The organism is Ruminococcus sp., assembly GCF_019423705.1.
In the GTDB taxonomy this organism is placed as follows: domain Bacteria; phylum Bacillota; class Clostridia; order Oscillospirales; family Ruminococcaceae; genus Hominimerdicola.
In genome coordinates this window covers 3998-61668 of sequence record NZ_JAHZAX010000001.1, presented here as the reverse complement: position 1 = coordinate 61668, position 57671 = coordinate 3998, and the positions used below count along the sequence as shown (strand labels likewise).

Annotated in this window: 47 protein-coding genes (1 of these 47 cut by a window edge); 31 read left to right on the top strand and 16 right to left on the bottom strand. The window is 45.8% G+C overall.

Annotation, left to right across the window (positions count from 1 at the left end):
- From groL to QZ371_RS00235, 4 genes are all read left to right on the top strand, one after another.
- Positions 1 to 323, top strand: the final stretch of a protein-coding gene (gene groL / locus QZ371_RS00250; RefSeq protein ID WP_295207337.1) for a chaperonin GroEL. 1321 nt of this gene lie to the left of the window's left edge; the window shows 323 of its 1644 coding nt (coding positions 1322-1644); its start codon lies off the left edge, out of view; its stop codon occupies positions 321 to 323.
- Between the two features lie 417 nt (positions 324 to 740).
- Positions 741 to 1445: a response regulator transcription factor gene (locus tag QZ371_RS00245; protein WP_022288718.1), complete on the top strand. Its 705-nt coding sequence runs from the start codon at positions 741 to 743 to the stop codon at positions 1443 to 1445.
- The gene (locus QZ371_RS00240; protein WP_295207332.1) at positions 1438 to 2859 is read left to right on the top strand and encodes a HAMP domain-containing sensor histidine kinase; all 1422 of its coding nucleotides are present in this window, start codon (positions 1438 to 1440) and stop codon (positions 2857 to 2859) included. Before QZ371_RS00245 ends, QZ371_RS00240 begins: the two co-directional genes overlap by 8 nt.
- Before the next feature lie 15 nt (positions 2860 to 2874).
- Positions 2875 to 4269: a trypsin-like peptidase domain-containing protein gene (locus QZ371_RS00235; protein WP_295207329.1), complete on the top strand. Its 1395-nt coding sequence runs from the start codon at positions 2875 to 2877 to the stop codon at positions 4267 to 4269.
- Positions 4270 to 4576: 307 nt separating this feature from the next.
- Here QZ371_RS00235 and QZ371_RS00230 read toward each other — a convergent pair whose 3' ends face one another.
- A complete protein-coding gene (locus QZ371_RS00230; RefSeq protein ID WP_295207326.1) occupies positions 4577 to 5395 on the bottom strand; it encodes a hypothetical protein in 819 nt (272 codons plus the stop codon).
- A 359-nt stretch (positions 5396 to 5754) separates the two neighbouring features.
- On the opposite strand from QZ371_RS00230, the gene spoVAC reads away from it, so the two are divergent.
- Positions 5755 to 6201 carry a stage V sporulation protein AC gene (gene spoVAC / locus QZ371_RS00225; protein ID WP_295207324.1) on the top strand — a complete coding sequence of 149 codons (447 nt, stop codon included), beginning with the start codon at positions 5755 to 5757 and terminating at the stop codon, positions 6199 to 6201.
- Positions 6202 to 6292: 91 nt separating this feature from the next.
- Here the strand turns inward: spoVAC and QZ371_RS00220 are convergent, their stop codons facing one another.
- The 6 genes from QZ371_RS00220 to metF form a co-directional block, all read right to left on the bottom strand.
- Entirely contained in the window at positions 6293 to 6796 is a 504-nt protein-coding gene (locus QZ371_RS00220; RefSeq protein WP_295207322.1) for a hypothetical protein, read from the bottom strand.
- A gap of 284 nt (positions 6797 to 7080) precedes the next feature.
- Positions 7081 to 8424: a sodium-dependent transporter gene (locus QZ371_RS00215; protein ID WP_295207319.1), complete on the bottom strand. Its 1344-nt coding sequence runs from the start codon at positions 8422 to 8424 to the stop codon at positions 7081 to 7083.
- Positions 8425 to 8450: 26 nt separating this feature from the next.
- Positions 8451 to 9794 carry an MATE family efflux transporter gene (locus QZ371_RS00210; RefSeq protein ID WP_295207316.1) on the bottom strand — a complete coding sequence of 448 codons (1344 nt, stop codon included), beginning with the start codon at positions 9792 to 9794 and terminating at the stop codon, positions 8451 to 8453.
- Positions 9795 to 10231: 437 nt separating this feature from the next.
- Positions 10232 to 12643 carry a beta-propeller domain-containing protein gene (locus QZ371_RS00205; RefSeq protein ID WP_295207313.1) on the bottom strand — a complete coding sequence of 804 codons (2412 nt, stop codon included), beginning with the start codon at positions 12641 to 12643 and terminating at the stop codon, positions 10232 to 10234.
- Positions 12643 to 13176 (bottom strand): RNA polymerase sigma factor, encoded by a 534-nt coding sequence (locus tag QZ371_RS00200; protein ID WP_295207311.1) that lies wholly within the window; start codon positions 13174 to 13176, stop codon positions 12643 to 12645. The genes QZ371_RS00205 and QZ371_RS00200 overlap by 1 nt, the downstream gene beginning before the upstream one ends.
- 467 nt (positions 13177 to 13643) lie before the next feature.
- Entirely contained in the window at positions 13644 to 14498 is an 855-nt protein-coding gene (gene metF, locus QZ371_RS00195) for a methylenetetrahydrofolate reductase [NAD(P)H] (RefSeq protein WP_295207308.1), read from the bottom strand.
- 447 nt (positions 14499 to 14945) lie between these two features.
- On the opposite strand from metF, the gene QZ371_RS00190 reads away from it, so the two are divergent.
- On the top strand, positions 14946 to 16373 hold the full coding sequence (locus QZ371_RS00190; RefSeq protein WP_295207306.1) for a sugar transferase: 1428 nt from the start codon (positions 14946 to 14948) through the stop codon (positions 16371 to 16373).
- Positions 16374 to 16479: 106 nt separating this feature from the next.
- On the opposite strand, the gene spo0A is transcribed toward QZ371_RS00190, so the two are convergent.
- Both spo0A and spoIVB read right to left on the bottom strand, forming a co-directional pair.
- Entirely contained in the window at positions 16480 to 17262 is a 783-nt protein-coding gene (gene spo0A / locus QZ371_RS00185; RefSeq protein ID WP_295207303.1) for a sporulation transcription factor Spo0A, read from the bottom strand.
- Positions 17263 to 17578: 316 nt separating this feature from the next.
- Entirely contained in the window at positions 17579 to 18805 is a 1227-nt protein-coding gene (spoIVB, locus tag QZ371_RS00180; RefSeq protein ID WP_295207300.1) for a SpoIVB peptidase, read from the bottom strand.
- Between the two features lie 434 nt (positions 18806 to 19239).
- Here spoIVB and QZ371_RS00175 point away from each other — a divergent pair, with 434 nt between their 5' ends.
- The 5 genes from QZ371_RS00175 to QZ371_RS00155 all read left to right on the top strand — a co-directional run bounded on the left by QZ371_RS00175 (position 19240) and on the right by QZ371_RS00155 (position 24639).
- Positions 19240 to 19758 (top strand): hypothetical protein, encoded by a 519-nt coding sequence (locus QZ371_RS00175; RefSeq protein ID WP_295207297.1) that lies wholly within the window; start codon positions 19240 to 19242, stop codon positions 19756 to 19758.
- Between the two features lie 244 nt (positions 19759 to 20002).
- Positions 20003 to 21001, top strand: coding sequence for a LacI family DNA-binding transcriptional regulator (locus QZ371_RS00170; RefSeq protein ID WP_295207294.1), 999 nt, complete (start codon positions 20003 to 20005; stop codon positions 20999 to 21001).
- A 295-nt stretch (positions 21002 to 21296) separates the two neighbouring features.
- The gene (locus tag QZ371_RS00165) at positions 21297 to 22667 is read left to right on the top strand and encodes an ABC transporter substrate-binding protein (protein ID WP_295207291.1); all 1371 of its coding nucleotides are present in this window, start codon (positions 21297 to 21299) and stop codon (positions 22665 to 22667) included.
- 142 nt (positions 22668 to 22809) lie between these two features.
- Positions 22810 to 23769, top strand: coding sequence for a sugar ABC transporter permease (locus QZ371_RS00160; RefSeq protein WP_295207288.1), 960 nt, complete (start codon positions 22810 to 22812; stop codon positions 23767 to 23769).
- Positions 23770 to 24639, top strand: coding sequence for a carbohydrate ABC transporter permease (locus QZ371_RS00155; RefSeq protein WP_295207285.1), 870 nt, complete (start codon positions 23770 to 23772; stop codon positions 24637 to 24639).
- Between the two features lie 385 nt (positions 24640 to 25024).
- Here QZ371_RS00155 and QZ371_RS00150 read toward each other — a convergent pair whose 3' ends face one another.
- A complete protein-coding gene (locus QZ371_RS00150; protein ID WP_295207281.1) occupies positions 25025 to 26302 on the bottom strand; it encodes an aminotransferase class I/II-fold pyridoxal phosphate-dependent enzyme in 1278 nt (425 codons plus the stop codon).
- A 703-nt stretch (positions 26303 to 27005) separates the two neighbouring features.
- Between QZ371_RS00150 and QZ371_RS00145 the strand changes: the two genes are divergently transcribed.
- The 6 genes from QZ371_RS00145 to mfd all read left to right on the top strand — a co-directional run bounded on the left by QZ371_RS00145 (position 27006) and on the right by mfd (position 36166).
- The gene (locus QZ371_RS00145) at positions 27006 to 28004 is read left to right on the top strand and encodes a glycoside hydrolase family 130 protein (RefSeq protein ID WP_295207278.1); all 999 of its coding nucleotides are present in this window, start codon (positions 27006 to 27008) and stop codon (positions 28002 to 28004) included.
- A gap of 596 nt (positions 28005 to 28600) precedes the next feature.
- Positions 28601 to 29419, top strand: coding sequence for an AraC family transcriptional regulator (locus QZ371_RS00140; RefSeq protein ID WP_295207275.1), 819 nt, complete (start codon positions 28601 to 28603; stop codon positions 29417 to 29419).
- A 14-nt stretch (positions 29420 to 29433) separates the two neighbouring features.
- Positions 29434 to 29931: a hypothetical protein gene (locus tag QZ371_RS00135; protein ID WP_295207272.1), complete on the top strand. Its 498-nt coding sequence runs from the start codon at positions 29434 to 29436 to the stop codon at positions 29929 to 29931.
- Positions 29932 to 30278: 347 nt separating this feature from the next.
- Positions 30279 to 31715, top strand: a complete 1437-nt coding sequence (glmU, locus tag QZ371_RS00130) for a bifunctional UDP-N-acetylglucosamine diphosphorylase/glucosamine-1-phosphate N-acetyltransferase GlmU (protein WP_295207269.1) — start codon at positions 30279 to 30281, stop codon at positions 31713 to 31715.
- 165 nt (positions 31716 to 31880) lie between these two features.
- Positions 31881 to 32501 carry an aminoacyl-tRNA hydrolase gene (gene pth / locus QZ371_RS00125; protein WP_295207266.1) on the top strand — a complete coding sequence of 207 codons (621 nt, stop codon included), beginning with the start codon at positions 31881 to 31883 and terminating at the stop codon, positions 32499 to 32501.
- A gap of 206 nt (positions 32502 to 32707) precedes the next feature.
- Positions 32708 to 36166: a transcription-repair coupling factor gene (gene mfd / locus QZ371_RS00120; protein ID WP_295207263.1), complete on the top strand. Its 3459-nt coding sequence runs from the start codon at positions 32708 to 32710 to the stop codon at positions 36164 to 36166.
- 181 nt (positions 36167 to 36347) lie between these two features.
- Here mfd and QZ371_RS00115 read toward each other — a convergent pair whose 3' ends face one another.
- From QZ371_RS00115 to QZ371_RS00100, 4 genes are read right to left on the bottom strand one after another with little or no spacing between them, the layout of a single operon-like run.
- Positions 36348 to 37622: an ABC transporter permease gene (locus tag QZ371_RS00115; protein ID WP_295207261.1), complete on the bottom strand. Its 1275-nt coding sequence runs from the start codon at positions 37620 to 37622 to the stop codon at positions 36348 to 36350.
- Positions 37623 to 37637: 15 nt separating this feature from the next.
- Positions 37638 to 39545, bottom strand: coding sequence for a biotin/lipoyl-binding protein (locus QZ371_RS00110; protein WP_295207258.1), 1908 nt, complete (start codon positions 39543 to 39545; stop codon positions 37638 to 37640).
- Positions 39542 to 40231, bottom strand: coding sequence for an ABC transporter ATP-binding protein (locus tag QZ371_RS00105; RefSeq protein WP_295207255.1), 690 nt, complete (start codon positions 40229 to 40231; stop codon positions 39542 to 39544). The genes QZ371_RS00110 and QZ371_RS00105 overlap by 4 nt, the downstream gene beginning before the upstream one ends.
- 12 nt (positions 40232 to 40243) lie before the next feature.
- The gene (locus tag QZ371_RS00100; protein WP_295207252.1) at positions 40244 to 41692 is read right to left on the bottom strand and encodes an efflux RND transporter periplasmic adaptor subunit; all 1449 of its coding nucleotides are present in this window, start codon (positions 41690 to 41692) and stop codon (positions 40244 to 40246) included.
- A 683-nt stretch (positions 41693 to 42375) separates the two neighbouring features.
- Here QZ371_RS00100 and zapA point away from each other — a divergent pair.
- The 7 genes from zapA (at position 42376) to QZ371_RS00065 (ending at position 49215) form a co-directional block, all read left to right on the top strand.
- Positions 42376 to 42894, top strand: a complete 519-nt coding sequence (gene zapA / locus QZ371_RS00095; protein WP_295207250.1) for a cell division protein ZapA — start codon at positions 42376 to 42378, stop codon at positions 42892 to 42894.
- Positions 42894 to 44999: a U32 family peptidase gene (locus tag QZ371_RS00090; RefSeq protein WP_295207247.1), complete on the top strand. Its 2106-nt coding sequence runs from the start codon at positions 42894 to 42896 to the stop codon at positions 44997 to 44999. The genes zapA and QZ371_RS00090 overlap by 1 nt, the downstream gene beginning before the upstream one ends.
- Complete coding sequence (gene dut / locus QZ371_RS00085) at positions 45000 to 45446, top strand: dUTP diphosphatase (RefSeq protein ID WP_366558682.1); 447 nt, start codon at positions 45000 to 45002, stop codon at positions 45444 to 45446.
- 35 nt (positions 45447 to 45481) lie between these two features.
- The gene (locus tag QZ371_RS00080; protein ID WP_295207244.1) at positions 45482 to 46630 is read left to right on the top strand and encodes an amidohydrolase; all 1149 of its coding nucleotides are present in this window, start codon (positions 45482 to 45484) and stop codon (positions 46628 to 46630) included.
- Between the two features lie 451 nt (positions 46631 to 47081).
- A complete protein-coding gene (gene pdxS, locus QZ371_RS00075; RefSeq protein WP_295207242.1) occupies positions 47082 to 47954 on the top strand; it encodes a pyridoxal 5'-phosphate synthase lyase subunit PdxS in 873 nt (290 codons plus the stop codon).
- Between the two features lies 1 nt (position 47955).
- Positions 47956 to 48525, top strand: coding sequence for a pyridoxal 5'-phosphate synthase glutaminase subunit PdxT (gene pdxT / locus QZ371_RS00070; protein ID WP_295207239.1), 570 nt, complete (start codon positions 47956 to 47958; stop codon positions 48523 to 48525).
- A gap of 138 nt (positions 48526 to 48663) precedes the next feature.
- Complete coding sequence (locus QZ371_RS00065) at positions 48664 to 49215, top strand: TIGR04002 family protein (RefSeq protein WP_295207237.1); 552 nt, start codon at positions 48664 to 48666, stop codon at positions 49213 to 49215.
- 112 nt (positions 49216 to 49327) lie between these two features.
- Here QZ371_RS00065 and QZ371_RS00060 read toward each other — a convergent pair whose 3' ends face one another.
- Positions 49328 to 49762: an RrF2 family transcriptional regulator gene (locus tag QZ371_RS00060; protein WP_295207234.1), complete on the bottom strand. Its 435-nt coding sequence runs from the start codon at positions 49760 to 49762 to the stop codon at positions 49328 to 49330.
- A 206-nt stretch (positions 49763 to 49968) separates the two neighbouring features.
- Positions 49969 to 50274, bottom strand: a complete 306-nt coding sequence (locus QZ371_RS00055) for a hypothetical protein (RefSeq protein ID WP_295207231.1) — start codon at positions 50272 to 50274, stop codon at positions 49969 to 49971.
- 413 nt (positions 50275 to 50687) lie between these two features.
- Between QZ371_RS00055 and QZ371_RS00050 the strand changes: the two genes are divergently transcribed.
- From QZ371_RS00050 to QZ371_RS00020, 7 genes are all read left to right on the top strand, one after another.
- Positions 50688 to 51317, top strand: a complete 630-nt coding sequence (locus QZ371_RS00050; RefSeq protein WP_295207228.1) for an orotate phosphoribosyltransferase — start codon at positions 50688 to 50690, stop codon at positions 51315 to 51317.
- A 272-nt stretch (positions 51318 to 51589) separates the two neighbouring features.
- On the top strand, positions 51590 to 53674 hold the full coding sequence (locus QZ371_RS00045) for a chemotaxis protein CheA (RefSeq protein ID WP_295207226.1): 2085 nt from the start codon (positions 51590 to 51592) through the stop codon (positions 53672 to 53674).
- Between the two features lie 48 nt (positions 53675 to 53722).
- Positions 53723 to 54199, top strand: coding sequence for a chemotaxis protein CheW (locus tag QZ371_RS00040; protein WP_295207224.1), 477 nt, complete (start codon positions 53723 to 53725; stop codon positions 54197 to 54199).
- A gap of 207 nt (positions 54200 to 54406) precedes the next feature.
- Positions 54407 to 55240 carry a protein-glutamate O-methyltransferase CheR gene (locus QZ371_RS00035; RefSeq protein WP_295207222.1) on the top strand — a complete coding sequence of 278 codons (834 nt, stop codon included), beginning with the start codon at positions 54407 to 54409 and terminating at the stop codon, positions 55238 to 55240.
- A complete protein-coding gene (locus QZ371_RS00030; RefSeq protein WP_295207221.1) occupies positions 55237 to 56220 on the top strand; it encodes a chemotaxis protein CheB in 984 nt (327 codons plus the stop codon). The genes QZ371_RS00035 and QZ371_RS00030 overlap by 4 nt, the downstream gene beginning before the upstream one ends.
- 19 nt (positions 56221 to 56239) lie before the next feature.
- Positions 56240 to 56734, top strand: a complete 495-nt coding sequence (locus tag QZ371_RS00025) for a chemotaxis protein CheW (protein ID WP_295207219.1) — start codon at positions 56240 to 56242, stop codon at positions 56732 to 56734.
- Positions 56734 to 57576, top strand: coding sequence for a fumarate hydratase (locus QZ371_RS00020; RefSeq protein ID WP_295207216.1), 843 nt, complete (start codon positions 56734 to 56736; stop codon positions 57574 to 57576). Before QZ371_RS00025 ends, QZ371_RS00020 begins: the two co-directional genes overlap by 1 nt.
- Positions 57577 to 57671: the final 95 nt, after the last annotated feature.

The following is a 57671-nucleotide window of genomic DNA, read 5'->3' as shown; positions in this document are numbered from 1 at the left end:
TCGTTTACAAGGCACTTGAAGAGCCTGTAAGACAGATCGCTGTAAATGCAGGTCTCGAGGGCAGCGTTATCATCGACAAGATCATTCGTTCAAGAAAGGTCGGCTATGGCTTCAATGCTTATACTTCCGAGTATGTTGATATGATCCCAGCAGGTATTGTTGACCCAACTAAGGTTACACGTTCAGCTCTCCAGAACGCTGCTTCTGTTGCTTCAATGGTTCTCACAACTGAGAGCCTTGTTGCTGACAAGAAGGATCCGCAGGCTGACGCTGCAATGGCAGCAGCTGCCGCAGGTGCAGGCGGAATGGGCGGAATGTACTAATAACTAATATCGCCACAAAATAGCTAATATTTGAATTTGGTTTTGCAGCAGCCCGATCTTGCTTGGCGTAAAGCTTCGCAGGGTCGGGCTGTTTTTGCAAGGTCGATATGATAAATCATTTAACGATAGCATATCCCATACCATTTTATTCATAACAATAAAATCCAATAATATTTATTAATTAATCTAATTATATATATGCTGTTGACGATGTGGGTAAAATTATCACAGATAATATTATATTTAATGAAAAGTTAATATAATATTCACACAATAGGTTTGTGAATTTGTTATAATACTTATATCAATTGAAATTTATATTGCCGTTTGTTCAAATTTTCGGCTTTGCGAAAATAGTTATATGGGCGGACTAATATAGAATGTATGAAAAGGGATCAAAAGAAAGGAAGATGAATTATGTCGCTGGGAAGAGTTTTGGTCGTTGATGACGATAAGAATATCTGCGAATTGCTCAGACTTTACCTTGAAAAGGAGGGTTACGGCGTTATCCTCGCACACGATGGCGAAGAGGCTGTCGTAAAGTTCAATGCGCTCAAGCCTGATATTATCCTGCTTGATATTATGCTGCCCGGTATCGATGGCTGGCAGGTATGCCGTGAAATAAGAAAGAAGTCCAACGTGCCTATCATTATGATAACAGCAAAGGTCGAGACGTTCGATAAGGTACTCGGTCTTGAACTTGGCGCAGACGACTATATCGTTAAGCCTTTCGATACAAAGGAAGTTATCGCAAGGATCAAGGCTGTATACAGAAGAGTTGGCCAGTCCTCAGGCGAGGCTGAGATCAAGGAAGTCAAGTATGACAAGCTTTCAGTAAATATGACAAGATATGAGCTGAGAGTAAACGGTCAGGTGCTCGATACACCACCGAAGGAGCTTGAGCTTCTGTTCCACCTTGCGTCAAATCCAAACAGAGTTTACACAAGAGATCAGCTCCTTGACGAAGTTTGGGGATTTGAGTATTACGGCGATTCAAGAACTATCGACGTTCACGTTAAGAGACTGCGTGAGAAGCTTGAGGGCGTTTCCGATAAGTGGGCTCTTAAAACTGTATGGGGCGTAGGTTATAAGTTCGAAGTTGCTGAAACTCCGCATGAGTAATCGAAAAAGCATATTCTTTAAATACTTTGTAATTTGTTCAGCAGTAATACTTGTAAGCTTCATATGCTTAGGAACGGTATTGCTGCTGGTTTCTTCAAGGTATTTTATTGACGAAAAAAAGAGCCTGTTGGAGAAAAACGCCAAGGCTCTTGCTTTATATACGCAGGACGAAATGCTGGACGAGCCCGCAGGCTGGAAGGCAGGAGTTAAAAGTCAGATGAGCCAGTACGCAATGGCTTGCAACGCCGACTTTATCCTCTGCGACAAAACGGGCAAGGTGCTTATCAATTCCAGCAGCGACCCTGCGTGCAGCCCTCAGAATATCTCAACCGACCAGCTGTCGGCTTTTTCCGAAAGCTGCAACTATGTTTATACCGACCTTGACGGCGCTTTCAAGGAAATGTATCACGTTATCGGAAAGTCTTTCAAGGCAAACGGACCCGAGTATTATGTGCTTGCGTTCAGCTCGAGAGCCGATCAGGACGATTATATATACAACATTATGGAAATTTTTATCGTGTCGGCAATAATCGTGCTCGTCGTGGTAATGTTTCTGGTATATTTCACAACTTTGAAGCTCACAGAGCCTATCAAGGAGATCGCAGAGGTGTCAAAGAAGATCGGCGCAGGTGATTTCTCTGTCACTCTGCCTGATTATTCCACCGCAGAGCTTGAACAGCTCAGCAACGCTTTCAACGATATGGCTGCCAGCCTTAAAAGCTATGACACAATGCGAAACAGCTTCCTCGCCAACGTTTCTCACGAACTGAGAACGCCGATGACGTCGATCGGCGGCTTTGTTGACGGCCTGCTGGACGGCACTATACCGAAGTCGGAAGAGAAATATTATCTCAAGATAATCTCATCGGAAGTTCACAGACTTGCAAGGCTTGTAAGAAGTATGCTCAATCTTGCCAAGATCGAGGCAGGCGAGCTAAAGCCGAATTTGCAGTATTTCTCTGTCCTCGAGCCTATCGTGGACACACTTGTGACCTTTGAGCCGAGACTTGAAGAGAAAAACATTGAGGTCAGAGGCCTTGACGTTGATAGAGTGACCCTTTACGCTGATAACGACCTTGTTCATCAGGTTATGTACAATCTCATCGAGAATGCTATCAAGTTCGTTGACAAGGACGGCTATATCGAGTTCGGCTTCAAGCCCGAAGGGGATATGACAAGCATTTCTATCAGAAACAGCGGCGAGGGACTGTCCGAGGACGAGCTTCCGCTGGTGTTCGACAGATTTTATAAGACGGACAAGTCACGAGGCCTTGACAAAACAGGCGTGGGACTTGGACTTAACATCGTGCGCTCTATCATAAAACTCCACGGCGGAAAAATTATGGTGCGAAGCGTGAAAAACGAGTATACCGAGTTTGTTTTCACCCTGCCGAACAAGGCGCAGGAGGATTGACATTAGGAGGTCTTAATGGGCTTTTTTGATGAACAGGATATCGTTTCTGTGCCCGATAAAGATAATAATATTGATAGCGCAAATAATGCTGATAATGCTGAAAATGCGGACATTTCAGACAAAGCCGATGAAAAGCACGAAAAGTTCATTTATGAGCTGCCAAAGGGCGCAAAGTCTGAAAAGGAGATCGGCGCAGATTTTTGGAAAGGCGCTGAGAAGGCAAGACGCAAGCGCCGCAGCAAACAGTCCGCACGCTATGCGCTGGGCAAGCTGTGCTTTATGCTGCTGTTTGTGGGCGTGGGCGTTGCTATCACTATCACGACCATAAGGGGCAGCGGTTGGCTGTCCAATATGGTCACGGGGGGAAAGAACATTAACTTTACCCTGCCTGTGGCGGATAAGCCCCAGCTTGACGACGAATTTCAGCTTGCTGACGGCCGTTATACTGCCGAGGGCGTGGCGGAAGCGTTTTCCCCTGCGGTGGTGTCCGTTGAGGTTTACAGCAATACAGGCAGCTATGCAGCGTCAGGACAGGGCAGCGGCGTTATAATGTCCACCGACGGCTATATCGTCACCAATGCTCACGTTGTCAGCGCTGCGGACGCAGGCATAAGAGTTGTCCTCAGCGACGGCACGGAATATGCCGCAGAGGTGGTGGGCAAGGACGAAGCCACCGATATCGCAGTCATAAAGATCAAAGCTCAAGGCTTGCAGGCAGCTGAATTTGGCGACTCAGCGCAAGTCAAGGCAGGCGAGGACGTTGTCGCTATCGGTTCGCCTGCCGGATATTACGGAACTGTCACAAAGGGCATAGTTTCGGGGGTGAACAGGCGAATTCGCCTTGAAAATTCCTCCATAATAATGAACTGTATCCAGATAGACGCCGCCATAAACCCAGGCAATTCAGGCGGAGCGCTCTTCAATATGTGGGGGCAGGTCATCGGCATAACGTCGTCAAAGCTTGCTTCCAGCGATTATGAGGGCATAGGCTTTGCGATCTCAATACAAGAGGCAAAGCCCGTCATTGAGGAGCTTATGGAAAAAGGCTTTGTTTCGGGCAGGGTCAAGATCGGCATAACATACTATGCGGTCTCAGAGACCACCGCTGAAATGTATGATATCGAACCCGGCTTGTGCGTTGTGTCGGTAAATCCCGAGTGCGACGTCGCAAACACCAGCATTACAGAGGGCGATATCATCACCGAGATCGACGGCAATCCAACCGCCGACGTCAGCGACGTTACATCGCTTTTCAAGGACAAAAATCCGGGCGATGAGATAACCTGCAAGGTGTTCAGAGCCAACGACGACGGCTCGTCAGAAACATTTGACGTCACATTCAAGCTTATGGAAGATAACGGCGGACTTATCCTTGAGGACAGCAATGAAAATGAAAGCGAAAATAAATAATAAGTCGCATAAAAAACAAAATGATCTGCGGAAGAGATTTCCGCAGATCATTTTGTTTTCTTGATTTTTTGATAAAGGGGATCAATAAAATATGTGATGATGAATAGTATTAAGCACTAAATACTATAGAGATATTATAACGCTAACTAACTTTCACGTCAAGGCGTGTGAAAGTTAGCCTTTGCAAAAACTTTGTCACACAAGCTGTCACACTCATCTTTTGCATAATAAAAACACAAAAAGCAGACCGCCGAAGCGATCTGCTTGAATTTGTATGCTTTATACAGGATAACTATAACTCTTGCAATTATTCAGAAAGACCCTCGATAGTGAATGTAACTTCAAGGCTGTCCTCGAATGCGAGAGAATCCTTGTCGATTGGAGAATCCTTAGATGTGTCGCCGAAATCGTTGTAGATCTCGATTCTGTAACAGTTGTTGTTGTCCTCAATGTTGCCGTACTTGATCTTGGAAGCGTCAAATTCAACATCCTTGCCATCAGCCTTGATAGACTTAACTTCTACCTTCAGATCGTCAGCATTGTACTTGCCAGGGGCTTCCTTATCAGTCTTAGGATCGCCCTTGCCCTTAAGAGCGTCACCGTTGAGCAGACCAACGATATCAACACACATTACAACGCAGCCCTCAGCCTGTACAGCATAATCGCCGTCAAGAGCTACCTGTGGGTTGAGACCCTCGTCCGGATCGTCATAAGAGATAGAAGCGTTTGTGATAGAAACTGTGTACTCGCCATCGCCTGTTACGTCAGCGTCAACACCGAATGCCTGTGTAGCGCCTTCCATACCCTGGCCTTCCCAGTTGCCCCAGAGCCACTGGCTGTCGCCGAACATAAGGAATGCATCATAGCCTTCAAATGTTTTTACAGGTGTGTAATCGGAATCGCCGCCGGCAGCGTTTGAATCAGCAGTAGAATCTGCGGTAGAATCAGCAGCGGACTCCTCAGGAGCAGCTGTTGTTGTAGTTGTCTCCGGAGCGGCTGTTGTAGTTGTAGTAGTTGTTGCGTCAGCAGCCTTTGTTGATGAATCATCTGTGCTTCCGCAGGAAGCAAGCATAACTGTTGTCAGCGAAAGAGCTGTACAAGCAGCGAGTATCTTCTTTGCGTTCATAATAATTAACCTCCTAAAATTAAAATGGCAACCAACGTGCCACATAAAGGCTATCCGATTCGGATAACATCTCTAATGAATATGATACAAAATTTTCGCAATTTTTTCAAGACACTATTTAAACAAAATTAGCATTGATAAATCGTTTACATTGCACAAAACTTGTTGAAACTATATAAAAATATTATCCTTATAGTAGTATATTGCACAATTGTTTTAACATATATAGCCTTCAAACGCTTTTCCCGACTGCGAAAATTTTAAATTTGCCGATATTTTTTGCGATATTATCGCATATTTAAAGCGAGTTTGCAGATAATATCCACAGACGATCTTGAATTTTGCAGGAGGTAATGAAAATGGATATAAATTTAAGCAAGACCCAGTACAGCGAAATGTACAAAGAGGCCTCAAAGGGCACAAAATGGTGGTTGACCATACCGAAAGCCTTTTGTATCGGCGGACTTATCTGCGCATTGGGGCAGGCGCTCCTGAATATGTATCTGAGCTTCGGGCTGTCAAAGGACAACGCCTCGATGTCGGTCTCTATCACGCTGGTGTTCCTGTCGGCGCTGTTCACAGGTCTCGGCTGGTATGACAAGATCGCACGGCACGCAGGCGCAGGCACCCTTGTGCCAATAACAGGCTTTGCAAACTCCGTTGCAGCCCCGGCGCTGGAATTTAAGACAGAGGGCTATGTGCTAGGTCTCGGCGCAAAAATTTTCATCATAAGCGGCCCTGTTATCCTCTACGGAACGCTTGCCAGCGTGGTCTATGGGCTGATATATTATCTTTTTCTGAGGTAAATTGGACGATAACCCCATACAATTGTCGTAAACAAAAACGGGCGAATAATGTTCGCCCGTTTGCATTTTCTCTGTTTGATTTTTTTTGCCCTTAAACCAGCGTTTCCTTATACTTGCTGCCCTCGACAACAAGAATCGGATAGCCCTCAAGATAAGGCTTCACAGCCTCGGGGTTCTTGTCAGCGTATTCAAAGATCTGCTCCGAAAGCTCCGTTGCCACTTCAACAATGTCCTTGATAGGGCGCTTTGCCACCTCGGGACAGACCGGCGACAGGGTGATGACCTTTGTGTCATTGAGCGCCATAACTCTCAGCGGCCATATCTTGCAGTCAAAAGGCTTGTCGTCCCCAAGGATACAGCCCTTTTCGTGGTCGAGGAGAGAACAGTAGTAAAGGTCGATGTCCTTTTCCTTGTCCATTTTGAGCAGAAAATGGCTGTCCTTCTTGACGAATTGCTGCTCGGGAGCATATTCCTGCAATATCCTGCTTGCAAGCTTCTTTGAGATATAAGGCGTTTCCCACAGGTCATAGCTGTCAAATGAACAGCATATCCTGCACTTTGCGCACTCTTCCTTTGATATCAGTTTCGATAACATTTTTACTTCACCGTCCAAATTTCAGAAAAATCGTAACTTAACAATTAAAAACTATAAAACTAAAAAAATCCGATATCCCCATTATCACAAATACAAATACTAATACTAATGCTAATACTTATTACTATATATCCTAATTTTAGCACATTTCCAATAATAAATCAAGACGTCAAAAACTTATTTACAATTAAGACGATAAATTTTAATAGGCTGAATATATGGCCACTCACATAAAAAAGCAAACGAACGCCGAAACGTCCGCTTGCTTTTTTTAGCTTTTAGCTTTATACATAACCCACAACGGAAGAAATAAAGATCACAAGCAGGAAAACAGGTGCGATGTACTTTACCATAACTCTGTAAAGCTTTGCGCTCTTGAATTTGCCTGATGATTCGATCTCTTCCTCGATAGTTTTCGGCTTCACTACATAGCCCACGAACAGGCAGGTGAAAAGTCCAACTATCGGCATAAGGATATTGTTGCTTATGAAGTCGAAGAAGTCAAGGAAATCTCTGCCGAGGAGCTGAATGTTGCTCCAAGCACCAAAGCCCATTGACGAAGGTATTGCCATAAGGAACGCAATGCCAAGGATAACAATGCTTCCGGCGATTCGCTTGACGTGGAGCTTATCCATAAATACTGAAAGGATAGTCTCCATAAGTGATACCGACGAGGTGAGGGCTGCGAAGAATACCAAGATAAAGAATACAGCGCCCACGATCTGTCCGCCCTTCATCGAATCGAACACCTTTGGCAGTGTGACGAACATAAGCGTAGGACCTTGCTGGAGCTTGCTTGTATCGCCGTTTGAGAATGCGAACACCGCAGGTATGATCATAACGCCTGCCATAAACGCAATGCCCGTGTCGAATATCTCGATGTTTCTGACCGACTTTTCAAGGTCGTCCTTTTTGTTCATATAAGAGCCGTATGTTATCATAATGCCCATTGCAAGGCTCATTGAATAGAAAAGCTGTCCCATTGCCGCAACGACTGTCTTGAGCGAGAACATCTCAAAGTTCGGCTTGACGTAATAAACCAGTCCGTCCAACGCTCCCGGCAGCGTAAGGGAATATATCGCAATGCCAACAGTCATAATGGCAAGCACAGGCATAAGCACCTTGCTGACCTTTTCAATGCCGTTCTGCACGCCCATCATAATGATAAGCGCTGTCAGTACGATGAAAATTGCAAGGAATATTATCGGCTGTCCTGTCTGACTGATAAACGCAGGGAAGTAGCTGTCATCAGCCGCAGCCTTGCCGCTGCCTGTTGTGTAAACAGTCACGAACTTCGTTACCCAGCCGCCTATTACGCAGTAATAAGGGAATATGATGATAGGCACCAGCGCTGCAATATAGCCGATGAAGTCGTATTTCTTGTGAAGTATGCCAAAGGCTTCAATACAGCTCTTGCCCGTCTTTCGTCCAATGGCGATCTCTGTTATCATCAGCGTGAAACCGAACGTTACCGCAAAGATTACATATACCAGCAGGAAAATTCCTCCGCCGTATTTTGCCGCAAGATAAGGAAATCGCCAAATATTTCCCAATCCCACCGCCGAGCCTGCCGCAGCAAGGATAAATCCCAGTCGGCTTGAAAAGCCGGCCTTTTTTGTGTGCTCCATATAATTTCCTCCCAATTAAGGTAAGTTTACTCTCCCGCTGCGATATATCCACGGCGGAAGGTCTTGTTAGCTGCAAATCCGATACCGAGCATAACCGCCATACCAGCCCATACAAGCGGTTCGCTTATCATAATGCCGAAATAACCCATTCTCGGCGCAAGCACCATTGCAACGGCGAATTTTCCCAGAAGCTCTATAATGCTTGAAGCGATAGGTGTGATCTTGTCGCCAACGCCCTGCAAAGCGTTTCTGAAAACAATAACAATGCCAAGGATAAAGTAAAACGCCGTGTTTATCTTCATATACTGCTCCACGGTGTCAACAATGGCAGCGTCGCTTATGCCTGTTATAAGGTGTGCAAAAAACGGTGTGAAGAGCCAAGTCGCCGCAATGACGATAGCAGACCAGCCCCAGGTTATAAAGGTCGCCTTTTTCACGCCCTCTTTCACTCTGTCGATCTTTCCTGCGCCGAAATTCTGGCTTGAGAAGGTCGCAGCCGCCGCACCGAATACCGATATAGGCAGCATAAATATCTCCGATATTTTTCTTGCGGTGGTGTGCGCAACGATTATATCCGTGCCGAAAATGTTGATAGCGCCCTGCATTATAACAGTTCCGATACCAACGAGAGATATCATAAGCCCCATTGATACGCCGCTTGCGTACATATCTCCTGCGATCTTGCCGTTAAATCGGAAATCGCTTGCTTTCGGGATAAGGAACTTGTGCTTTTTAATAATGTATATTATGCACAGCACAACGGATATTCCCTGAGCGATAAGCGTTGCATAAGCCGCACCTTCAACGCCCATTTTGAACACCAGTATGAAAAGCAGGTCAAGACCGATATTTGCGATAGTGGAGATAATAAGGAAAATAAGTGGCGATACAGTATCGCCCACCGCCCTGAGTATTCCTGCGCAGACGTTATAAAACATTGATATTATCATACCCGAAAGAATGACGAATATATAAAGCTTTGCCTGCTTGAAAATATTATCGGGGGTGTTAAGTGCTTTAAGCAAAGGGTCAAGGAAAACAAGGCTTGCCGCCGTGAGCACCACAGCCGTTGCAACGCCAAGGGTTATTGCGTGGGCTACGGACTTTCTCATTCGGTCAAAGTCCTTTGCGCCGAAAAACCTTGCCGTCACAAGGGCGAAACCGTTTGTAAGGCCGTTCAAAAAGCCAACTATTACCGTGTTCACAGACGAAGTCGCACCAAGCGCCGCAAGGGCGTTCTTGCCCAAAGTCTGTCCCACTATCCTAGTGTCAGCGAGATTATAAAAAAGCTGAAAAACGTTTCCAAGCAGCAGCGGCAGGGAAAACATAAGTATAAGCTTTGTAACGTTACCTTTAGTTAGATCTTTCATTAAAATGCACCATTCCGTTCTGACAATACTATCTATAATAATGCTAATGTTCTTTATATTTAACATTCCAACAGTCATTTATTTTAGCACAAAGCCAAAATAAATTGGTTATGTTACTGTGAACATTTATTGTATAGATTGTACAATAACGTGCAGGTCGATTTGTATGCAATAACGAAAACCTTTAAGTAAAGCGCCCAAAAGATCACATACCTTACATTATAGCATATATTCGTTAAAAATGCAAATAAAAAAGCTCGAAATTCCCCCAAAAAACGCAGAAACAGCCCCGACACCAACTGTATCAAAGACACAACAGTATCGGGGCTGTTCCATATTATGAAGATTTACGATTTTGGCTAATTGATTGTATTTCTTTTATTTTAACTTTTGTTCTTGTTTTTTGTATTTTGTATTTCTATTTTTGTTCGGGGATATTAACTTTTCTTGACCGACCTGTCTGCCGTCGAAACAGCCTTTGACAAGTCTTTTAGACTGTAAGCCGCTGCGCTCTTGGTGGTGAAGATATAAACATATCCGTCCTTTGAGAAAACAGCGCTTGTGTCAGCAAGTTCCTTTGTGTAAACAAATTCGTCGAACTCTGTGTCCTTTGTGCCTATGTCGCTGTCTACCTTTATCTTGCCAAGATACGAAAGCTTTTTGCCCTCACGATCGTATTTCACTATCGCAAGATAATGTGTGACTTCGTTCGTTCCGCCGCCGAGGGTGTATTCATCTGTGTAGTCCTCATCGTCGGCATTATCGTTGTAAACATAGTCAAGCTTCTGCTCGTTCTTTATCAGAGGCAGATAGATAAGACTGTTGTCAACGTCCACTATCGGGTCAGACGAGCTTATCTGCGAACGATCAAGCTTCTTTTTGTTTGATTTGTAGACCGCCTCGTCCTTGCAGATATCAAGGCTGTCCATAAACTTGTTTACTTCTATCGTCACCTTTTTATCGTTGATAAGCATATCCTGCTTTTCTGTCTTGCTGGTGTCGTAAAGTTTCATCTTTGGATAGCTGCCTGTGCTTTCGTCATCACCATAGAATGTGTCGATCGCAATTGCCTTGTCATCTCCGAATGTTGTGTAATAGGACTTTGAATGTGCCAGCGGAGTGTCGCTCATTTTCATTTTCTCGAATGTGTAATTGTCGCTTATGCTGTATGCCTCGACGAATGTGATGCAATCCGCTACTACATCATAATCCAAGGTGTTTGCAGTATAATCCACATTGAATACGTAAAGCTTTCCTTTGTCGATAGCCGCCAAAGTGTTTTCACATTCGATAGCCGCCAAAGTGTTTTCACATTCTCCCGAAGCATCATATGCGAGTTCTTTTCTGCCTGCTGGACGAAGTTGTGAATTAAAGCATTGTACTGTGCAAATCGCTTGCGGTGAAGATTCTTCTCCGTCCTCATCATATGATACCGTTCCGGCACATACCGAAAACAGCGTAAGCTTTCCATTATATTCTTCGCCGCCGATAGTATTACCAAACATACTGTTGTCGGTGGATAGGATAGCCGTGTTTTCAAATTTCAGATCGCCGCCGTTGCAGCCGATCTGAATCAGCATACATTTGGTTGTGGATGTTCCGCTCGCTAAAGAATAATCCCTGTAAATATAAATGTTGTCCGTTCCCAAGCAGATATTGTTCTCGCCCAGCACCATAAGCTTTGAAGCCATATACGAGCCTTGCGCATTGCCGTCAAAGGACGAAACTATCGTCATCGTTGGCACGCTTTCAAGCGCCGTGATATACATTTCGCTTTCATCAAAAAGCTGCTTTTCGCCGTTTACATAGCGGACGGGAACAAAATCTGTGTTTTTCTCGTCATACTTTTCCTCTTTGTTGACCATTTCAGAACCCTGCGTATAGCGTGACACAATGTAAACCTTTCCGTCGGTGTTCTTAATGGATTCCAGCACGCCCGGCTGCTGGTACTCGCTAATAAGCTGAATGTTGTCTGGGTCGCTGACGTCGTAGACGTTCATACCGCAATAGTCGGCGTCGACCGTCTTTGTACCTAATTTTAAGGGTAAGATAAAATCGTAAAAGACGTAGAGCTCGTCGTTTTGCAGATACATCGCCACAACGCTTGGGACGAATTTGCAGCCGTATCTTTCATAAGTCTCTTTGTCGAGGATAGATTTTTCAAGGGCAGTATCGCCGAAAAAGTCATATCCAAGGTTCTCAACATTGCCTTTTTTAGTGCTGAAAGCTGCAAGACCCTTTTCGTCCGCATAGAAAAAGATATCGCCGTAAGTTATCTCTGTTTTGTATTCGCCGTAGCTGTCAGCAGGGGTAATGTTCACACCTCCCTGGGTAATGGTGAGCTGTGAAGGATTGCCCGTGATCTGTTTTGCAGTCAGCGCAGCACGGTAATCTCTCAAGCAATCATTGCTTCTGTCTAATAAGTCGTTGAAAATGTAGTCTTGATCGACAGCATTATCCTCTTCAAAGGCCTTATTTTTCTGAAGAAAGCTGTAAAGATTGCGGTATGAGGTCGATCTCAGGCCGTCAAGCTCGTCGGTCTCATCTGGTGACGCAGCTGTGTTCGGGTACTGTTTAACACGGTTATCGCTGTTGATCTTGATAAACGCCGCACCGCCCACAACAAGGACGAAAGCCGCCACCACCGCAAGACACCTCAGAGCGTTGGTACGTCCGCCATTGAGCTTTATCTCGGGCTTTTCCTCGCTTGCGATAACAGGTTTGGCGAGCCCTGCCTCATCGAGCATATCCTTGATTTTCTGAGGCATAAGCTTATCGGGGACTTTGTTTTTCTCTTCCATTTGGCTTATAAACTTATTTCGTCTGTGACCTCTTCCGAAAGGTATCATTATGTCACCTCCTTACTGCTGAGTTTTTTTCTGATCTTGGCTTTTCCTCTGGATATGTGGGAACGAACCGTTGTATTTTTGATACCTGTTATCTCCACGATCTCCTCGCCTTTATAGCCTGCAATACAATGAAGCGTGATACAAAGCCGTTCCGCTTCGCTCAGGTTTGCAAACTCTTCTAAAATCTCACACCGCACAAATCCTGTTTCCTCTGTGATTATAGCGTCGCTTTCATTAATGTAATCCAAATGGGAACGTCTTTGTGCATATTCCTTTTGTTTTTGTTTGATCTTGGCGACAAGTATCTTGAACAGCCAGCTTTCAAAAGCCTCGCTGTTTTTCAGCGAAGAGATACCTGCGAACCCGTCCAGCACAGCGTCCTGCACAGCGTCTGCGGCATCCTCGCTGTTCTGGAGATTTGCGAGAGCGTAATAATAAAGCTCCTTATATATCTCCCCATACAGTTTAGAGAAGGCGTCTGTATCGCCTTGCACCGCAAGTTCGACAAGTTTTTTTCTTTGTTTTTTGTCCAAGATATATCACCCCTAACGTCCGTCATAATATAAGTGTACAAAAAGTGCAAAAATGTTGCAGGCGGAATAAAAAAATTTTTTATTTTTTGAAAGCAGCAAATCTAGTATGGAGGGGCGACCTTTGGTCGCCCAATCATTTCCACACAAATGCTGACAAACCAACGGGACGTCGAGGGCGCAAATTGTTGCAAGCTTTGTCGAGCAACAATTTTCCCCTACCGCTTTGCGTTCCTCTATAATTTCCCAAATCAAAATAAACCAATGCTCTTTGCTGAACATTGGTTTGGTTTTGGTGGTTATCTTTAACTTTGGCTGGTGCTCTTATCAGCCGCTTTACGTTGGCGTGTCGCAAAATCGCTCCGCTCTTTGCGAATTTTACTGAGTGCAAGTTCGGACTTTTGAAGCTTTTAAAATCCATCGCCGCTAGGCGATAACTTCATTCCTCGCTTAAACTCGCTCTATGCGAATTAAAAAAGGCTTTTCACCGCTTCGCATATCTTCTCCGCAATGTACGGATTGTTCATCGTGTAAAGATGTATTCCATCAACATCATTGGCTATCAAGTCCACGATCTGCGATACCGCATACGCTATCCCTGCGTCCCTCATCGCTATCGGATCATCTTCGTATTTGTCCATTATTTTTAAAAACTTCTTTGGCAGCGTTGCGTGGCAAAGCGTCGTCATTCTCATAATCTGCTTCTTGTTCGTCACAGGCATAATTCCTGCCTCGATCGGCACGTTTATACCGGCGATCGCAGTCTTTTCTCTGAAATCGTAAAATGTGCTGTTGTCAAAGAAAAGCTGCGTGATAAGCTGCGAACAGCCTGCGTCAACTTTGTTCTTTAAATGTCTGATATCTTCCACAATGCTTCCGCACTCAGGGTGACACTCCGGATAACAAGCGCCGATTACATTGAAATCGCTGTTTTCTTTGATGAAGCTTACAAGATCAGCCGCATAATGGAATTCTCCCGCAGGCTCAAAATCTGGGTTTCTGTCGCCTCTCAGCGCAAGAATGTTCTCAATGCCGTCTTTCTTCATCTCGTCAAGTTGCTCAAGTACCCTCTGCTTTGTCTGATAAAGACAGGGCAGATGTGCAACAGACTCAATGCCGTGATGATTTTTGATAGCATTGCATATCTCGATAGTCGCATTGTTCACGCTTCCGCCTGCACCATATGTAACGCTGATAAAATCAGGGTTCAGCGGTTGTAGCTGCGCAATAGTGCTGTAAATGCTCTCAACAGGCGTCGTGCTCTTTGGAGGGAATACCTCAAATGACAATGTTGTCTTTGTCTTGAAAAGTTCGTTGGTTTTCATTTATTTTCCTCTTTTCGGGTAATTATTTTTATGTGCTATAAAGCAAAAATTTGTCGATAAGAACATACGCCGTAACGGGCGAACGCTGTTCGCCTCTACAAAAAAACAACGAATTTACCTAATTTGTAGGGAACGGCGAAATTTATCTGCTCACCGTTACTCGCAGATAAATTGACGTCCCATTGCTTTGGTGCTATTTTCCGACAAACTTTTATATTTATCACAATTATTATAACACATTATTCCCACTAAATCAATAAGTTATATTTTATGTTTTGACATAGATTTAAACTATATCAAAACTGTTGACAATATATGAAAATTAATGCAAAAACGGTCTGAAAAGGGTGGAAACAGGTGAAAATTGCGTGTAAAGCTTGATTATTCGGGCAAAATGTGATATACTCTTAGTTGTCATAGATTACGGCTGAGAAAGGCGGTTATTTATTGAATAACAGAGATCAGTTCAAAAGAATACTGAACTATCTGAGCGCCCTTGTGATAATATGCGTTTTTATGAAGGGCTTCAGCGTGGTTTGGTATAATTACTATAATAAGGATATGCTCGACCCGTTCTGGAACAATGGTAATATCCTTATGGTGGGAATATATACTATTATGTATATGGCAATGGCGAGAACATTCAACGGCTTCCGCCTTGGCTATGCAAAATTCACAGGCCTGTTCGGCTCACAAGTGCTTGGCATATTGGGCGCAAACGTGGTGGAATTTATCCTTATCTCTCTTATCGGACGAGGCAGGCTTAACGTTGCCCCAATGCTGGTGCTCACCCTTATCGAAGCGGCAGTCGCATTCGTGTGGAGCTTTATTTTCACTTGGCTCTATCAAGCAATGTACCCCCCTCGTAAAATGATAATCGTTTACGGAAACAAGAACGCAAAGTATCTTGTGACGAAAATGAGCTCCCGAAACGACAAATACAGGATATGCGCTTCCATAAGCTGCGAAGAGAGCTTGGAGGATATCGAGCGTGCCATTTTAAAGCACGAAGCAGTTATAATCTCCGATATACCAAACGATCTGAGAAACAAGCTGCTGAAATTCACCTTTGAAAATTCTATCCGTACCTACATAAATCCGAAGCTTTCGGATATCATCGTCAGAGGAGCGGAGGATTTTCACCTTTTCGATACCCCACTTCTCCTTGCAAGAAACGACGGCCTGCAATGGGAGCAAAAGGCTACAAAGCGCTTTTTGGACGTGCTTCTTTCAGCCATAGCCCTGCTTATCGCCTCGCCCTTTATGCTTGCGACAGCGATCGCTATAAAGGCCTATGACGGCGGCCCCGTGCTCTATTCCCAGAAAAGACTTACCACAGGGGGCAGAGTTTTCAAGGTATACAAATTTCGCAGTATGATAGTTGACGCCGAGAAAAAGAGCGGCGCTACCCTTGCGAAAAAGAATGACGACCGTATCACCCCTATCGGAAAGTTTATCCGAAAAATAAGATTTGACGAGCTTCCACAGCTTATCAATATCCTTAAAGGCGATATGTCCTTTGTAGGCCCTCGTCCCGAGCGCCCTGAGATCGCAAAGAAATACGAAAAGACAATGCCTGAGTTCAAGTACAGACTAAAGGTCAAGGCAGGCTTAACAGGCTATGCACAGGTAATGGGAAAATACAACACCACCCCTTACGATAAGCTGAAGCTAGACCTTATGTACATAGAACATCAGAGCCTTGCCCTTGATATAAAAATACTGTTTATGACAGTAAAGACCTGCTTTATCCCCGAAGCCACAGAGGGCGTGACCAACACAGCCCCCCTTGAAACTCATCGTGACAGGATCGAGCACGACAGCAGCAAGGATCAAAAATCCGAAGAACAGAAAGTCAAGGTCGAAAATAAATAACAAATAAAATATTTGCATAAATCAAAGAACCTCTTTACCAATGCGGTAGAGAGGTTCTTTTTATGGATAATTAGAGGTATTGTTGAAATAATAGGGGATATAGCCCTTACACCGCCATAGTAGTCTTAAATTTCAAGCTTATCTTGTCAGCGATAAGTGCGATAAATTCGCTGTTTGTTGGCTTGCCCTTGCCCGTGTTTATTGTGTAGCCGAAAAAGCTGTTGAGGGTGTCAATGTCGCCTCTGTCCCAAGCGATCTCGATAGCGTGACGAATGGCACGCTCAACTCTCGAGGGAGTTGTTGCGAATTTTTTTGCCACCGCAGGATATAATAACTTTGTAACGCTTTCAAGCATTTCCTTGTCGTTGACGGACTGTATTATCGCCTCACGAAGATAGTGATAACCCTTTATGTGAGCAGGCACGCCGATCTGGTGGATAATGTCCGTCACGATTATCTCAAGATTTATGCTCTGCTTGTTTTTCATAAAGCTGCTGTCCGATGTTATGTCCGAATCTATGTCAAGCATTGACTTTATCCGCTCTCCCAGCACCTTCACGTCAAAGGGCTTTAGCATAAAGTATGAAGCCCCTGCGTTCATAACCTGCGTCTCGATGAACGAATTCTCATAAGCGCTTGTGATTATGAAAAGTGGCTTTGCGTATGATGAATTTTGTATTTTTCTGATAAGCTCGATAGCGTCAAGGCTCGGCATAACAGCGTCGGCGATGACCACGTCGGGCTGTTCGTTTTTTATGGCGTCGTATATGGTTAGGCCGTCTTTCGGTCGGGTTATAACGAAAAATCCCATTGCCCTGAGCGTTGAAGCGCAGGATACCCCATATTGTGCAGAGTCGTCTCCGATTAAAATTTTGATCTTGTTTGTCATTGTCATTTCCTCCAGGCTATATTTTGTCATTTTTGTTTGAGACTGTTTGCAATGTCTCCCTTTTACAAGAAATATCATAACACATTTATTTTGCAAATGCAATAGTTTTTTGGAAAAATCGTCAACTTTTTCTCGACGTTTTAATGCAATATGCACAATATATTTATGTTAAATATTCTAATTCAAGATATTTTATGCTTATTCGACAATAGCCCCATTCTTTCGGCAGCGGCTATCCCCGAAGCTTCGACAAAATCCCCGAAAGGGCGTATCAGCGCACTTTTCGACAAATTTTCACGCTAAGCTTTTTGAAGCTTTAGCCTGCGTTTTCAAGACTTTGCAAGCTGTCGGAAGCCTTTGAATACATTTCGTCCGCAAATATTCCATAGCCTTTGGCTGAATCGTCGATAAAAACGTGTGTGACAGCGCCGACGAGCCTGCCGTTTTGAATGATAGGCGAACCGCTCATACCCTGCAAAATGCCGCCTGTTTTCTCAAGCAGCTCCTTGTCCGTTATCTTGATGACAAGGTCGTGCTCAGCGCTTTCGGACATATTTATCTGCTCGATAGAGATATCATATTCTTTCGGACCGCTGTTGTCGATCGAGGTGAGGATAGTTGCCTTGCCCGTTGCTATCTCTTGACGAAAGCCGAGGGGAATAGCTTTGGAGAAGCTGTCGCAGGGATTGGCGTTGAGAGTGCCGAAAACGCCGCTTTCGCAGTTTTTGAGTATCTCTCCTGTTGAAGCAGAGTTTGCAAATTCGCCCAATAGCTGACCTGGGCTGCCTGATTTTGATTTATTGAAGCCCGTAAGGTTTATCTCGCCAACAGTACCGGCAGAGAGTGGGAGCGGCTCTTTTGTGTCGGCGTCGCAAACAGGGTGGCCGAGACCGCCGAAAGCGCCTGTTTCGGCGTCATAGAAAGTCAGCGTGCCGATACCGGCGGAGGAATCTCTCACCCACATACCGGCCTTGTAGCAGCCGCCGTCAAGCTTTGGCTGGAGCTTTAGAGTAAGGTCGTTATTGCCACGTTTAATGCGCACCGAGCAGCATTCGCCGCCTGTTGCTCTGATGATCTTTGCCACATCGGCATTGCTTTTGACTTTTTCGCCGTCGATAGAGACGATAACGTCGCCCTCCTTGATACCGCAGTCTTTAGCAGGGCTTGAATCGTTGATCTTTTGGAGATCGACGACCATAACGCCGTCGGTGATAAGTTTGATACCGAAGGGTTGTCCGCAGGGATAAAGCACAGGTCTTTCCACAGTTTTTGATTGAACCTCCTTGATAGGCACAGAGCCGAAGAGCATAAGCATATTTTTAGTATATCGTGACGAGCCGCTGGCATTGCCCGACACCGCCACGGTGACTTTGCTTTGGCAAGGTTTAGCAGAGATAGAAAACAGCGACGACACGGCTAGCTCATCGCCCTTAGACACAAGGTAGAAATCGGGCAGCACGGCGGAATAAAACGCCACCAATCCGATTATACTAAAGAGCAGCACCGCCGCCCAAGCGGTAGTTTTTCTAAAAAAAGCTGACATATTTTCACGTTCCTTTCGATTTTTTGATTTGATCTTGCCTTGTGATTTTATTGTTGACCTATGTGGAGATTTAATTCAGTTTCGCCCACAAGTATTATTTGTCTTGGAAAGGCTTTTTTATTTTTTTGACAATCGGCTTAATTGCGTGAGTTTTGCGTTTATGCGACAGCCATTCCTCATTCCTCGCTCCTAACTGGCGCTTTGCACTTTTTTCACAATTCTAACATTGCAATAAAGCCGCCTTTGTGCTATAATAAAGGTTATTGAACATTGAACATAGTTATTTTAATATAAAAACGAGGTGCATTATGTCAAAAAAGGACAGACTTAAAGCTCAAAAAGAAAAACAAGATAAACTTAAACGCCAGCTCGAACTCGAAGAACAAGAGGAACGTGAACTCGCTCGCCAAAAACAAAGTAAGTCCGCTCGCAAAATGATGAAAAAAGCTAAGCGCTCCTACCCAAACGGCGAACCCATTTATTATTTGATACTCAAAATACTTATGCTCCTGCCATTCGCCTATTCAGGCTTCTTCTATGGCGGAGTAACTATCGTCGGTATCCTCGGCAAGTACATCGAACCCGTTCCGCCAAAGTGGGTGCTCATCACAATGTCCGCCGGCATTGTCGCAGCCCTCGTCGGCATTATCTTCTCATTCTTTAAAAAGTACATCGTCTCATTCGTACTCAGTACAGGCGGCGTGATATCTTTCCTAAAGGGCGGAAGCTATCTAATAAACCGTATCCAAAATAAGCTTGAGACCACCGCAGTCGATGAAACGCTCCAGCATATGGATAAGGACTATATGCTCCGCTTTTACCCCTTTGCCTCAATAGCCCTGCTCTCTTTCGTCCTGCTTGTTTGCACGATCATAAGAAAGCTTATCGACAGAAAGAAGAAGCAGCTCGCTAAAGATACTGCACCTGTTGAAAGTATCGTCAGCGATGATTAGTTGGTTAATGGAATATTAAGCAAGATAGATACATTATATTGCGTTATAAATTTTAATCATTTGTACAGTTGATACAATAATGGTGTGGTGTAAAACTGCACTATATAAAATCTTAAACAAACTATTGACTTTGAATTGTAAAGCGCTTATAATTAATAGTGTGCAGGCTTTGGTGATGCCTGTCCGGTATGATAGTTAAAGCAATTAAAATAAATCTTAAAATTAATAAAAAGCGGTGATAATATTGAAGAAAGCAGTTACTCTTATAGACATAGCCAACGCTTGCGGAACGAGCAATGTTACCGTATCAAAGGCTCTTGCTGGTAAGAGCGGTGTAAGCGACTCTCTCAGAGAAAAGATAAAACAGGTCGCAGATGAAATGGGATATGTTGGCGTTAAAGGCTCAGCCACGAAAGGCAATAAAACTATCGGCGTGCTTATCCCAACCAAGTTTATAAATCCAAACGGCTCATTTTATTGGGCGCTCTATAATTCTATCGTAACAAGACTTAAAAGAGACAATATGTTTTGCATAATGGAAAATCTCGACCAAGAGGACGAGGACGCTTTGAAGCTCCCTCGCCTTATCGAGGACAGACAGGTCTCTGCGCTGATCTCTCTCGGTCAGCTTTCCGAAAGCTATGCAAAGCTTCTCCATTCAAATATGAAAAGCCTTATCCTGCTGGACTATTATGTGCCATCGCTGAAACTTGATTCAGTTGTCACAAATGGATACAGCGGCGGATACAAGCTCGCCTCATATCTTATCAAAATGGGTCATAAGAAAATAGGCTATATCGGAAACAGATTTGCAACATCAAGTATTTTCGACCGATATATGGGATATATGAAAGCTATGATCGAAAACGGCCTGCCTGTTGACGACCATTGGCTGGTGGACGACCGTGACAAGCGTGACTTTATCACAATGACTTTTCCAACGGACGATATGCCAACAGCTTTCGTTGCCAATTGCGATGAAGCTGCCTACCACGCAATAAGACAGCTCAGAGCGCTTGGCTATTCCGTGCCGCAGGATATCTCTATCGTTGGCTATGATAATTACCTTATCTCAGAAGTTTCCGACCCGACTATCACAACGATAAATGTTGACGCCGAGTATATGGCAGATCTTGCGGTAAAGGCCCTCATCACAAGGATAGAGCACCCCGAGGAGACCCCTCGTATAAGGACTATCGAAGGCGACCTTGTAGTGAAAAACTCAGTTATTAAGCTAAAATAAACTAAGTTTAATGAATAAATAGCTAATTTTTTTGAAAAACCTATTGACAAACGAATAATTTTAAGCTATAATATACTTGTACTTATTAAGTGCACCTTTCTAATCTATGATTTTCTATTGTTTGCGGCATAACCCCGTTGGTTGTGCTGGTTATCTCCTTTCGGCAACGGTCATTAACTGACTGTTGCCGCTTTTTTGTGCAAAATGACAAAAACGCAGCTTCGATATTTAGATTTATTCACGAAATTGTGGTTAAAAGCACTTAATTTTTAAGTTGATTTCGGAGGTAATATTTATGAAAGCAAGAAGAATATGTGCAGGAGCACTTGCCCTGGTTCTCTCAATGGGAACAATGAGCGCATTTACAGGCTGCGGCAACAGCGACAACTCAAACAGCAAGGCAAATGTGACACCTGAGGTATCACAGGCTGATATCAATGACGCATTTGACGCAAAGGGCGCAAAGCTGGAAGTCCTCACAAACAGAACCGACAGAAAGGACGACGGCAAGCTTGACGCTCTTACAGACAAGTTTGAAGAGGCTTACAACTGCACAGTTGAATACACAGCATATACAGACTATGATAAGGACGTAGCAACAAGAATGGGTACAGACGATTACGGCGATGTGCTTTGCATTCCCTCAAGCCTCAAGCTGGAAGACCTTCCTACATATTTCACAGAGCTCGGCAAGTATGACGACCTCAAGGAAACATATCGTTGGGCTGATAAGAAGATGACAGCAGACGGCAACGTATACGGCCTTGCAGTAGGCGGTACAGCAACAGGCGTTCTTTATAACAAGAAGATCTGGGAGCAGGCTGGTATCACAGAAACTCCAAAGACACCTGACGAGTTCCTCGCTGACCTCAAGCTCATCAAGGATAACACAGACGCTATCCCTTATTACACAAACTTCAAGGACGCAAGCTGGACGATCGGTCAATGGCAGAACCTCGTTCTTTCCGCAGCAGGCGGAGCAGAGGCTGAGAACGACCTCCTCAAGAACAAGACAGACCTCTTCACACCGGGCGATGGATACTATGAAGTATACAAGCTGATGTACGATCTGTTCTCACAGTCAGACCTCCTTGAGGAAGACCACGCTAATACAGAGTGGGAGTCTTCTAAGGTTTGGTTCGGCGAGGGTAAGATCGCTACAATGGTAATGGGTTCTTGGGCTGTTTCACAGTTTATGGAGAAGGCTGAAAACCCTGACGATATCGGTTATATGCCGGTTCCTATCACAGCAGCAGACGGCAACGTTTATGCGGAGGAAGGTCCAGACTATACTCTCGGCGTAAGCAAGAACTCAAAGAATCAGGATCTTGCTAAGGCATATGTTGAGTGGTTCATCTCCGATTCAGGCTTCTCTGAGCAGGAAGGTATGATCTCAACAGTTCAGAGCAAGGAACTCCCAGATACACTCTCCGGCTTCAAGGACGCTGTATTCTTTGAGAAGGCAGTTGCTCCGGACGACCTCGTTGGTAAGTTCGATGAGATCGACAAGGAGTCAGGCGTTGGCGTATGGCAGGGTGACGAAGACAACTTCAAGATCAAGCTTGCTGAGGCAGCATTTGCAGGCAAGGGTGAAGATGGCTTCAACGAGATCATCAACGACGTAAATACTAAGTGGGCAGCAGCAAGAGATAAGGTACTCGGCTAATTTCCCATTAGATACAAATTATCAAAGATTTTTCACTCTATCAGGTACAGGGGATTGTTCCTGTGCCTGATACTTGTGTTTGACGATCGTAAAACGTCGGTCGCAGACCACGGCAAAGACAATCGTGAAAAGGAGTAAGACAATGCACAAAGGTAAAAGACAAGGCATTGCACAATGGTCAAAGACCTATGCAGGCAAGAAGTTCTATACTTCTATCCTGTTTCTCGCAATACCTATAATCCTGCTTGTGACGTTTACCTTTATCCCTGCGCTGGATATGGTTATCTTCAGCTTCCAGAACAGAGACCCTTACGGCACAACCCCTACATTCGCAGGAATTTCAAACTATGTTACGATCTTTACCGATAAAGACTATCTCGAAACATTCAAGAACAGCCTTTATTATTTGGTAGGTTCATTCTTCCAGCAGGCTCTTGCACTGCTTCTGGCTTCCATTCTCTGTTCAAGGATCAGAGCAAAGGGACTTTTCAAGGGTATCCTTTTCTTCCCTTATCTTATGAACGGCGTTGCCGTTTCGATCATCTTCCAGAGATTTTTCCTCAAAGGTCAGAAAGGCCTTACACCTGACGGAACACTCAATGCGATACTTACAGCTATCGGCCTTGACCCTGTGCTGTGGTTCGATGTAAACAGACCGTTCCTTGCGAACTGCTGTCTGGTGTTCATCTCCATTTGGAAGTACATAGGCTTCGATATCATTATGTATATCGGCGCTATCCAGTCTATCAGTCCTGATCTCTACGAGGCTTCAAACCTTGACGGTGCAAACCCGTGGCAGAATTTCAGATACATCGTTTTCCCAAGTATCAAGCCGATCATTTCGCTTCAGCTTATCCTTGCAGTAAAGGGTGCTATCTCCGTATTCGAGATACCATATATCACCACAAAGGGTATGATGGGCACAACAACATTCGTGATCAAGACTATCAATACAGCCTTCACCCTGCAAAAGGTGGGACTTGCTTCGGCAATGGGTATCGTGCTTCTTATCATCACCATCATCGTTACCTTCATTCAGAAGTATTTCTTCCGTGATGACGACGGTGCGCCGAAGAAGAGCAAGAGAAGGGGGGCTAAGTAAATGGCACAGAATACCGCTGCCGCAGAGCAGAAAAAGCCGCTTTACATTGGCTCAAAGATACTCACAGTTTTGAAGTATCTTTTCCTTATCATTTGCTGCCTTATCGTTATCGTGCCGATACTTGTTGTGCTTATCGGCTCTCTGAAATCTTACAAAGAGCTTTCAAACACAACAGTTTTCACCCTTCCGGAAGTTCCGCAATGGGAAAACTTCAAGACAGCGTTCTTTACACAGAACATTTTCCTTGCCTTCAAGAACACAGCAATAATCATCGTTGTGTCCTGCGTTGGCTCCATAATCACAGGTACAATGACCGCATATGTTGTTCAGAGATTCAATACATACTTCTCAAGAGCAGTAAAAACAGCGTTCCTTATCGCAACGCTTCTGCCGAACATAACAATGCAGGTAACAGTATTCCAGATCGTTTACAAGCTTGGTCTTTACAGATCTATCCTTGCGCCGATCATTCTTAACGTTGGTACAGATATCATCTCCATTTACATTTTCATTCAGTTCCTCGGAAACATTTCTTACTCCCTGGACGAAAGTGCAATAATGGACGGAGCTTCTTATCCAAGAGTATATTTCAGCATTATCCTTCCGAACCTCAAGCCGGCTATTGCTACCGTGCTTATCATCAAGTTCGTTGGTATCTATAATGACTTCTATACTCCAAAGCTCTATATGCCTGATGACGACCACGTCGTAGTTTCAACGGTACTTTATAACCTTATGAACGCCACAACAGTTCAATGGGAAGTAGTGTTCGCAGGTATCATAATCTGTATCATTCCAACACTTGTTATATTCCTCTTCCTCCAAAAGTACATTTACAGCGGCCTTGTTTCAGGCGCAGTAAAGGAATAATGGAAGCGACTTAGGACGATAGAGAACAGTATAACAAACAAAAATAAGCTTTTTTCTTATTTTAATAATTTCCTTACCATAGCAAGGTGGTATGCACTTTTCGGTGCGTACCGCTTTTGCTATGCCAAGATAAAACGCAGTCTGCACAAAACAAACCGCCGCCCCGTATCATAACGGAGCGGCGGTCGTTGTATATTCAAAAATTATTTTGGCATATTTGCGAAAGACAATTCGGCTTATAGAAAAAGCTGAAATAAGTGGGACGTCGAGGACGCCGTCCCCTACATAATAATATGTAGGGGCAAAAAATTGTTATTCGACTAAGCTCATAACAATTTGCGTTCGCCCGTTGATCTACAATGTATTTTACCTGAACGTCAGCGATTTACTTAGCCAAAAGCTTCTCAGCGCTTGCAAGCTTAACAGCGATAGCAAAAAGCTCAGCCGCAAGCTCAAGCTCGTGGATAGGCGGATATGTCGGAGCGATCCTTATGTTGGAATCCTTAGGGTCTTTGCCATATGGGAACGTAGCGCCTGCGCCTGTGAGCACAACACCTGCCTCCTTGCAAAGCTGACAGATCCTCTTTGCGCAGCCTTCCATAGCGTCAAAACTGATGAAGTAACCGCCGTTAGGCTTCTCCCAATGACCAATGCCCAGCGGAGCGATCTCCTTGTCAAGAGTATCGAGAACTACCTTGAATCTTGGCTCGATAACCGCACGGTGCTTCTTCATATGCTCAACAAGGTTCTCGTAGCTGCCGAAGAACTTAACGTGACGAAGCTGATTGATCTTGTCGTGACCGATAGTCTGAACTGTCATCATCGACTTGATGTACTTAATGTTGTCAACAGATGAAGCCATCATCGCAACGCCTGCACCTGGGAATGTAACCTTTGATGTGGAAGCAAACATATAAACTCTGTTCGGATTGCCAGCGCTCTCGCATTCGTCAAGAATGTTCAGCAGAGTGTCAGGCGTATCGGAAAGATGATGGACGCAGTAAGCGTTGTCCCAGAATATCTTGAAGTCCTTAGCCTTTGTTTTCATCGCAGCAAGGCGCTTTACAGTCTCGTCAGAGTAAGTCGTGCCAGTTGGGTTAGCATACATTGGAACGCACCAAATGCCCTTGATCGTGTCGTCCTCAGCCACCAGTTTCTCGATCATATCCATATCAGGGCCGTCCTTGTCCATTGGAATGTTTATCATCTCAAAGCCCATTTTCTCTGTAATAAGGAAATGCCTGTCATAACCCGGAACAGGACAAAGCCACTTTACCTTTACGTCCTTCCAAGGCTTCTCACCGTCGCCCGTGCCGAAAAGCATAAACTTTGCGATAGTATCGTACATAATATTAAGGCTGGAATTTCCGCAGATGATAAGTTCGTCAGCGTCAACGCCAAGCATAGGAGCGAAAAGCGCCTTAGCCTCCGGCAGACCGTCAAGACCGCCGTAATTCCTGCAATCCGTGCCGTCCTCAGCGAAACAGTCCTCGCCGCTCTTGACAGCCGTCAGCAGACCCTCAGTAAGGTCGAGCTGCTCAGCAGAAGGCTTTCCTCTCGCCATATTAAGGGAAAGGTTTTGTGCCTTGAACTTGTCATATTCGTCCTGCACCTGATCTTTGAATTTTGCAAGCTCTTCCGCAGACATTTCAGTAAGTTTCATATCAATGCTTCCTCCACAAATAAATTATATAAATTATAAAAATTTCGCAAATTACGTCCAAACGGCAAAAAGCCGCCCCCTTGATCTCCCACAGATCATCGGGCGTAATATCTTATCTTTATTGTATACCTTTTGCGATGATTTTGCAAGTGCTTTTTGCTCTTCTTGCAAAAAATCAGAGATTTGCACGAACCAGCGCAGCTTTATATATACAATATGGGCAACATTTATAATTTACATTCAATTTCGCCGCCCGTCGACACAAACTTTTCTGACATTTCTTTATTACTATATAATATAGTACATCAAGCTGGCATAAAATGTATTTGTGCGAATTGTAGGGGCGAACATTGTTCGCCCGTTTACCCCCGATGTCCGTGTAATTTAAATAACGATCGCCAATGAACAGCAAATTTTCCACAAAGCTATTTTAGCCCCATATAAAAATTTGAAACCAAAAGAAATGTTAACAAAAGGTTAAATTTTGTGAGTATACGTTTACATTCAATTTTTAAACGTTTTCAATAAAAAAAGGGGCTTGAAATTTTTCGTAAAGTATGGTTTAATAATAACAGCGGCATTTTACCGAAAACGGTCAGCCGTGCTATCGCCTTGAATTTAAGCGGCAGAGGTTTCCGCAAATATATTCGGGGGAGAAATAAAAAGTAATTTATTTTTATATTATGAAAGGTGGATTTTAACAATGAGCGTTAAAGTAATTAACGGACAGGCTATCCCAAATATGCCTTGGCAGGACAAGCCAGCTGATTGCAACGAAGTGATCTGGAGAGATAACAGAAACCCTATCATTCCAAGAAATCTTCTTCCAACATCTAACTCTATCTTCAACAGCGCAGTAGTTCCTTTCGAGGGCAAGTTTGCAGGTGTATTCCGTGTTGACGATAAGGAGAGAAATATGGCGCTCCACGCTGGTTTCTCTGAGGACGGTATCCATTGGAACATCAACCCAACAAAAATTCTTTTCGAGCAGGCTGACAAGTCTACTGAAGAAGTTAACCAGTGGGGTTACGGTTATGACCCAAGAGTATGCTTCATCGAGGACAGATATTGGGTAACTTGGTGCAACGCTTACGGCTGGAAGCCAACGATCGGCGTTGGATATACATATGACTTCAAGACATTCTATCAGTGCGAGAACGCATTCCTCCCATTCAACAGAAACGGCGTCCTCTTCCCAAGAAAGATCGACGGTAAGTATGTAATGTTCTCAAGACCTTCTGACTCAGGCCACACACCATTCGGTGATATGTACATTTCACAGTCACCAGATATGAAGTACTGGGGCGAGCACAGACACGTTATGGGACCTCTCAAGGGCTGGGAGTCCAAGAAGATCGGTGCAGGTCCAATTCCTATCGAGACAGACGAGGGCTGGCTCTGCTTCTACCACGGTGTTCTTGAGTCTTGCAACGGCTTTGTATACAGCTTCTCCGCTTGTATCCTTGATAAGGATCAGCCTTGGAAAGTTAAGTACAGATGCGGCGAATACCTCATCAACCCAAGAGAGATCTATGAGTGCGTAGGCGACGTTCAGAACGTAACATTCCCTTGCGCAACACTTTGCGACGCTGACACAGGCAGAATTGCGATCTACTATGGCTGCGCAGACACTTGCGTAGGTCTTGCATACACAACAGTTGACGCAGTTGTTGACTATGTAAAGAGCCATTCTTCTATCTAATAGAATAAAATCTAATAGAATAAAATAGCGTATTTTCAAGAGTGCTGTTGCTTTCCGCAATGGCACTCTTTTTTCTATGCACGAAGTGCGAACCAAACGGGCGACCACAAATTGTTGTGAGCCTTGCCGAACAACAATTTTCCTCTACATATATTGGTCATAAATGTTTGTGCAATCTCGATAATATTGCGAGTTCCGATTTGTGCAAACAAATGAAAAATATTTTAATTTGACAACATTTGAGCAATTGTTGCATTTTTTATGCAACTTTTCGCCCCTTTTATGGGATAAGTAGAAAGACATTTGTGTGAAAGGGAAACTTCTTAGACGAGCGGTGATGGCTCCGAGGTGAAGAGTCGGCTGGCGCATCAGAGAACTTGCACCCAAATGTTGAGATGAAACCGCAAACTTGCGTGTGCGCACAATTTTAAAGTGCAGCTTTACGACGTAATCTCCGCCCAGCAACTTGAAAATAGAATAATGACGGGGAGGGCGACCGCAGGTCGCCCTAAAAGTATTGACAACATAAGATACGGCTGATATAATGATAATGTATAATATGAATGAAAAATCAATAGAAAGGGAGACTGCTTACAATGCAAAAACAGTTGTATCCTGTTATCGGCACGGAAAAAACGCTGCCGTTCTATATCGTGGGAATTGGCGTGGAATGTTGGCAGTTCCCTGTAAAGCGCCCCAAGGGCTATGAGTATCCTCAGCTTTTCGTCTGCGTTGACGGCGAGGGCGAAATAACAGTCGAGGGCAAAACTATCAAGATAGTCCCCGACAGCATTTTCTACCTGCCGCCTTATTGCCCACACGAGTATAAAGCTCTCACACATTCTTGGTATCTCGATTGGGTCTGCTTTGACGGCAAACAAGCCCTTGATCTGCTCAAACAATGGGATCTCAATAGGTTCAATTTTTTCTTGGGCTGCGGCGCAGAAAGAATGCACAAGCTTATGGATAACGCCTATTATACTATCAAGAGCGATAAAATGTACGGCAATTATTATGCCTCTGCCCAGCTTTACGATATGATACTTGAGTATAGAAAGCTCGCCGACAGCAGATTTCCGTATATAAGCCGTGTAAATTCCGACGCCGTCGCTAACGTTATGAAATTCACGGAGGAAAATTATAGCAAGCCTATTAAGCTCGCCGATATGGCAGCCGTGGCAGGGGTGTCAGAACAGCACCTTTGCAGACTGTTTAAAAAGAATTTCCAAATAAGACCTATGGAATATCTCAATTCCGTCCGTGTCAGCCACGCTAAAGAGCTTCTGACATATTCAAGCAAAACAGTTGCGGAAATTGCCTCAGAAACAGGTTTCAGCGATAGTTCATATTTTTATGTTGTGTTCAAAAAGCACGAGAATATGTCTCCTGCTGAGTATAGAAAGATCAAGATATAAGGAGCGCAGATGTTATGAAAAGCGGAGATAATTTGTATTTTTATTCATTTTCGGATATCAGCACCGATGTAGAAAAGCTCTTTGAAGCCGATAAGCAGGCGGGAATGTATGTCTGCTTGTCTTGGATAGGTCTGACAGCGGACGAGATAAAGTTCGCAAAGGTCTGCGATTATAACCCCGCTATGCGAATGCTGCATACCGAGGAGCGTGTTATATACATACAGGACGACGAGGTCGCCGAAAAGCTGAAAAAGCGCTGTGAAAGCGTTCCGCCATATAGTATGGAGCTTATGGTGGCAGACTGCGCAAAAGCCGCCGCAAAGGCCGAAGAACTTGGCGTTTCCCCGGCTTTCGTGTATAAAATGAAGTATTTCAAGGAAAAACAGCAATCAGCCATTTCGGGCGAACCTGAGGACTTCATCAGAAAAAAAGAATGCCTGAAATATATCGGCGAAAGCGAAGAAGAGCTTGAAGCCCAGTTTATTAATTATCAAAAGAATGTCAAAGCGTAAATCGCTAATAACCCACCTTTGAGATCGTGAAAAAAGAACGGGCGAACGATAAGTTGTTGTGAGCATAGCCGAACAACAATTTTCCCCTACATTTGACAGGTTTAATAACAATGTTTATGAACCGCACCAACCGCACTCTGTACTGTTTAATGCTGTGTACGGTTTACAGCCTGTCCAGTCCTCGGGCTACAAACGAACGTCGCCCGAAGTACAGAGTGTGCGAATTAAAAAGATTGACTTTTTTAGGTATTAGTATTATAATATAAATACAAAATATAAGGGCAGTATCGGTCACAATGTTGCCTTTTGAATTATGTCGGGTCATACCCGGGAAGGAAATTTTAGTTATGGATAATACTACTAATAATGTTATAATTCTCGCCGGAGGGCAGGGAAAGCGTATGAAAACAAATATGCCGAAAGCCCTTTGCAAAGTCATTGGCGAGCCTATGCTGGAGTGGGTGCTGACAGCCTGCGAAAATGCGGAGCTTGGCGAGATATGCGTCGTAAAAGGCTATGAGGGTCAGCAGATCGAGGATTACCTCAGCGCAAGAAAGTCCAAAGCCAACATTTCAACTGTTATGCAGGAGGAAAGACTTGGAACAGGCCACGCCGTTATGCAGGCAGTCGAGTTCCTCAAGGCTCACGCCGAGGGCAATACGCTTATCCTCTACGGCGACGCTCCATTTATCGACGCTGAAACTATCAAGGGTGCGCTGGAACTTCATACAGAAAAGGACTGCGGCGTAACTGTCGTTACTTCAAGAGTTGAAAATCCTACGGGATATGGCAGAATTATCAGAACGGAAGAGGGCATTTCGGGCATTGTCGAGCACAAGGATTGCACACCAATGCAGCTTGCTATCACAGAGATAAATTCGGGCTGCTATTGGTTCAAGACCGCCGACCTGCTGGAAGTTCTTTTCGATATCAAGCCGAACAATGCTCAGGGCGAGTATTATCTCACCGACTGTATCGAGCTTCTTATCGCAAAGGGCAAAAAGGCTGACGCTTTCATTTCTGCAAATCCGCACGTTGCCCTTGGCGCAAATGACAGACGTGGTCTGCTGGCGCTGAACGATATCGCAAGGTATGAGATAATCGGCAAATGGCTTGACGAGGGCATTGAATTTTGCTGCACAGACGGCGTTTCTATCGGAAACAATGTCAAGATCGGCATTGGCACAAGGATACACAGCGGCGTTATTCTCAGAGGCAACACCACTATCGGCGAAAACTGCGAGATCGGCAACAATTGTATAATAGAGAACACAACTGTCGGCAACGGCGTAAATCTCAACAACGTGCAGGCCTATGAATCCGTTATCGAGGACGACGTAAAGATCGGACCTTACGTTCAGCTCAGACCAAATTCGCATATCAAGAAGGGCGCAAAGATCGGCGACTTCGTTGAGATAAAGAACTCCACTATCGGCGAATACACCGCTGTTGCGCACCTTACATACATCGGCGATTCGGACGTCGGCGCAAATGTAAACTTCGGCTGCGGAGTTGTAACAGTAAACTACAACGGCGACAAGAAGTTCAGAACTGTTATCGAGGACAATGCTTTCATCGGCTGTAATACAAACCTTGTTGCACCTGTAAGGGTCGGAAAAGGCGCATACACGGCGGCAGGCTCGACTATCACAACGGATATCCCTGACAACGCTCTTGCTATCGAGCGTGGCAGAGAGACTATCAAAGAGGGCTACGCTGAAAAGAAGCTCAAGGCGAGAACAGAGAAGTTCGAGGCTATCCACGGCAAGGCTGAGGAGAAGTAAGGGCTTTCAGTTTTCATTTGACAAATCAAAAAGCATATGCTATAATAAAGCCGACAGTAAAATGTCGGCTTTTGTTTATACCCCGTCTTGCGCAAAGACGGGGTTATTGTGCGTGGGGAATAAGCAGTCGGTGCTGACATATTATAAAAGATAGGAGACATTACAATGGATATTTTCGAGAAATTAATACAGCTTTCCGCAGAGAGAACCCCTGGCGGCAAGCCTGAGTATATTATCGTGGGGCTGGGCAATCCTGGGGTCGCTTATGAGAATACAAGACATAACGCTGGGTTTATGGCGGTGCAGGCGCTGGAGAAAAAGTTCGGCATAAGCGTCAATACACATAAGTTCAAGGCGCTGGTCGGCCGTGGAAATATCGGCGGAAAAAGCGTGCTGGTGATGAAGCCCGAAACCTTTATGAACAACAGCGGCGAGGCCGTTTCGGAGGCTATGGACTTCTATAAAATACCGATAGAGAATATCATCGTTATCTTTGACGATATCTCTCTTGACGTTGGCAATATGCGCATACGCCGCAAGGGCTCGGCTGGAGGTCACAATGGCATAAAAAGCATTATCGCATTTTGCGGAGGGGAGAATTTTCCTCGTGTAAAGGTCGGCGTGGGAAAGAAGCCGCACCCCGATTATAATTTGGCGGACTGGGTGCTTTCTAAGTTTTCCGATGAGGATATGAAAAAGCTTGCAGAGGTGGACGAAAAGACCTGCGAGGCCGTTGAGCTTATGGTGCAGGGCAAGACTTCTGAGGCGATGAATAAATTTAATTAAGGATTATTTTTTGACTAACGGACTAATGACAATAAATACGCAATTTGATGTAGGGGCGAAAAATTGTTATTCGACTAAGCTCATAACAATTTGTGGTCGCCCGTTGGTTTGCGGCTTTTGAGAGAGTCTGCGGGCGAACAATGTTCGCCCCTACAAATAAACAACGCATTTAATAAAGACCAATTAGATTTTTGGAGAACAGCAAAATGAACATTTTTAACGAGATAAACAGCCGACTGGGCTTTTATAAAGATATAAAAAACTGCCTGCTCAAAGGCTTTACGCCCTGCGCAGTTACGGGCGTTTCAAATATCCACAAGGCGCAGACCGCTATGGGGCTTTCAAGGCTCTCGCCCTGCCTTGTCATATGCGACGACGAGGCTTCGGCGCTGAGAATGATAAGCGACATAAACGAAATGGCAGGGGAGCAGCTTGCCTGCTTTTATCCTGCAAAGGACTTGAATTTCGCCTATATGGAGGGCGTTTCAAGAGAGTATGAGCACAAGCGGCTGGAAGCGCTCTCACTTATCACGCAGGGCAAGTGCAAGATAATCGCCGCAAGTATGGAGGCTTGCTTGCAGGGAACTATACCGCAGGATAAGCTGAGAGAATTCTCTTTTGATATAAGCCTTGGGGGAGAGCTGAGCCTTGAAGAGCTGACGGAAAAGCTCCTTGCAGGGGGCTATACACGAACGGATCAGGTTGAGGGACAGGCGCAGTTTTCTATCAGAGGTTCTATCGCCGATATTTTCCCTGTGCAGGAGTCACGGCCTGTGAGAATTGAGCTTTGGGGCGATGAGGTGGATTCGCTTTCATACTTCGACCCCGAGAGCCAGCGGCGTACTGACCCTATCGAGGGGATAACTGTTTTTCCTGCGCTGGAGATCATTTTTCCAAGCAAGGAAGAGCTTGTGGAAAAGCTGACGACCCTTTCAAAATCCGTCAGAGGAAGCCGCACGGAAAAGATAAGGACTCAGATATCAAGGGATATCGAGACGGCGGAAAGCGGCATAACTCTCACCAATCTTGACAAGTATTATACCGTTTGCTACGACAATCTCACCACGGTGTTTGATTATTTTGAGAGCGGCGTTTGTATCGTTTCGGAATATTCAAACTGTATCGAAAAGGGCAAGGCTGCCCTTGCGCAGCTTGCGGAGGATATGAAGCTGCTTTATGAGGACGGCATACTTTTCAAGCGGCTGGAGGGGTTTTTTATGGATATCCCTCAGACAGAGCTTAAAATAACCAAGATGAAGTCGGTGTTCCTTGACAGCTTTATGCGCTCAAACAACGGCATAAAGTTCAAGAAGCTTATCAATACCGACTGCCGTCAGACTGCGGCTTGGGGCGGAAATATCATCAACCTTGAGGAAGAACTAAAGACCCTTTGCGAACAGGGATACTGCACTATTGTGCTGGCTGGTTCGGAAAAGACTTTGCCTATCATAAACAAAGACCTTTTGGACGCAGGCCTTTCGGCGGAGGTTTTGACGGAAAACAGCGAGATAATCGCAGGAAAAGTTTATCTGCGGACGGGCTGTTTGTCGGGTGGATTTGATTATCCCGATATAAAGTGCGCCGCTATCACCCAGATGAAGGCGATGAGCGCAAAGAAGCGCAAGTCTCGTCACAAGGCAGGAGAGGAGATAAAAAGCCTTTCGGATATCCAAAGCGGCGACCTTGTTGTTCACGCAATGTACGGCATAGGCAGATTTTCGGGCATAAGAAATATCGAGACAAACGGCGTTACGAAAGATTATATCACAATAAAATATGCAGGCACGGACGTGCTTTATGTGCCTGTTACTCAGCTTGACCTTGTGTCAAGATATATCGGGCCGAGAGACGACGGGGCTGTTAAGCTCAACAAGCTCAATTCTATGGAATGGTCAAAGACACGCAGCCGTGTTAAGTCGGCGGTGAAGGATATGGCAGAGGAGCTTACAAAGCTTTACGCTCAGCGGCAGATGGCAAAGGGTTTTGCCTTTTCAAAGGACAACGACTGGCAGGCGGATTTTGAGGAGCGTTTCGACTATCAGGAGACGGACGATCAGCTTAGGTCTATTCAGGAGATAAAGGCGGATATGGAAAAGCCTTCGCCGATGGACAGGCTGCTTTGCGGCGATGTTGGATTTGGCAAGACTGAGGTGGCTCTCAGGGCGGCGTTCAAGTGTATGCTGGATAACAAACAGGTCGCAATACTTGTGCCGACGACTGTTCTTGCTTGGCAGCATTATCAGACTGCTATAAAAAGGTTCGAGCATTTTCCTGTTAAGGTTGAACTGCTTTCACGTTTTAGAAAGCCAAAGGAACAGCAGCAGATAATAAGGGAACTTAACAGGGGCACCATCGACCTTATCATCGGCACACACAGGCTTGTGCAAAAGGACGTAAAGTTCAAGGACTTGGGGCTTGTTATAATCGACGAGGAGCAGCGTTTCGGCGTTGCCCACAAGGAGAAGTTCAAGGAGACTTTCCAAGGGGTCGATGTGCTGACGCTGTCTGCTACGCCTATCCCGAGGACGCTCAATATGGCGATGAGCGGCATAAGAGATATGTCGGTGATCGAAGAGCCGCCGATGGACAGACACCCTGTTCAGACTTATGTCATAGAGCACAATATGGGCGTTATCGCACAGGCAATAAGCAAGGAGCTGCGCCGTGGCGGACAGGTCTATTATATCCACAATAGGGTGGAGACCATTATGATGACCGCCAACCAGCTTTCGCAGCTTTTGCCGGACGCAAGGATAGCATTTGCCCACGGACAAATGCCCGAGGCGGAGCTTTCGGAGATATGGCGGCAGCTTTGCGACAGGGAGATAGACATACTTGTTTGCACCACCATAATCGAGACTGGCGTTGATGTGCCGAACGTCAACACCCTTATCATCGAGGACGCAGACAGGCTTGGTCTTTCGCAGCTTTATCAGCTTCGTGGACGTGTGGGAAGATCCAACCGCAGGGCGTTTGCTTATTTCACGTTCAGACGTGGAAAGGTGCTCAGCGAAGTGGCGACGAAACGTCTTGACGCAATAAGAGAATTCACTCAGTTCGGTTCGGGATTTAGGATAGCGCTTCGTGACCTTGAGATAAGGGGCGCTGGCTCTATTCTCAGCGGAAAGCAGCACGGACATATGGAAGCGGTAGGTTATGATATGTATTTGCGGCTTTTAAACGAGGCTATCGCAGAGCAGAAGGGCGAGGCTTTGCCGCCGTCTCCCGAGGATTGTCTTGTGGATATTTCCATTGACGCTTTTATCCCCGAATATTATATCGAGAACCTTTCTCAGCGTATAGACTGTTACAGGAAGATAGCTTCTATCGGCAATGAAGAGGATTCGAGAGACGTGCTTGACGAGCTTATCGACCGTTACGGCGATCCTCCGAAATCTGTGCTAGGGCTTGTGAACGTTGCGCTGACGAGGAATATGGCTTCGAGAGTGGGCATAAAGGAGATAACCCAGCGAAAGGACAAGGTGCTTTTCTTTGTGCAGTCGCCTGAAGTCAGTCAGATTCAGGCTTTATGTGCGAAATATAAAAACAGGGTCAAGTTTTTTGACGGCGACAAGCCTTACTTTGCTGTGGCTTTGGACAAGAAGCAAAAGGCTTCTGATCTTATGGCGGAGACTGTGAAGATTATGGACGACGCTGCAGTTTAGGTTGTAGTCGTTTGAAGTGCAGATAAATTTTACCGTCCCCTCAAAATTGCGTAAATGCGTTGTTTTTGTAGGGGCGAACAGCGTTCGCCCGTTAGAGCCGCTGTCCGTGTTAAATTATTCAATAATAAAGCAGTACCACACGAAATTGTGCGGTGCTGCTTTTTGGTATTTGTATTTGTTTTTATTCGTATCTCAAAGCGTCGATAGGGTTGAGCTTTGCGGCTTTTATGGACGGGATAAGTCCAAACACAATGCCCACCACCATTGAGAATACGACTGACACGGCGATTGAGGCGGTTGAGATAGCAACGGGGACTTCTGCCACCTTTGCTATCACCTGCGAAAGGCCTATGCCTGTGAGGACGCCGATTATTCCGCCGATACTTGTGAGGACGGCGGCTTCTGTCAGAAATTGTGCGAGTATCCTATTGCGCCTTGCGCCGAGAGCTTTTTTTAGGCCGATCTCACGGGTACGCTCTGTTACGGAGACCAGCATAATATTCATGACTCCGATACCGCCTACCAGCAGGGAAATGCTTGCTATCCAAATAAGCATACTGTTTGTGGAAGAGCTGAGGTCTTGGAGGGACTTTGCCTGCTCCAGCAGGCTTTCGCTCTTGTATTCAACTGTTGCGCTGGTGTCCTCCCCTGTGGTGGAGGTCTTGGTGATATACTCGTTTAGGATATCGGCGGTCTTTTTGCCTGCGTTGGTCATTGAGTCGGTATCGACAGCTTTTGCAATGCAGTTCTCAGGCTCGTCATAGCGGAAGAGCATACCCCAATCGTTTGTTGGGATAAAGATAAGTCCGCTGGAGGTCTGATTATAGGTGTAATAATCTTCGACGGAATTTATTACAGGCTCAAAGCTTGAATCCTTGACGGCAACGCCTATCACCATAAATGGTTCGCCGTTTATGTCGATGAACTTTCCTACGGGGTCTTCGCCCTCGAAAATGCCCTCGGCGACTGTTTTATCAACGATAGCCACTTTATCATACTTTGTGAAGTTGCGCTCTGTGAAGCCCTTGCCTTGAATGATATCATAGCCCACGGTGTCGAAATAGTCCTCGTCAATGCCATAGATAGTTGAGGACGACATTTGGGTGTTCATATAAAACAGGTTGTCGATATTGCTTCGGGTGCGGTAAAATGTGCAGGAGCTTACTTCTTTAAGTTCGTTGATACGCTTTTTTGTATCGGCTGTGAACATCATAACGTTCTTTGGCACGGACTCGTATGTGAAATCATAAATGGAATCGCCGTTTGAAAGCTGTATCTTGACTGTGTTATTGCCTGCGCCGATGAGGTTATTTTTTATCTGCTCGTTAGTTCCTTTGATCGTGGAGACGATTGCGATTATCGCCGCAATGCCGATTATGATACCCAGCATTGTGAGGAAAGAACGTATTTTATGGGAAAGTATCCCCTTGAATGAAAGTCTTATATTTTCTATCATTTTATGCTCCCTCCTTTAATACTCAGGGTAGAGGACTTCGGTGGTCTCTTTGGTCTTTACGCCCTCTTTAACGTCCTTGCCGTAAGGGAAGCATATTTTATCGCTCATTGAAAGGCCGCCCTTTATCTCGATATTGGAGCCGTACATTACCTTGCCTGTTTTGACATAGCTTTTCACAAGCTTGCCGTCCTTGTCGGCTTTCATAATGTAATAATTGCCGTCCTCCTGCCTTACATAGTGGATAGGCAGGTAAACGCTGTCGCTTGTTTCGGCTGTGGTATCGAACTGAACGCCCACCCAGTCGCCAACGTTGAAGTCTGTGCTGTCGTCAAGCTTGGCTTCGACTTTATAGGTGGAGCTGTTTGGATTTTCGCCCCAGTTTGTTGTGCCGTATGAAGTGGGCTCGGTATTTATCTTTGTTATCTTTGCGCTGATTGAAGAGCCTGTTTCATAGGAGGAGACCATAACGCTTGAACCAACTGTGGCTTTATCGAGATTGAGCTCGCCTACGCTGAATGATACCGACACGCCGCCTTCGCCTTCGATTATTGCGAAAACAGAATCGTCTGAGCCGTCGGAGTAGTCGTAATCGTCCATATCTATGCTGCTGTCTGTTGGGTCATAGTCTGTATCATCAGAGCCGTCTGTATCTGCGCCGTCGGAGTTTGCGGCGGCGTCCTCGACTGTGCCTATTTTCTTCACAACGCCGTCGATAGTTGCAACCACTTTGCCGTCGGTCTTTTTCTTCAAGGCGTCGTTATATTCAAGCTTTGCTGACTTGAGCTCAAGCTTCAGCTCTTTGATATCGCTTTCTTTATCGGCGATCATTTTCTTTATTTCCGAACGGCTGTAAAGATAGTCCTCTGAGCCTTGATCGTCGGTCTGTGTGGGGTCTGTTGCAGGATAGTCGATAAGATCGTCGGTATCGTCGCCTGTATCAACGTCGTCGATATTGATATCGGGTGTGTCTGTATCATCGGGGATATCGGTGTCGGTCGAATCGTCTGAATCATCTGTATTATTTGTATCGTCATTATCCGAACCTGTTGGAACGATGATAGAGAACTTGCCGAACGTTGTGACGCTGGTATCAAGTGCTAAGAGACCTGTTTCCTTGTCGATAGAAATGCCGTCGGAGACTGACCAATCAGCCATTGTTTTGCCGCTGATAGTTTCCCTGTTCACGAGCCACTTGTAGATGAAGTTTGAGTTATCGTCATAAACGCAAAGCTCTGCGTATGTGCCTGTGGCGAGGATACGCTGCAAAAAGGCTTTTGTGACCTTTGTCTGCTGGTTGCAGTTTATTATGTATGGGTCGTCCTTCGTGCCTGCGTTTTCCGTCTTGAATGCTGCTTTTACGATATCGGCTGTTTCGACAGGCTCGGGAGTGGGATCCGGCTCGGGTGTCGGGTCGGGATCGTCGGGAGTATCGGGAACGTCCGGCTCGTCCGGTTCGTCAGGGATATCAGGCTCGTCCGGCTCATCGGGTTCTTCAGGCTGCTTTGGTGCGTCCTCAGAGGCTTTGAGGGTCTTATACTTTGCAAGCTCCTTTTCAGCCATTTTGATGTTCTGTTCGCAGACTTTTACTTGGTTGGACTTTTGCTCAAGTTCAAGCTCTACGACTGTCATATCGTACTCAAGAATGGTATCGCCTTTTTTGACTGTATCGCCCTTTTTCACAAGGACTTTCTTTACCAGCTTTTCGTTATCAAGCTCTATCTTCTGCGAATTGGCGGAGATTATCTGTCCGTCCATTGATGATGAGTTCCACTCATAGCTGTCGGCGGTCTCTGCCATAAGCTCAACGGGGGTGACGTTCACCACTATTTTGTTTGTTTGCGATCTTTTATATTTTGTTACGCCGAAATATCCTCCGCCGCCAACAATGGCAAGACAGAGCAGCGTTATGATAAGCTTTTTCATTCCTGCTCGCCCTCCTTTGCTCCGCCGTGAAGTTCGCCGTCTCGTATGTGCATAATGCGCTTTGCGCACATTGCTATCTCGGGTTCGTGGGTTATCATCACGATAGTAACGCCGTCGTCATTCAGCTCTTTGAAGAGCGCCATTACTTGGTCGCCCGATTTTGTATCAAGAGCGCCTGTTGGCTCGTCCGCAAGGAGAAGCTTCGGCTTATTGACGATAGCCCTTGCGATAGCGACACGTTGCTTCTGTCCGCCCGAAAGCTGGGTGGGCTTGAAGCTCATACGCTCTGCAAGGCCGACTTTTTTGAGGGCTTCCATTGCACGCTGGCGACGTTCCTTTTTGCCGACGCCTGCATAAAGAAGCGGGAGCTCAACATTTTCAAGGGCGGATTGTCTTGGCAGGAGGTTAAAATTCTGAAAGACAAAGCCGATCTTCTTGTTTCTTATATCGGAAAGCTTTTTGTCGTTTGCCTGCATAATATCTGTGCCGTCAAAGACAAAGCTTCCTTTGGTCTGCTTATCAAGGCAGCCGATTATATTCATAAGGGTGGATTTGCCCGAGCCTGAGGGCCCCATTATGGCAACATATTCGCCCTCGTTGACGGCGAGGGAGATATCTTTAAGCACGGGAACGGCCTCTCTGCCCTGCATATAATCCTTGTATATATTTTTCAGCTCGAATACCATAGAAAGCCCTCCTTATTCAGCGGCAGGCTCGGCGTTGTCTGCTGTGTCGTCAATGTTATCAACATTATCAGCATTATCTGCACCGCTTTCATCGCCGTAAAGGCTGTTGAAATATGCTTCTATCTCTTCATCGGTCATACTGGGGAGCATATCCTCATCAATGCCGAGGGTATCGTCTGAGCCGTCATAGTTTATGTCATAATCGCCGTCGATATCGGTCATATCCATATCGCCGTCGCCGTTGTCGCCGCCTGTGAGGTCGTTTGGTGCAACGGATACGTCAGATTCGTTTGTTGTGGCTGTCATACCCTCTTCGATAGAGTTGTTCGGATATGCGATATAGTCGTCGTTTTCAAGGCCGGACTTTATCTCGCAATCGCCGTTATCCTCGTCCTTTTCGCCTATCTCAACATATCTCTTTTCGATCTCGCCGTCCTTATCCTTTGCCCAAACAAAGCTCTTGTCGCCGTCCTTGCAGATGAAGTCGGAATAGAGCCAAATGCCTGTTTTGTTGATTGAAGTGTCCTGACCGTTGTCGATCTCGATGAGGACGTGCTGACCAAGCATAAGGCCGTCAAGGCTTTCGGGGGTGACATAGAAGGCATAGTTCGAGGACGTTGTCATATCGTCGCTGTTGCCGTAATCGTACATATCGTTATTATCTTTTTGAGGGTTGGTGTCGATCTTTGTGATCTCGCCTTTCCAAGTGGTATCGTCAAGTCTTGACTTTATTATAACGGGAACGTTCTGTGCGATGCTTTGGCTGCTCTGCTCATTGAAAGTGCCTTTTACTCTGTAATCGCCCTCGGCTGTTATCTGCATAATGGCAGTACCGCCATCTTCTTGAAGCTTTTCGGGAGTTGTGACGTTCTTTACTGTGCCGTCGATAGAGGCTGTGACAAAGGCGTTCTTTGTGGAGGCTTCAAGCTTTTTGATCTCAACGTTCTTTGCCTTGATGTCATACTCGTTCTTGGCATTATCGCTTTGGAGGGAAAGGATCTGCGTTGTATAGGACACGGCTGCGTCCTGATCGGCGGTTTTCTTTTCCTTTTCAAGCTCTGCGATCTGATTTTTGTTTGAGGTTATCTCATTTTGAAGTCTTTCCACCTCAAGCTTAGCCTGATCGAGCTGGAGATTTATTGCTTCAACGTCATATGTAAGGAGCTTATCGCCCTTTTTGACGGTATCGCCGTCCTTGACGAGTATCTCGTCGATAGTTTTTGAAGTATCATACTTGACGTCAACAGACTCCTGCGCTTCAACGACGCCCGAAAATGCGGCGTTTGCCACATTGAAACTTGAGACTGTATTCAGCGATGAGACTTTCTGAACATAGACCTTTTGGCTGCTCTTAGAGCTGCTTTTGCCGACTTTTTTCCACACCAGAAAACCGCCCAAGCAAAGGGCGCAGACCACGATCACAACGATCACAACGGTGCAGATCCTTTTTTTTGTTGTCATAAACACGACCTCCGTAAAATTGGATTTTGGATTTGAAGCTTTGAAAATAAAAAATGCCTGTTCGGGAAAACCAAACGGGCAGGACACAACCCACCAGCCAGGAGGGTACACCTCGCCTGTCTGAAATTTGTGGGAGAATTATTCTTATTTGATTTGCTGTCCGTTTTTATTTTCTTTTGTTCTTTCTCTTTTTTTCGGCGGATATCGTTCCGCCTGTCTATCTTTATACTGTTAATTATAGCACAAATCGTCAATATGTCAACGCTTTTCTTTATGGTTTTAAGAAAGTAATAAGAAATTTGGTGCGTTGGGCGTTTCAGAAACGGAGTTTTTAGTGAGGAATGAGGAGTGAGGAATGAGGAATGATGGAATCGCCTACGGCGATGTTTTTTATTGCGAACTCCGTTCGCATTGACCTCTCGTTCGCTATGAGAAAGTCAACAAAATAAGGATAGAGCGGCAAAGTATGGTTTAATGTCAACAATTCCTCACTCCTCACTTAAACGCATTGTGTGGTTTAATCCTATGAGCGGTTTACAGTCTGTCCAGTCTTCGGGCTACAAAGTGCGACACCCGAAGTACAGCGAATCCCGAATTAAAAAGAAAAAAGACTTTATTTTTTTATTGAAATAGTGTATAATGTAGATAAGCATTATTATTTTGCTATAAGGAGGGCATTAAAAATGAAAAATAAGCTTAAAGTTACTATCTATAACAGGACTTATAACCTGCTTTCGGAGGAGACTCAGGGGTATACTGATAAGCTGGCTGCTACTATCAATACCAAGATAAACGCTATGCTCAAGGGTATACCGAGCATTTCTGTGCAGGACGCTGCGGTGCTGACGGCGCTTGACTGCCTTGACGAGCTCAGCAAGGCTAATCAGAATATCGAGAATATCCGCACGCAGATAAAGGACTATGTTGATGACGCCGGCAGGGCGAGAAGTCAGGCGGACGAGGCGCAGAAGGAGATTCGTGAGCTCAAGGCTAAGATCGCTGACCTTGAGGCGCAGCTTGAAGTTCAGTCCGCTGAGCCTGTCGAGATGGAGGAAGAGGTCGTTGACGCTAATGCGCTGCTTTCGCAGGAGATAAAGAACGCTCTCGAAAGCCCTGTTCATTCTTCACATTCGGGGGATAGGAACAACAATACTAATTACGTCGGCACGGTGAATTACAGACCCGAGGGAGGCAGCCATTAATGGCTCAATTTACGCATAAGGCGGAGATACTTGCGCCCTGCGGTTCGCTGGAGACACTTTCGGCGGCGGTGAAAAGCGGCTGTGACGCTGTTTATCTTGGCGGAGAGAAGTTTTCCGCTAGGCAGAACGCTGCAAATTTTAAGGCGGAGCAGCTTCGTGAAGCGGTGAGGATATGTCATCTTCGTGGGGTGAAAGTTTATCAAGCCATTAATACGGTGGTGTTTGACGAGCAGCTTGAGGACTGCAAGGCGGCGGTGAAGTTTGCCGCCCAGGTGGGTGTTGACGGGCTTATCACGCAGGATCTTGCGCTGGTGGAGATATGCAAAAAGTGCTGTCCTGATATGGAATATCACGCCTCCACGCAGATGACCATTCACAGCGAAAGCGGCGTTTTAATGGCGAAAAAGCTGGGGTTTTCCCGTGCGGTGCTTTCAAGAGAGCTGCCTAAGGATATCATCAGTCAGCTTGCTGGGCTTGGCATTGAGACGGAGGTTTTTGTACACGGAGCACTTTGTATGTCCGTTTCGGGGCAATGCTATATGAGCGCTATCGTTGGTTCGAGAAGCGCAAACAGGGGGCTTTGCGCACAGGCTTGCAGGCTTCCTGCGCAGGGGGATAAGATATCAAAGATATCAAAAGGGCGTGAGCGTTATGCCCTTTCACTAAAGGATATGTCATATGTTGACAGGCTTTCGGAGCTTGAAAAAATGGGTGTGTCATCATTGAAGATCGAGGGCAGAATGAAGCGGCCTGAGTATGTTGCGGCGGCGGTTGATTGCTGTAAAAAGTCGCTGGAAAATGAGCGTTACGACCTTAAAGCCCTTGAAGCGGTGTTCTCTCGTGGAGGCTTTACAGAGGGGTATTATACACGCAGGCTCGGCAGGGAAATGTTCGGCACAAGGCAAAAAGAGGACGTTTCTGCCACGGCGAAAATTTTGCCAGAGCTTCACGAACTTTACCGCAGGTGTGAAAAGCGCAGCAAAGTGAAGTTTCGGTTCCTGCTGAAGGATAACGAGCAGGCAAGGCTTTACGTCACCGACGAGCTTGGCAACGAGGCGCAGGCGGTCGGGGACAAGCCTATGCAGGCGATAAAAAAGCCTTGCGATGAGGAATATGTTGCAAAGCAGCTTTCAAAGCTTGGGGACACTATCTATGAGTTTGGCGGCGTTGAAGCCGATATCGGCGAGGGACTGGCTTTTCCTGCTTCTCAGCTGAATGAAATGCGCAGGCACGCCATTGCAGGAATTGACGAAAAGCGCATTGGATATTTTGACAGGTCGGTGGGATTTTCTGACGCTGAGTTTGCAGAGCTTACAGACTTTGAGAGCCTGCCGAAAGCTTATGATAAGAAAAGGATACGCATTATGCTTTCAGAGGCTTCGCAGCTTGAGGGGCTTGACCTTGGGGGCGTGGAGCTTTGCGGCGTGCCGATAGAGTTTGCAAAAAGGGCGGCGGAAGTTGTCGATGATCGTGACAGGAAAAAACTTATGGTGATAATGCCGAGGTTTACTTTTGATGAAAAGGGGCTTATCAAAAAGCTTGAAGAGGCAAAGGCGGCTGGCATTGGAAAAATGCTGGCGATGAACATTGGGCATTGTCTTATTGCGGAGAAAATGGGCTTTGAGCTTCACACGGGTTATGCTTTCAATGTGACAAATTCGGCGGCTCTTGGAATGGTGAAAAAGCTTGGTGCTAAGGATTGCACGGTGTCATTTGAGCTTAAAGCCGCTCAGATAGAGAGGCTTAAAAAGCCTATGGAGATCGGTTTTGTGGCTTATGGCAGGCTGCCCCTTATGCTGACGGCGAACTGTCCTATCAGAAATGATGTTGGCTGCAAAAACTGCAAGGGAAAGCTTTTTGACCGCACGGGAAGAGAATTTCCTGTCAGATGTCCGAAAGGACGGGATTGTGCGGAGGTGCTCAATTCGGATATACTTTACCTTGCTGACAAGCTTTCGGACTTTGCAAATGCGGACTATATGGAGCTGCATTTTTATGAGGAGACGGCGGAGAAGATAAACGCCATAGTGAGGGCTTATGCTATCGGACATGGCGAAAAGCCTTTTGCCGCCACAAACGGACTATATTACAGAGGAGTTTTATAAATGGGAATGAAATTGTTGATAAAAAAGCTTGATGAAAAGGCTGTTGTGCCTGCAAGACAGACTGAATACAGCGCAGGTTATGACCTTTGCGCCTGCACGGACGAGCCTATCGTTATAAAGGCAGGACAGACTGAGAAGATACACACGGGTATTTCAACTGAGGTGCAGGGAGAGAAAAACTGCGTGCTGCTTATTTATGCAAGAAGCTCTCTTGCAACAAAGTTCGGCATTGCGCCAGCAAACTGCGTAGGCGTTGTTGACTGGGATTACAGGGGCGAGATAATTTGCGCTCTCCACAACAGTTCTGACAAGGATTACACTATCAACCACGGCGACAGGATAGCTCAGCTTGTTATAACTCCTGTTTTTACGCCTGAGGTGGAAGTTGCAGAGGAGCTTTCGGACACTCAGCGTGGCGAGGGCGGTTTCGGCTCGACAGGCAAATAATAAATTTGGTTTGATTTGGTGAGAATTTGCGTATTATGAAAATATACAATGTTAAGATAAAGACGATGGACGACCAGCGCAGAGTTTTTGACAAGGGCTGGGTCGAGATCGAGGACGGAAAGATAATTGCGGTGGAGGCTGGCGAGCCTTTGAATATCGCAGAGGGGGATATCGACGGAAAGGGTATGACCCTTTATCCGGGATTCATAGATATCCACACCCATCTGGGCTTATCGACAAGCGGCGTTGGAATGGAGGGGGAGGACTTCAACGAAGAGTCAGACCCTTGCACGGCGCACATTCGGATAGTGGACGGGATAAATCCTATCGACTATTCATTTGAGCTTGCAAGAAAAGCAGGCGTGACCTGCTGTCTTGTTTCTCCTGGCTCGGCAAACCCTGTGGCTGGAAGCATTGCGGCGATAAAGACAAACGGAAAGCGCATCGACAAAATGCTTGTTGGAACTGTAGGAATGAAGTTTTCAATGGGCGAGAACCCGAAGCTTACTTACACCGACAAAGAGGACGCACCATACACCCGAATGGCAATAGCGGGCATTATAAGAGAAGCCCTTATGAAGGCACGCAGATACGGCGAAGCTGTAGAAAGGGCAATGGGCAGCGAAGAGGATATGCCCGAATTCGATATGCGCTCGGAGGCTTTGCTGCCTGTACTGAGGGGTGAGACAAAGGCGCATTTTCATTGCCATAGGGCGGACGATATTTTCACGGCAATAAGGATAGCGAAAGAGTTTGAGCTTGACTATGTGCTCGTGCATTGCACGGACGGACATATTATTGCGGACGAGCTTGCACAAGAGGACGCAAAGTGCATAATCGGCCCTATCATTTGCGACAGGTGCAAGCCAGAAATGGCTAATCTTACGCCTTGCAACGCCGGCATACTTGCGGCCCACGGCATTGATGTGGCTATCTGCACAGACCATTCGGAAGTGCCTATCGAATATTTGCCACTTTCGGCGGCGATAGCTGTAAAAAACGGTCTTGACTATGAAAAGGGGCTGGAGGCTATCACCTGCACGGCGGCGAAGATAGCAGGCATTGATGACAGAGTGGGCTCTATCGCAAAGGGGCTTGACGCTGATCTTGTGCTGTTCGAGGGCGACCCTTTGGACGTTATGAGCTCCCCTGCTATGGTCATATGCGGAGGAAAGGTAGTATAGTTTAGTTTAGGCAGAATTTTTATCTTCTACTTTTAGCACAAATGAAAACCTATCATACAAATAGGATTTGTGCACAATTGAAAGTGCGTTGGATATAGGCTTTTTGAAAGAGAAAAACGCTTGCTGTATTGCATAATACGGCAGGCGTTTATTTATTGTCTTGTTGTAATAAATGCACAAATGAAAATTCATTTAACTAAAGATCGGGCAATTTGAAAGTGGGCGGAAAAGGGTATAGAATAGGTATAGAAGGTCGTTAAGAGCACGAAGCTTGTGGAACGTGACATTTGTAGGGGCGAAAATTGTTATTCGACAATGCTCATAACAATTACGTTCGCCCGTTATTGCGGTGTTTCTTGCAGAGGTCGTCGACTGTGTTTGATAGTCGTAGCTTTTTGACAGGCCAAAATTATGATAATAAAATAATTTATAAGCTTGGAGGATATATAAGATGAGCAGTCAGTATGAACTTAACAAAAATCTCGCACAAATGCTCAAGGGCGGCGTTATAATGGACGTTACAACACCTGAGCAGGCTAAGATCGCAGAGGCGGCAGGCGCTTGCGCAGTTATGGCGCTGGAGCGTATCCCTGCGGACATCAGAGCGGCAGGCGGCGTTTCAAGAATGAGCGACCCTAAGATGATAAAGGGTATTCAGGAAGCCGTTTCTATCCCTGTTATGGCGAAGTGCAGGATAGGCCATTTTGCTGAGGCGCAGATACTTGAGGCTATCGAGATCGACTACATCGACGAGAGTGAAGTGCTTTCACCTGCTGACGACAAGTATCACATTGACAAGACCCAGTTCAAGGTGCCTTTCGTTTGCGGCGCAAAGGATCTTGGCGAGGCTCTCAGACGTATCAGCGAGGGCGCTTCTATGATAAGAACAAAGGGCGAGCCGGGTACGGGCGACGTTGTACAGGCTGTTCGCCATATGAGAATGATGATGAGCGAGATCAAGAGACTTACTTCAATGTCAAAGGACGAGCTTTATCAGGCTGCAAAGGATCTGAGAGTTGATTATCAGCTCGTTAAGTATGTTGCTGACAACGGCAGACTTCCTGTTGTAAACTTTGCGGCAGGCGGTGTTGCAACTCCTGCGGACGCAGCTCTTATGATGCAGCTTGGCGCAGAGGGCGTATTCGTTGGTTCGGGTATTTTCAAGTCGGGCAACCCAGAGAAGAGAGCAAGAGCTATCGTACAGGCTGTAACAAATTACAACGATCCTAAGATGCTTGCAGAGCTTTCTGAAGACCTTGGCGAGGCTATGGTCGGCATAAACGAGCAGGAGATCGAGCTGCTTATGGCGGAGAGAGGCAAGTAATATGAAGATCGGAGTTCTGGCTCTTCAAGGAGCGTTTGCGGAACACGAAAAGGTGCTGACGGCTCTTGGCGCAGAGGTCAAGGAGATCAGACAGCTTCGTGACTTTGAGGACAGCTTTGACGGAATTGTTATCCCAGGTGGCGAGAGCACCGTTATGGGAAAGCTGCTCAGAGAGCTTGGGCTTTTTGAGCCTGTGGCTGAATATATCGCAAAGGGCGGTTACTGTTTCGGCACTTGCGCAGGACTTATCCTGCTTTCCAAAGAGATATCAAATGACGACAGGAGCTATTTTGGCACGCTGCCCGTAAGAGTAAAGCGCAACGCTTACGGCAGACAGCTTGGAAGTTTTTCCTGTCAGGAAAATTTCGCAGGCAAGGAGATACCGCAGGTCTTCATCAGAGCGCCGTACATCGAAAAGGTGCTTGACGATGAGTGCGAGGTGCTTTCTCAGCACGATGGCTTTATCACGGCGGTGAGATACAAAAATCAGCTTGCGGCGGCTTTCCACCCAGAGCTGACTGAGGACAGGACAGTTCATCAGTATTTCATTGATATGATAAACGGGAAATAGTCTAAAAATCAACAGGATAATATTGCATAATTGAATAATGCACGGTATGTCTTTTCTCCGAAATGGGGGAAAGGCATAAGTGCATTTATACGGAAAATAAAAAATAGTGAAGAAAACACGGAAATTGGAGTGATATTTATGAGTACAACGGCTCAGGTGAAAAATTCTACAAAGCATATACAACTTATATGCGTGACGGGGCTTTTTGCGGCGATGATATATGTTCTCACGGCTTGGCTGCATATCCCGACAGGTGCAGGATACACACACGCAGGCGACGGACTGATATATCTTGCGGCTTCAATGTTGCCGACGCCTTACGCAATGGCGGCTGGCGCTATCGGCGCAGGGCTTGCAGACGGACTTTCGGGCTTTATGGTATGGCTGCCGGGAACGATCGTGATAAAGGCAATAACGGCGCTTTGCTTTTCAAGAAAGACTGAAAAGATAATATGTGCGAGAAATCTTATCGGAATCATCCCTGCGCTTGTGATCTGCGTGGTATGTTACAGCCTTTACGAGGGCATTTTTATGGCAGGGGGATTTTCAAAGGCTGCCATAGTTTCGGCTTTCGGTCAGACGCCGGCTTACTGCATACAGGTGCTTGCAAGCTCGATACTTTACATTGTGCTGGGTCTTGCATTTGACAAGGCTGGGCTAAAGAAGAGATTTTCTCATCTTTTTGGATAATTGAATTGTATAACAGATAACATAAAGCAAAAAACGGGCGACCTAAGGTCGCCCCTACGCAATTGTGGGGGCGGACTTGATCGTCCGTTAGCTTTTACTTATCAATTAAATATTAAATAACGTAATCATCGGTGCGTGAGCGTTCTTTTTCAACGAGGTCGGCGAGAGTGATATTGTCAACGACATCATTGATAGCTTCATAGAGTTTTTTCCACACGAGGAGGGTGGTGCAGGACTCTTGGCGTTCACAGGTGTTGACGTCGCCTTCAAGGCAAGAGACGGGAGCGAGGCTGCCTTCGGTGAGGCGGAGTATCATACCAACGGTATATTCTGATGGGTCTTTAGCGATCATATATCCGCCGCCGGCGCCACGGACGCTTTTGACATAGCCGGCACGGCCGAGGGTAGAGATGATTTGCTCGAGGTATTTATCGCTGATATTTTGTCTTTCGGCGATAGCTTTTATAGGGGTATATCCGCTTTCGGCGTGGACGGCGAGGTCCAGCATAAGTCTGAGGGCATATCTGCCCTTAGTTGAGATTTTCACGGTTTCAAGTCCTTTCGTAATTCCTATTAGAAATGTATGATTTAATTATAATACAACTTTGGTTTATTGTCAAGTGTTTATCAAGGAGCGATTTTGCGACACGCAAACGTCGGTATGGGGCGTAAGCAACGTAAAAGAGCACCATATAAATAAACGGACGACCAAAGACCGTCCGTTTAAATGTCAAAAACTATGCAACTATGTAACTACTTCTTCTTAGCCATTACACCAATGGAAATAAGCACAACAACAGCTCCGCCGCCTATCCAGCCGAAAAGCGCCCAGTCTACATCGCTTTGGGGGTTCTCGTTCTTTTGTGCCTTGGCCTCGGGCTCGTCACCGTTTTGAGCTGCCTCGGTGGCAGGATCGCTCTCGGAAGTCTCATCGTTTATTGCAGCTTCAATGGGCAGATCAGCGTATGCGACAACGTCCTCCTGCAATGCGTATGCAGGCATAGCGCATAGAGACATCGCAACTGCGCCCAGTCCTGCTAACAGTTTTCTCTTTTTCATAAATATATCTCCTCAGGACAGCACAAAGTATAAAGCCACCCTTGATGTATCCACTTTTTATCTTACCATTACTACTAATTATACACATTTTTGTGCGACTTTACAATCTGTATTTTATACAAATTACACATTTCGATTAGTGTATTTTGCACAGGGAAAGTTGATAAATGTTAGATTTGTGTGCGCTGATACGTCGATAAGTGCGTACTTTGGCGGCTTTTGTCGACTGGCGTGCAACATATGATAAATAAAGCTGACCGTATAAATATGATTTATCAATTTATTAATTGTATAGTCCTACAAAAATATATGTGAAAAATCATTAAAAATGATATTGAAAAATCAAGCGAGATATGTTATAATAACCAATAGTAAAACATTGTTCATACTTTGCTTGTAAGGAGGTCTTCGTTTTGGAAGAACGTATGCAGATAATTCACGCAGCTAATAACAGTAAAATACAGATCGGCGTTATACCGGGTCATTACGCTACTAACCACTCACATATCAACTACTATGTTGATCTTACTTCCGTCAAGACGGGAATGAAAATGGCTAGGGAAGCGGCGAAAGAGCTTGCGGCTACTTATGTTTCGACACATATCGACACTATCATATGCCTTGAGGGAACGGAGATACTCGGCGCATTTTTGGCTGAGAGCCTTTCTGAGGGAGGTATAAACAGCGGCGCAGATATCAATGTCGTTACGCCTGAGCTCAACGCTGTTAACCAGATGATATTCAGAGACAATACTCAGAAGAAAATTTGGGGCAAGCAAGTTCTGCTGCTCATTTCATCGGCTTCCACCGGTAAGAGTATCAACAGAGCTATCGACTGCTTGCAGTATTATAACGGCAATCTTGTTGCTATCGGCTCTATATTCTCGGCTATCAGAGAGTCAAACGGCATTGCGGTACATTCGCTGTTCTCAGAGAAAGACCTGCCTAAGTACGAGACTTATATGCCTGCACATTGTCCTATGTGCGAGGCCGGTCAGAAGGTAGACGCCCTTGTAAACAGCTTCGGCTATTCCAAGATATGATATAGCTGCAATATTTGTGATATCAAAGCGCCCTGCGGTGATGTGGGGTGCTTTTTGATTTTTTTCTTTATTGTGGTTTTTTAATAATAAACAGTTGAAATGTAGGAAGAAATTTGTTATAATATAAATAAGTATAGTCTTGCCTAGGTGTTCGATTTATTGTAGGGGCGAACATTGTTCGCCCGTTGGTGGATTATCATTTAACGTACTAAGACAAGCATAATTATTTTATTTTTGCGAATAAGTATTTCCACTTGAAAGGGTGAGAGGCAATGCCTAAGTTTGAAAACGGTATGGAAAATATGGCGGATATGTTCGTGTTCGAGTCGGGCGATCTGCTTGAAAAGCTTGACGATATCCTTATGCGTACCGAACAGGAAGAGTCTATCGGGGCGGAGGATATCGGCGAGATATTCCGTATTATGCACACTATAAAGGGCTCTGCGGCGATGATGGGCTTGCAGAATATGTCTACGCTTGCCCATTCGGTGGAGGACCTTTTTTACATTATAAGAGAGGACCCCAGCACGAAATATGACAAGCCTGCCCTTTATGAGCTGCTTTTTGCGGCTTCGGACAGTTTGAAAAATGAGCTTGATTCCCTTTTCGATTCGGAGGAGCAGACGGACTTTTCGGAGCTTGAAGGCAAGATACATAGCTTTGCGAACGTTATGAAAGGTCAGCCTGCGGATGGCGGAGACGCTCAGAGCGGCGGCTCGGCGGCTGGGTATGGCGATCTTTTCCCTGCGGACGAGAAAGAGGGCGTGTTAACTTACAAGGTGACATATTCGGACAGCTGCGCAATGCCCGAAATGCGTGCGCTTGTGCTGCTGCGTGCGCTGGGAAAGATAGGCGAGGTGACTAGGACTTATCCTGCCGATCTTGACGCCGACAATGCTGGGGACGAGATATCCAAAAAGGGACTTTACATAAAGCTTATCACCGACGACTGCGACAAGGCTTTGGAGCTTATGAAAGGCGCTGTAAATGTTGCGGCGGCGGAAAAGGTCGAAAAGCCTGCTGAAAAGCCAAAGGCTGCGCCTGCGGTCAAGGCGGATAATGCTAGTGCAAGCAATGCTAGTGCAAGCGCTAATAGCGCCGAAAAGAAGCCTGCTCCTGCGGCAAAACCTGCGGCGAAAAAGCCTGCTGAAAAGCACGAACAGGCTATGGTGTCGGTAAAGCTTGACAAGCTCGACAGGCTTATTGATCTTGTGGCGGAGATAGTTATAACAGAGGGCTCTGTTGTATCATCGCCAGACCTTAAAAAGGCTGGGCTGAATCTTGACAGATTCAACAAGGCTTCACGAGAGCTTAGAAAGCTCACGGACGAATTGCAGGACGTTGCAATGTCTATCAGAATGGTGCCCGTTTCAACGGCGTTCCAAAAGATGAACAGAGTTGTGAGGGATATGAACCAAAAGCTCAAGAAAAACGTCACGCTGGTGTTTGTGGGGCAGGAGACTGAGGTCGACAAGGCGATCGTTGATATTTTGAACGACCCTCTTATGCACATTGTTAGAAATGCCGTCGATCACGGTATTGAAGAGCCTGAGGTCAGGGCGAAAAGCGGCAAGACTGAGCCGCCGACTGTTACGCTTAGCGCTGGCTATGACTCGAACGAAGTGGTGATATCCTGCCGTGACAACGGCGCAGGAATGGACACCGCAAAGCTTATGGCAAAGGCGAAAAAGAACGGAATGCTCACAAAGCCTGAAAATGAATACACCGACAAGGAGATATTCAATTTTGTTGTGGCGGCTGGTTTTTCCACCAACGAGAAGATAACGGAATATTCGGGTCGAGGCGTTGGAATGGACGTTGTTAAAAAGAACCTTGAAAAGGTCGGCGGAAAGCTGACCGTTGATTCAAAATTCGGCGAGGGGTCTGTTTTCACTATTCGCATACCGCTTTCGCTTTCTATTCTCGATGTTCTGAGCGTTGACGTGGGGGGAGAGAATTTCTCCGTGCCTGTTTCGGCGATCAAAGAGGCGTTTTCCTGCAAAGAAGAAAATTTCATCACCGACCCCGACGGCAACGAGTTTGTTATGCTTCGTGACAAGTGTCTGCCTCTTATCAGAATGGGCAAGCATTTCGATATCCCGAATGCAGAGCAGGATATAACAAAGGGAATAATGCTTTACTGTCGACAGGACGGCAAGGATGCTGTTGTTATGGCGGACAGGATAACAGTCGATCAGCAGGTGGTCGTAAAGCCGTTTTCGCCGCTGCTGGATGATTACCCATTAAAGGAATGGGGTATGGCAGGCTGTTCGGTCTTGGGCGACGGAAGCATTACTATCATTCTTGATATGAAAGAATTTTTTGAGAAATATGAGCTTAAAAGCGTGGATAAATAATGCGCTTTTGTGATCTTAACATAAACGGAAATGAGGGAAGCAAGGGTTATGGCAGTATCGGCGGAAGATAATCAGAATAACGAAAACAGGGATTTTATCAAGGACGGCGGAAAGATACTCACCTTTGTATCGGACGGAAAGTTTTTCGGCTTTGAGATAACTGACGTGACGGATATAATCGGGCTTCAGCCTATCACAAGGCTGCCTAGGACGCCGAACTTTGTCAAGGGCGTTATAAATCTGCGAGGAAAGGCCGTGCCTGTTATTGATTTCAGACTGCGGCTTGGTTATCCCGAGGAGGAATATGACCATAGGAGCTGCATAATCGTGGTGGAAGTGGCTTCAAACCAAGCCGGTATCATCTGCGACAGGGTATCGGACGTGGAAGAGATCGCACCGGAGCAGATAGCGCCCTCGCCACTTACAGGCGGCACGGTGAAGTGCTTTATCACAACGGCGAAAAACAGGATATCTGTTATCGACCCTTTGGCGCTTATAAAGGGAAAGGGCAAAGGCAAGGTATAACGGGGCGGTTGTCTGTTTGACAAAATATAAAGCAAAAAACAAAAAATAAGATATCAGTTTGTGGTGTAGGGGCAAAAAATTGTTGTTCGGCTAAGCTCACAATAATTTGCGGTCGCCCGTTACCCTTATGGCTCTGACGATGTGAAGAGCCATTTGACAGACTGAAAAATATTACGATCATAGATAATAAAAACAGGGAGGGATATTATGCAGTCGGGTCTTGAGATATCACAAGCTGATTTTGACAGGCTTATGGCATATATAAAGGAACGGTTCGGGCTGAACCTTTCGGGTAAGAAGAGCCTTGTGCAGAGCCGTCTCAGCAACTATGTGCTGGACTGCGGTTTTGCAAGCTTTTCTGAATATCTTTCGGCGGTTTATGACGATGAGACAGGCAGAGAGACTGCGAACCTTATCAACAGGCTCACAACCAACCACACTTATTTTATGAGGGAGACGGATCATTTCCGCCACTTTATGAATGCGTTTCTGCCTTATGCTGAGAAAACCGTGAAAGACCACGATCTGAGGATATGGAGCGCAGGGTGTTCTTTCGGCAACGAGCCTTACAACCTTGCGATGTGCCTTGACGAGTATTTCGGTTTCAGATCAAAGGACTGGGACTTGAAGATACTTGCCACGGATATATCTTTCAACGCCCTCAGATCGGCTGCAAACGGCATTTACACGGATATGTCCGTGCAAAATGTTCCTGATATGTGGAAAAAGAAATACTTCAAGCCCTATTCATCGGGGCTTTGGCAGGTCAGCTACAGCATAAGAAACAATGTGGAATTTAAGTATCACAACCTTATGGACGATTTCAATTTCAAGAAAAAGTTCGATCTTATACTCTGCCGCAATGTAATGATATATTTTGACGAAAAGACCAAATCGGAAATATGCAGAAAGTTCTATGAAGCGACGGAGGACGGCGGCTTTTTTTATATTGGTCACGCTGAATCTGTGCCCGAGGATATGCCTTTTGAAAAGGTGTGCCCTGCGGTATACAGAAAGACGGGGAGGTGCAGGAGAAAATGACGTTTCTTGTTATCTCACAGGAAAAGGCCTTTGCGACGCTGTGCAGGAAAGTTCTCACGGCAAACGGCTTTTCTAAGGACAAGGTGATATATTCCTGCCTTGACAACGGCAGAGCCAGCGTGCTTGCGGCGACCCCCGACTTTGTGCTGCTTGATACTGACGGCGGCGAGGATATGGAAGATTATATCATAAGACTTGTGCCGAGATATTCTGTGCCCATAATAGTTTGCACTTCTCAGCACAACAATAAGTATCCTATGATGCAGGCAGGCGCTATCGACGTGGTATACAAGCCTAATGACGAAAACGATGATATGGAACGGTTTTCCGCACGATTTATAAACAGCATAAAAAGGCTTGAATCCACACGGAAAGTTTCGAGAGTTCACAAGCCTGCGGAGAATATTTCTCACATTATCGCTATCGGCGGTTCGACAGGCAGCACGGAGGCTTTGAAAACTATACTAAAAATGCTTAGGCACGATCTGCCGCCTGTGGTGGCGGTGCTTCATATGCCGCCGGGATATACGAAAATTTACGCTGAGCAGCTTAAAAGTGAGACGGGGCACAATGTTGTGGAAGCCACCAGCGGGCTTTATCTTCGTCAGGGTATGATAGTTATTGCTCAGGGCGGACGGCATTTGCGTTTGTTCAGAGACAAAAAGGGCTATTTCGTCACATCGGAAGAGGGCGTGAAGATATCGGGGCATTGTCCTTCAGTTGACGTGCTTTTTGACTCTGTGGCGTATACTGCCAAAAGGGACGCTATCGGCGTTATTCTTACTGGAATGGGCTCTGACGGGGCAAAGGGTATGCTCAATATGAAGAGAATGGGAGCTTTTAACATAGGGCAGGATCAGCAAAGTTCTGTGGTATATGGAATGCCGAAAGCGGCATTTGAAAACGGCGCTGTGTCAAAGCAGCTTCCACTATGGGATATTGCAGAGGAGATACACCGCCGCATTGACAGCTCAGACTAAAGTTACGGGAGGGAAAGCTGTGGAAAACAGCAGATACTTGATATTCGTTGCAGATGAAAAGAGATTTTCGCTGCCTTTTGATAAGATAAGGATAATCCTTGCGGCGCAAAAGCCTGTGCCTGCTCCCGATTTTCCCGAATACATACCGGGCACGATAACGCACGAGGGGAAAATGATACCTGTTATCGACCTGCGCAGGAGATTTCACTACACGCCGAAAGAGATATCGGATAGAGACTGCATAATAATAACCGCCAGCGAAAGCCCTGTGGGGCTTCTGTGCGACAGTGTGCAGGGCTTTACGGAGGTGGAGGAGGAAAATATCCAGCCTGCGCCAAAACTCAACGAGGACGTGAGCACGAGCTTTATAAGCGGCGAGTTTCTGATGGAGGACAAGCCCTGTTATATTCTTGATGGGGAAAAGATAGTGAAACTCAGCGACCGTGAGGCGGTAAAAAATGCGCTTTGTGATGAAAATAATGATGATAACGACCGAAAGGATATGGAAGAATAATGAGAGAGATCAACGTTTCAGAGGTAGAGCAGCTTGTGAGAGACCTTTGCATAAAGGCTAATCTTTATCTGCCAAAGGATATGGAAGAATGCATAAAATGCAACGCCGCAAAGGAGCAGTCCCCTGTGGGAAAGAACGTGTTTGCGGATATCATTGAAAATATGCGTGTGGCAAGAGAAGAGACTATACCGATCTGTCAGGACACGGGTATGGCGGTTATTTTTATGGAAGTTGGACAGGACGTGCATTTTGTGGGCGGCTCTGTCAACGAGGCCATAAACAAGGGCGTTGCAAGAGGTTACACGGAGGGCAGGCTGAGATGTTCCATCGTTTCAGACCCTCTCGAGAGAGTGAACACGGGGGATAACACCCCTGCGGTGGTCCATCTGCGCTTTACTGAGGGGGACAAGGTGAAGATCATGGTTGCGCCAAAGGGCTTTGGCAGCGAGAATATGTCTCAGCTCAAAATGATGACCCCGAGTGTTACAGAGGACGAGATAGTTGACTGGGTGGTATCGGTCTGCGCAACGGCAGGCTCGAACCCTTGTCCGCCTATCGTTATCGGCGTTGGTATCGGCGGAGACTTTGAGAAGTGCGCATATCTTGCAAAGAAGGCTCTTTGCAGGAATGTTTCTAAGCGCAATCCAAAGGCGAGATATGCAGAGCTTGAGGCGAAAATGCTTGAGAAGATAAACCGTCTCGGCATTGGTCCGCAGGGCTTTGGCGGCACGCAGACTTGTCTTGCGGTGAATATCGAGGAAGCGCCTACACATATTGCCGGACTGCCTGTTTCTGTAAATATTGGCTGCCACGTTACACGTCACGCTAGCGGAGAGATCTAAGGGAAGTGCGGAAAAGAACGGGCGACCGCAGGTCGCCTTTGACCGCAGGTCGCCTTTGACCGCAGGTCGCCTTTGACCGCAGGTCGCCTTTGACC

Bases quoted from the DNA above. Each gene is read 5' to 3' on its own strand.
- QZ371_RS00245 (WP_022288718.1), top strand. From the start codon at position 741: ATGTCGCTGGGAAGAGTTTTGGTCGTTGATGACGATAAGAATATCTGC.
- QZ371_RS00240 (WP_295207332.1), top strand. From the start codon at position 1,438: ATGAGTAATCGAAAAAGCATATTCTTTAAATACTTTGTAATTTGTTCA.
- QZ371_RS00235 (WP_295207329.1), top strand. From the start codon at position 2,875: ATGGGCTTTTTTGATGAACAGGATATCGTTTCTGTGCCCGATAAAGAT.
- QZ371_RS00230 (WP_295207326.1), bottom strand. From the start codon at position 5,395: ATGAACGCAAAGAAGATACTCGCTGCTTGTACAGCTCTTTCGCTGACA.
- spoVAC (WP_295207324.1), top strand. From the start codon at position 5,755: ATGGATATAAATTTAAGCAAGACCCAGTACAGCGAAATGTACAAAGAG.
- QZ371_RS00220 (WP_295207322.1), bottom strand. From the start codon at position 6,796: ATGTTATCGAAACTGATATCAAAGGAAGAGTGCGCAAAGTGCAGGATA.
- QZ371_RS00215 (WP_295207319.1), bottom strand. From the start codon at position 8,424: ATGGAGCACACAAAAAAGGCCGGCTTTTCAAGCCGACTGGGATTTATC.
- QZ371_RS00210 (WP_295207316.1), bottom strand. From the start codon at position 9,794: ATGAAAGATCTAACTAAAGGTAACGTTACAAAGCTTATACTTATGTTT.
- QZ371_RS00205 (WP_295207313.1), bottom strand. From the start codon at position 12,643: ATGATACCTTTCGGAAGAGGTCACAGACGAAATAAGTTTATAAGCCAA.
- metF (WP_295207308.1), bottom strand. From the start codon at position 14,498: ATGAAAACCAACGAACTTTTCAAGACAAAGACAACATTGTCATTTGAG.
- spo0A (WP_295207303.1), bottom strand. From the start codon at position 17,262: ATGACAAACAAGATCAAAATTTTAATCGGAGACGACTCTGCACAATAT.
- spoIVB (WP_295207300.1), bottom strand. From the start codon at position 18,805: ATGTCAGCTTTTTTTAGAAAAACTACCGCTTGGGCGGCGGTGCTGCTC.
- QZ371_RS00175 (WP_295207297.1), top strand. From the start codon at position 19,240: ATGATGAAAAAAGCTAAGCGCTCCTACCCAAACGGCGAACCCATTTAT.
- QZ371_RS00165 (WP_295207291.1), top strand. From the start codon at position 21,297: ATGAAAGCAAGAAGAATATGTGCAGGAGCACTTGCCCTGGTTCTCTCA.
- QZ371_RS00160 (WP_295207288.1), top strand. From the start codon at position 22,810: ATGCACAAAGGTAAAAGACAAGGCATTGCACAATGGTCAAAGACCTAT.
- QZ371_RS00155 (WP_295207285.1), top strand. From the start codon at position 23,770: ATGGCACAGAATACCGCTGCCGCAGAGCAGAAAAAGCCGCTTTACATT.
- QZ371_RS00150 (WP_295207281.1), bottom strand. From the start codon at position 26,302: ATGAAACTTACTGAAATGTCTGCGGAAGAGCTTGCAAAATTCAAAGAT.
- QZ371_RS00145 (WP_295207278.1), top strand. From the start codon at position 27,006: ATGAGCGTTAAAGTAATTAACGGACAGGCTATCCCAAATATGCCTTGG.
- QZ371_RS00140 (WP_295207275.1), top strand. From the start codon at position 28,601: ATGCAAAAACAGTTGTATCCTGTTATCGGCACGGAAAAAACGCTGCCG.
- QZ371_RS00135 (WP_295207272.1), top strand. From the start codon at position 29,434: ATGAAAAGCGGAGATAATTTGTATTTTTATTCATTTTCGGATATCAGC.
- glmU (WP_295207269.1), top strand. From the start codon at position 30,279: ATGGATAATACTACTAATAATGTTATAATTCTCGCCGGAGGGCAGGGA.
- pth (WP_295207266.1), top strand. From the start codon at position 31,881: ATGGATATTTTCGAGAAATTAATACAGCTTTCCGCAGAGAGAACCCCT.
- mfd (WP_295207263.1), top strand. From the start codon at position 32,708: ATGAACATTTTTAACGAGATAAACAGCCGACTGGGCTTTTATAAAGAT.
- QZ371_RS00115 (WP_295207261.1), bottom strand. From the start codon at position 37,622: ATGATAGAAAATATAAGACTTTCATTCAAGGGGATACTTTCCCATAAA.
- QZ371_RS00110 (WP_295207258.1), bottom strand. From the start codon at position 39,545: ATGAAAAAGCTTATCATAACGCTGCTCTGTCTTGCCATTGTTGGCGGC.
- QZ371_RS00105 (WP_295207255.1), bottom strand. From the start codon at position 40,231: ATGGTATTCGAGCTGAAAAATATATACAAGGATTATATGCAGGGCAGA.
- QZ371_RS00100 (WP_295207252.1), bottom strand. From the start codon at position 41,692: ATGACAACAAAAAAAAGGATCTGCACCGTTGTGATCGTTGTGATCGTG.
- zapA (WP_295207250.1), top strand. From the start codon at position 42,376: ATGAAAAATAAGCTTAAAGTTACTATCTATAACAGGACTTATAACCTG.
- QZ371_RS00090 (WP_295207247.1), top strand. From the start codon at position 42,894: ATGGCTCAATTTACGCATAAGGCGGAGATACTTGCGCCCTGCGGTTCG.
- dut (WP_366558682.1), top strand. From the start codon at position 45,000: ATGGGAATGAAATTGTTGATAAAAAAGCTTGATGAAAAGGCTGTTGTG.
- QZ371_RS00080 (WP_295207244.1), top strand. From the start codon at position 45,482: ATGAAAATATACAATGTTAAGATAAAGACGATGGACGACCAGCGCAGA.
- pdxS (WP_295207242.1), top strand. From the start codon at position 47,082: ATGAGCAGTCAGTATGAACTTAACAAAAATCTCGCACAAATGCTCAAG.
- pdxT (WP_295207239.1), top strand. From the start codon at position 47,956: ATGAAGATCGGAGTTCTGGCTCTTCAAGGAGCGTTTGCGGAACACGAA.
- QZ371_RS00065 (WP_295207237.1), top strand. From the start codon at position 48,664: ATGAGTACAACGGCTCAGGTGAAAAATTCTACAAAGCATATACAACTT.
- QZ371_RS00055 (WP_295207231.1), bottom strand. From the start codon at position 50,274: ATGAAAAAGAGAAAACTGTTAGCAGGACTGGGCGCAGTTGCGATGTCT.
- QZ371_RS00045 (WP_295207226.1), top strand. From the start codon at position 51,590: ATGCCTAAGTTTGAAAACGGTATGGAAAATATGGCGGATATGTTCGTG.
- QZ371_RS00040 (WP_295207224.1), top strand. From the start codon at position 53,723: ATGGCAGTATCGGCGGAAGATAATCAGAATAACGAAAACAGGGATTTT.
- QZ371_RS00035 (WP_295207222.1), top strand. From the start codon at position 54,407: ATGCAGTCGGGTCTTGAGATATCACAAGCTGATTTTGACAGGCTTATG.
- QZ371_RS00030 (WP_295207221.1), top strand. From the start codon at position 55,237: ATGACGTTTCTTGTTATCTCACAGGAAAAGGCCTTTGCGACGCTGTGC.
- QZ371_RS00020 (WP_295207216.1), top strand. From the start codon at position 56,734: ATGAGAGAGATCAACGTTTCAGAGGTAGAGCAGCTTGTGAGAGACCTT.